The sequence below is a fragment of the Kutzneria viridogrisea DSM 43870 genome, from assembly GCF_000525635.1.
GTDB lineage: Bacteria > Actinomycetota > Actinomycetes > Mycobacteriales > Pseudonocardiaceae > Kutzneria > Kutzneria viridogrisea.
The window spans coordinates 853584-910212 of record NZ_CP007155.1 but is presented as its reverse complement, the minus strand read 5'-3'; the positions used below and the strand labels follow the sequence as shown (position 1 = coordinate 910212).

Sequence of the window (56629 nt, the reverse complement as noted above, 5' to 3'; positions counted from 1 at the left end):
ATTGGACACGACCCGACACTTCGCAAGTTACCCGCGCAACCGCCCGCGATGCAGGCTGCCACACAGGTGATTCACATAGTCGTCACCGAGTGGCCACGGACCGTCAAGACCGGCGGCGGTTCGACCACGGACCGCTACACCCTCACTGATCAGGGCAAATGCTGATCATCTCCAGGACGGGGCGGCCACAACACACCCAGGATTTGACTACACAAAGTAGTCGGCTATGTAACACGAATCGAGGCGGGCACGAGCGAGTCGCGGAGCAGCCGGGCGAAGCGGACCGCCACCGGCTCCCCCGCGGGCCGCGCGTCCAGCCAGGAGCGCAGCAGCCGCCGCCCCTCGACGTAAGTGGTGATGTGCGCACGCCACAGCGGGTCGGCGACGAATCGGAGCACCTGGTTGGCCCGGTAGTCGGACAGCAGCAGCCATCGCTTGAGGTGGTCCAGCACGTCCTCCGGGTCGGCACCTCGATCGTGCAGCAACAGTGCGGCGTCCTGTCGCACCACGTCCAGTGGCGCGCTGGCCCGCTCGACCGCCTCCGCCAACGGCCCGTCCAAGGTCAGGCCGACCTCGGCGAGCACCTCGGCGACCCACCCACCCCAGCTCGGCCCGACCGCCCCGTAGAGCCCCAGCTCGGCCAGGCCCTCCGAGACGAGGCAGCGCGGGGTGTTCAGCAGGGAGATCGTGTGTTCCAGCCGACCGCCGGCGCGGACCAGCCCGGCCTCCTGCACGCAGTGCTCGGTGTGGTGTCCCGGGTACGCCTCGTGCGCCACCAGCTGCGGCAGGCTGGACAGCCGGTGCCCGAGGTCGGCGTTCACCGCGATCTGCGAGCGGAACTCCCCCAGGTAGGAGTTGAACCCGCTCCACGGACGGTTCGAGACGACCTCGTACTCGACCGACTCCCCGGCGGGCAGCCCGTACTGCTCGTGCACGCGCGCGCGAAGGGCCGCCGACAACGCGTGCACGGCGGGCTCCAGGCTCCTGAGCGGCACCTGCTCGTGCGTGCGGTGCGCGTTCACCCTGCGGCGCAGTGTCCCCCAGCCCGGCAGCAGCGCGCGCAGTTCGTCGTGGGCCTGCCGGTACGCCTCGTGCTCGCCCAACCCGATCGTGGTCTGCGAGTAGCTCTCCACCTGGGCGACGAACCCGATCGGCTCGCCGGACAGCACCCGGCAGTTGCAGGCGAGGGCCACCAGCTGGGCGTCCAGGAAGGTCCTGCGCTCGGCGGGCAGCTCGGTGTCGGCCAGCGCCTTGCGTAGGTCCTCAGCGGCACGGGCGAGGTCCGCCGGATCGGGCACCGGCTCAGCCTCGACCTGACGCTGGTGCCGGGCGGGGCCGGTGTAGGCATCGACCAGGCCGGAGCGCAGCCTGCCCAGCCGCAACCCCAGGAGCAGGTACTCCAGCACCAGCCGATCCGCGTCCACGAGATGGGCAGCCTAGGCGCCCCGCAAGCGCTTTACCACCACCAACCCGACCTCGCCCGGGGGAATTAACGCGTCTCGGCAAGTACACCAGAACGTGCGACAGTCCACAGTGAACTGTTCACACAATGGTGTTAGCACCGTGGGCGATCGAAGGCGTATACGAGTAGGTTTCCCGGTCGTAGGGCCCCGAGCTTCGGAGTTCCACAGATATCCCCCGGTATGAAGGAGAGTGTTGGAAGTGCTGAAGAAGGCTGGCGTTGTCGCCGCCACTGCGGCGGCAGGTCTCATGGTCCTCAGCGCACCCGCGTTCGCCGGCACGCCGGCTGGCGATGACTGGATGGGTCACCACCACCACGGCGCCCCGCACCAGGTGGGCCTGGTCAACGTGGACGACGTGCACGCTCTCAACGACGTCCACGTCCTGGAGAACGTGAACGTGCCGATCTGCGCCACCAACAACACGATCGCCGGCGGTCTGGTAGCGGTCGCGGTGAACGCCCTCAACCCGACCTTCGTGAAGGACTGCGTCGACGGTGCTGCGATCTCGCACAGCGGTGACCACCACGGCGGCTGAGCCTCCGGCTTGACCAGAAAGCACCGGGACGCCTTTGCGCGACCCGGTGCTTTCTGGCGTTTTCGGCGGGATTCAGGAATCACCCGCACGATGATCACACAATGGTGTTGCGCGAGTGCGGCCCTCAGCCAATAACGAGTAGGTTGCGGTCGCAGGAAATCCCCGAGAAGGAGTGATCGGACGTGCTGAAGAAGGCTGCTGTCGTCGCCGCCACCGTCGCTGGCATCGCACTGGTGGGCGCCCCCGCGTTCGCCTCGCACCACCCGGACCAGACCGGCCTGGGCAACCTGCACGACCTGCACCTGGTCAACGACGACCACGTGGCCGAGAACGTGGACATCCCGGTGTGCCTGACCAACAACACCATCGCCGGTGGGCCGGTGGCCGTCGCCGTGAACGCGCTGAACCCGACCTTCGTGAAGGACTGCGTGGACGGCGTCGCCGCCTCCACCAGCGGTGACCACCACGGCGGCTGAGCCCAGCCACAGCCGACTCGAAGGCGCCGGGGCCACAGGCCGCGGCGCCTTCGGCGTGTTCAGCCCCCGAAGCGGCGGTGCCGCCAGGCGTAGTCGCGTAGCGCGCGCAGGAAGTCCACCCTGCGGAACGCGGGCCAGTACGCCTCGCAGAACCAGAACTCCGAGTGCGCCGACTGCCAGAGCAGGAACCCGGACAGCCGCTGCTCACCGGAGGTCCTGATCAGCAGGTCCGGGTCGGGCTGCCCGGAGGTGTAGAGGTGCTCGGCGATGTGGTCCACGTCCAGCACCTCGGCCAGTTCCTCGATCGAGGTACCCGCCTCGGCGTGCTGCAACAGCAACTTGCGCACGGCGTCGGCGATCTCCTGGCGGCCGCCGTAGCCCACCGCCACGTTGACCTCCATGCCCGTGCGGTTGGCCGTGCGCTGGCCCGCGGCGGTCAGCCTCGTGGCCATCTCGCGGGGCAGCAGGTCCAGGGCGCCCACGATGCGCAGCCGCCAGGGGTTCTGCGGCTCGGCCAACTCGTCGACCACATCGGAAATGATCTCCAGCAGGGACTCCAGCTCCTCGCTGGAGCGCTGCTTGAGGTTGTCGGTGGCCAGCAGCCACAGGGTGACGACCTCGACCTCCGCCTCCTGGCACCAGGCCAGCAGGTCGGCGATGCGCTGGGCACCGGCCCGGTGCCCGTGGCTGACGTCGTCGAACCCCGCTTCCTTGGCCCAGCGGCGGTTTCCGTCCAGCACGACGCCCACGTGCCGGGGCCGTCGGGTCTCCCGTGCGATCTGCTGGTTGAGTCGCATCTCGTAGAGGCCGTAGACAATCTTGCTCACGCGCTTGCGAAGACCCACGGAACTGCAGGGTACGCCGAGTGGCGCAACGCACCGAATGAGCCCGTCACTGTGGCGTGACCGCACAACCTACGGTCGCGTAACCTCGGGGACGTGAGTGTCGCGACCGCCAACGAGCCGCAGACCCCGCCGATCAAGCCCAGGATGCGTGGCTGGCTGCACTTCTGGTCGTTCCTCGTGTCCCTGGTCAGCGGGACGGTGCTGGTCTCGGTCGCCGGCGCGACGGTGTCGGCCAAGGCCGCCCTGGCCACCTCCGTGTACGGGGCCACCGTGCTCGGGCTGTTCGGGGTGAGCGCCCTGTACCACCGGCGCACCTGGCTGAGCACCCGGGCCAGGACGCTGATGAAGCGGCTCGACCACTCGATGATCTTCCTGTTCATCGCGGGCACCTACACCCCGTTCGCGCTGCTGGCCATGGAGCCGGGCACCGGCACCGTGGTGCTCGCCGTGGTGTGGGGCGGCGCGCTGGCCGGGGTCGCGCTCAAGATGGCCTGGCCGCACGCCCCGCGCTGGCTCGGCGTGCCGATCTACATCGCGCTCGGCTGGGTCGCCGTGTTCGTGCTGCCCGAACTGCTGGACCACGCCGGGGTGGCCGCGCTCGTGCTGCTGCTCGTCGGCGGCGCCTTCTACACCGCGGGCGCCGTGTTCTACGGCACCAAGTGGCCCAACCCCTGGCCGAAGGTGTTCGGCTACCACGAGTTCTTCCACGCGGCCACCGTGCTCGCCGCGATCTGCCACTACATCGCCATCTGGTTCACGGTACTGGCTTGACCTGCGGTTTCAGGGTCGGATGATCTTGCCAGGCCGTCTCCAGGCCGTGGGTCGTCGTCCGGCCGCTGCTTCGGCTTGAACACCGCGTCCGCCGCCCTCCGGCTCCTCTCGTGGCTGGAGGGCATCAGGTGGGTGTAGACCCGGAGCGTGAAGCCGGGGTCATGGTGTCCCAGGTTCAGCGACAGCGCCTTGATCGAGACGCCGTTCTCCAGCTGCGTCGAGGCGTACAGGTGCCGCAGCGCGTGCATCCCGTCCTCCTGGTTGCGGTACTCCAGGCCTGCCCGCGCGAAGGCCGGTCGCCAAGTGCCCATATTGAACTTCTGACGACGGCACGCCCCGCCCTCCGGGGTTGTCAGGATCAGCCGCGCCGTGACCGGCTTGCCGCCCGGCTTCTCCCACGGCAACGTCACCTCAACAGGTGAAAACTGCTCAATGTAGTCGTCCAGCTGATCGAGCACGCCAGCGCCGAGCGGGACGGTTCGGGACTTCTTGCTCTTCGGAGGCGCGAACACGAGCGTGTTCGCCACGATGCGCACCTGACGGGCCACAACCAGCTCCTGAGCATCTCGGTCCAGGTCCGTATCGGCCAGGCCGAAAATCTCCCCCTGTCTCAGCCCAACGCCCGCAGAGAGCGGGATCACAACCCCGCAGCGGGCCGGAAGCGCCAGGTGCACCGACCGCATCCGCTTCAGAGGCCAAGGCGTCACCCGACGTTCTGGCGGTGAAGGGCTCTGGACGCTCCGAGCCCGGCACGGGTTGCTGTGGATGATCTTCTCTTCGACCGCCGCGTTGAGGATCGAGGACAACCGGTCGAACAGCAGCTTCTGGTAGCGCAGCGACAGCCCGCGCTCGTTCATCCAGAGCAGCCACTCGCGGACCTTCGGGATGTCGATTCGCTTCATCGCCAGGTTGCCGAAGAACGGGACCATCTGGCTGGTGACCTGGCTCCGCAGGTTCTCCTGCGTGGATGCGTCGGGCGATTGACCGCCGTACCAGGTCTCCACGTAGGCCGAGAACTTCTTCTCACCAGCCTTGGGGTCGACATAGCGGCCCTCCCGTTTGTCCGACTCCACGGAGATGAGGAAGTCCTCTGCTGCCTTCTTGGCCTTGTCCGGAAAGGTCTTGCTCTTCTCCCTGCCCTCCGGATCGAGGTAGCGGACCTTGTACCGGTCACCCGAGCCGTACAGGTCTGTCTTCTCCTTGGCCGCCCTCCCCCGTGCATCGAGCACCGGCTTGCCGGTCTCGTCCTTCTTCGGCCGCCACCAGCGGTCTTGGATGTGCCCCATGGGCAGACTTCTCCTGTCCGTCGAATTGCCGAAACAGCTAGGCCGCTTCCGTCGCCCACCGACGAACAGCAGCCGGGTCGTAGCGGAGGTACTTGCCGACCTTGCGGACCGGCGGACCTTCACCACGCCATTTCCACTGGTAGAGCGTCTTCACCGGCACACCGAGGTAGGCGGACACGTCGTCCACGGTCCACAGTCGGTCGATTGAGCCAAGCTCTGACATGTCGCCCCCTCAGGCCGCTTGTCCGGCGAGTAGTGCCATGTCGTACTCGGCTCTCCACTGCGTGCGCTCCGCTATCGCGTGCAGCAGCAGGTGAGCCCGTGGGGGCACGTTCGGATCACCAGGCCGCACCTTGTGCCAGACCAGCCGACTCGTGTCCTTGACCGGCTTCTCGATCCCCACGGCCTTGAGCGCGTTGGTGACGAACTGCTTCCGGTCCGCCTTGTGGTCGGCCAGGGTCTTGCCCGACCACTTCCGTGACACCAGCACCCGCCGCCCAGGCAGCCCTAGGGTGGCCCTGCGGTGTGCGCGGCCCTTGCAGTGCCCTGGCACCGTGTTCGACCGAGCACCGTGGGGCTGGACGCCGTAGAGCAGCCAGACCGGGCAGCGCGGCGAGCACGGCGTGATCAGTAGCTCCTCATGGAGCCGTTCCGCGTGCCGTCGCTGCCGGTCGGTGGACTGCTCCACGACCTCCCCGACCGACTTGGTCAGGTACTTGGTGAGGTAACCGATATGCCGCCCGGCCTCCTCCGTGCCGCCGAGGATGCCCTTGGAGTGCACCTGCCGCCCGAAGGTCACCACGTGCGCGGGCTCCTCCGCCTGCTCTACCGCCTCCGCCCAGGGGGTAAGCGGTTGCCGGGTGTCGGGGTCCACGAACGCCTCAGCCCTGCTGTCCCACACCGGCAACCGGTCGATGTAGACGCGTTCGTCGTGCTGGGGCCACCAGACCTGGTGGTAGGTGGCCTCCGTGACCTGGCGGATGACCTCGTGCGGGATGGAACCGCGGAGCGCGGTGTGCAGGTGCGGTGCCGCCCGCCGCTGTGGTTCCACGCTGGCGAAGTACTGCACGTCGTAGCCCACGACGCGGCGTAGGTTCTGCCACCACCGGTCCACCAGGCTGGCGAAGTGCACCGCATCCCGTGCCGCCCGCCGGTAGTCGTAGGTGTCCGGGTTCACCGGGATGCCGTCGTCGCGAACCTTGCCGTAGGTGTCCAGGGTCAGCGTGACGAACATGCTCGGTCGGAACCGGCCCGCGAACTCACGTCCGAGCGTCCGCTTCTCCACCCGTCGCCGAGGCAGGTTCGGCGCGTCCTGGCGGCGCTTGGTCGACCGCTTCGGAGTCCTCCTGCTCGGAGCGTCCGGCGAGGGCAGACGGCCCCGGACCCCGAGTTGCCGAAGTTCTGCGTCGACGCTGTGGATCTCCTCCCGGACGTCGTCGCCCTCCGGTGTCTCCCGCACCTCCTTGTAGGCCGCCATCAAGTCCGCGCGGTAGGTCAGCAGCTCGGTCTGGTCCTTCGTCGGTGGGTCCGGGGTGAAGTCCGGCTCCTCGGTCAGGTGCCAGCCCTCCCGGCACTGCGCCTGCCGCAACGCCTTTGCCTTGCGCGCACAGGGCAGGCAGACCGACTCCACCGTCGACCCGCACGGCACCGGCACGTACCGGACCTCGTAGGCGTCCGGGTCTTCCACTTCCATCGTGAACGGCCGGACGCACACCCCGTGCTGCTCAGCGGCGGCCTTCGCCACGTCCAGGGCCATCGGTTGGCGCATCCGCTCTGCGCGAGTACCGGTGCTTGTGCCCCTAATCCCCTCACTGATCGCCACACCACTTGCCACACGCATCGGTGCACGCATCGGTGCATTCATCGGCAGATATTTAGCATTGCTAATCAGATTGCTGTGCTGTGTCACGCCGCCTCACCACCCCCAACAGCGCCGGGGAACGGGTAGACCCGTGCCCGCCGCCCCGTCACGTGTGCCTCCAGCACCGGCAGGTTGTGATCGGTCACGTGGAAGGCCCGAGCCCGCACCGGTTCCCGCTTGCCGTCCTCCTTGCCCCAGGCCACGCCGGGGGTGTGCTCGCTGATCTCGTGCGCGTTCGCCCCGCGCTGCCGAACACCGTCACCGAGGACCATGTCGACCTGCGCGTCTCGTCCAGGCGCATCGCGATCTTGGTCGGGAACAGGTGCCGGAAGCCCACGACCTCCTTGCGCGGGTCCTGGAGCAGCCCGAGCACGCACACACCCGGAGCACGCCCCTGGGAGGTGATCGTCTGCACCGCCCGTGCCGCGCGCTCCCGAAGCTGCCGATCCTGTTGGTAGGCAATGACATCCGCCAACTCGTCCACCACCAGCAGCGTGAACGGGTCACCCGTTTCCGGGGTCCAGTTCCGCAGCCAGCCCCGGTAACGGCCCGCCCGTGCCTTCACGTCCTTGGCCAGTTCCTCCAGCAGCGCCACGGCGTCCGGGCCGTTGTCGAAGACCACGCGGTGGAACAGGTCCGGTGCCTGCCCCAGCTCCATGCCGCCCTTGGGGTCGATCCCGACTAGCCGGACCTTGCCCGCTCGGATGGCCGGGGCGAGCTGCCAGACGATCGACCACAGCAGCGATGCCTTGCCCGCACCCGACACCTCCACCGCGAGCACGTGGTTCCCGAGCAGCCGCAGCCGCCACGGCTTGCCCGTCTCCGTACACTACAATTCTCAACTAAACTCAAGCATACGAATGGCGATCCGGTGGCTAACCTAACGAAAGTCGAAATCGAAAATCTTGCGGGGCGAAAAACCCTCTTGAAGCTGCAGCTAAATGCCGACGTGAACGTCTTCTGGGGACCAAATGGCTGCGGCAAGACATCCCTTTTGAAAATAATTCATTCTGCATTGTGGAATCAGGCGGTCGAGCTTGCGCGAGTCCCATTCAAGAAGGCAACACTAGAATTTTTCGACAACAGGGACGGCCAGAGCTTTACGCGAAAACTTCATAAGTACAACAGCCTCGGAGCCGGAGCCAATGTGGCAGGAATCTCCGATGACGAACTAGCTACAGATGTAGCAGAAAGGCTCAACTCAGACCTCCTCGGAGAAGAGGTAGAGAAGCTCAAGTGGACGACAACCCCTCATCTTCGTAGGGGCATTCCCGAGTTTCCACATACCTATCTCCCGACATCCCGGATCGCAAGCTCGCGACTTCCACAAGATCGCTTCAGAGCAGGCCCCGGATCGCGACCTGAGCGCATCGACATGCAAGACGAGGCAGCGTTCGACCGGATGTTCGCAGAAGCAATTCGACGGATTTGGTCAATGTACTCGCATCGCGAATTGGTCAAAATCAGCGAAATTCAAGAGCGAGGAATTATTGACATTCTTCGCGCCGTCATCGAACGCGAAGACTTCCAAAATCTGGGTGGTCAGGTACTTGACTCAACGAGGGTAGCTAAGGCGGTGACTGGATTTTTCCAGTCAGGTCGATTTAAAATTTCTCCGGACACTCTCGAAAAGCTGCTAGACAACTACAGTCACGACCCCGTACTTCAACGTGTGGTGGCTCAAATTACTGAGATTCATCGCGAGTCTGAAACTGCTCAAGAACCTACCAGGAAGATCCAAGAGCTTCTCCAGGACTTGTTCACCGGAAATAAAACGGTCGAGTTCAACCAACGACGACTTTCGGTGCGATCGGGCACAACTCCGATTGCACTTGAGTACCTATCAAGCGGCGAAAAACAAATAATGCGACTTTTGCTTGAGTGTCTGGCGGCAGGAAACAACCCGGTTATCGTTGACGAGCCAGAAATATCTTTGCATCCAGATTGGCAGCTACGCCTAATCGAGTCAATGCGGCTAGTAAATCCCCAGGCCCAACTAATTGTTGCCACACACTCCCCGGAGGTAATGGCGCGACTGGACGACTCCAAGGTATTCGAACTCTAACCATGGCCAAACTCAACCGCGATCCGGCAAGCTTTCGTCGACGCCTACAGATGGCATCCTCAGATGTGGTATTCGTCTTCATAGAGGGGAAAGAAACAGACCCATGGTTTTACGATGAAATACTTAGCAACCATCCTAAACTTCAAGGAGTACAGATTGCCGTCCTGGAAGTCGAACATGCGACCAAAAACCAAGGAACACCTAAAGCTGGAGGCAAGGGACGCGCCCTGACACTCTACGAAGAATTAAGACGCTCAAACGGTCTCTTATTTGACGACAATGGCCGAACTCGTGCAGTAATGTTCTGCCTGGATGCTGATCACGACAGGATCCTAAACAAGGTCCGCAGATCTCGTCATATAACATACACACTGCTTCCAGACTCCGAAGCTCACGTCTACGACAGCTGTTCCATTGGCGAAATAGCACGCTCTGTCATGAGCCTTACGGCACCGCAAGCTAAAGCAGTAGAAAGCTCACTCGGCGACTACAGATACGAGCTGTTCAAGCTTTGGGAAAACTGGCTAGCCCTATGCTGGCTTAGCTCTTACCTTGATTTCACATGGGGAATAGGGCCAGGAGCGATCTCGCAAATAAATGGGAAAAATAGCTTCGATGCGTGCGACGAAGCGAAGCTATCATCTATGCGCAGCGCACTGCTCAAGCGATGCTCCCCACAAGCATCTTCTATCAAGGAATACGAATCGCACGTCGCTGCCATCCTTAAAAGGCTTCACATCCCCGAGAATAGCAAAAAATGCCTCAAGGGAAAGTGGCTAACCAAGTACCTGTTCCACCGCCTGAACGCCTACGCTGATACCCACCGGCACAAAAAGGTCGCAAGCCAGGAGTCGATAATCGTGGCCGCCAGAAGTTGCGCAAAGCTTAACGGGAAATGGAATACGTATCTAGTCAATCGAGTAGCCGCACTAGTCAACTAAGCACATTTGCAATGGAGTGCAGCCAGGCCGCCAGGCCGCGACCAAGTACACCTACTAAGCTGCCGAACTTGGCTCTATGGGATCAAGGCGCGCCGCCTCGGCGGCGCGCGAAGGAGCAGGCCAGTGCGGGCGGCACGGCGGATCGGCTCCGGCACGGCGGGCTGCCGCTTCGCTACGCCCGCCGACCGGGCCGCCCGCCACCACCACGCGGCAGACTCCACGCAGCGACCGCAGGCAGAACACCCGCCCACGAGCCAACGCCAGACCGTGACGATCGCCGGGGGCGTCAGCAGGTTCCTGGGGCACGGCGATCGGCGCCCGTCAACGCTCCGCGTCACCGGGCATCGAACCCCGAACACGGCAATGGCCGGTGGCACCGTGAAGCACCACCGGCCGCGCAAGATCAGGCCGTCTCCAGGCCGTCAGATGTCAGGTAGGGACGGAAACAGGCGAGAACTACCGAGAAGCATCGCCGCAGGTCAGAGGCACAATTAGGCGCCAATGGCGAGGTAGCGCCAATCCTGGCGTCAGTTCATCGCCATCTGGTTCACGCTGTACCCGTGACGGCGTGCGGCACGCCGTCACGGGCGGCGTGCCTCAGCCCAGGTCTGGCCCCTGGTTGCGGACGTCGTTGACCTTGGCCATGGCCTCACGGAGCTCGGTGAGCCAGGACTCGGCGTGCTCGCCGACCAGTCGCACCGCCCAGGCGAGCGCCTCGGAGCGGGAACGGGCCACCCCGGCGTCGACGAGCGTGTCGAGCACGAGGCGTTCGGACTGGCGCAGCCGGGTCATGACCGGCACGGACAGGGTGGTGAACAGCTCGGTGGTACTGCCGAGGCTGGCGCCCCAGGCGACCTTGCGGCCGTAGCGGTGCTCGGCCTGGCGGGCGATCTCGATGCGCTCCTCGCGGGTCTGCTCCCGGAACCGGCTGATCCGTCCGGCCTCGGCACCCGCGCGGGCGGCCTCGTCGGCGAACTCGCCCTCCAGGGCGGGCAGCTCGCCGACCACGGTGATCTCGTCACGGTCCACGGTGACCTCAGGCGCCGCGGTGAACCAGCCGTCGGGCAGCCGCCCGGTGAACCAGGCCGCGGCGTCCCCGGCGGGCGGCACCTCGGACTGCTGCCAGCCACCGCGACCACGACCACTCCACCCGCGGGCGTCGCGGGCGACTCGTGCGAAGCGTCTGTGCATGACGCCCTCCCCTGCTTGCAACGGTGATTACACAATTACACCGCTACCAAGTACGCACGGCAAGGACCGTTCGCCCCCAGCGGAGTCGAACGGTGTTAAGGAAATCGCTTAACGGCGTTCGAGAGCCACGGCCAACTCGTCGGTGGAACTGACGGGCCGCTCGCACACGTAGCCCCGGCACACGTAGGCGGCGGGTGCGCCCCCGACCAACGGCCGGTCGGCGAGCAGCGGCGCGGCGTCGGGTGCACCGGCGAGCACCACGGCACCGCCGGGCGCCTTGGCCAGCGCGAGTGCCAGCAGCGACTCACCTCGCGGGTCCGCTGGCGGCGTGACCACGGCCACCTGCACGGGCCCCTGGGCGAGCGCCTCACCCACGGTGAGCCAGTGGCCGGCGAACCGCGGCGCCCGCGAGGCCAGCACACCGGCGCGGTGCACGGTCCGCTCGGCGGCCTCGCGGAAGGCACCGGCTCGCTCGGCGCCAGCCAGGGCGGACGCGGTGAGCAGGGCACCGGCCAGCGAGGAGGCCCCCGAGGGGCTGGCGTTGTCGCTGGGTTCGGACGGTCGGCGGACGAGCCGCTCGGCGTCGTCGGCGGTGTCGTGCCAGACCCCCGGCTCGACGGGGTCGGCGAACCGGGCCAGCGCCGTGTCCAGCAGGGAGCAGGCCAGGTCGAGCCAGCGCTGCTCGGCCGTGGCCTGGTGCAGTGCGAGCAGCCCCTCGGCCAGGCAGCCGTAGTCCTCCAGCACCCCCACTGCGGTGCCGACGGTTCCGGCGCGCGAGGTGCGGCGCAGGCGGCCGTCGACCAGGTGCAGGTCGGTGATCAACTCGGCGGCGGCCCGGGCGCCCGCGACCCACTCGGGGCGGCCCAGCGCGGCACCGGCCTCGGCGAGCGCGCCGATGGCCAACCCGTTCCAGGCGGTGACGACCTTGTCGTCCAGCGGGGGCTGCGGCCGCTCGCGGCGGACCGCCAGCAGGCGCTGGCGGACCTCGGCCAGGCGCTGACCGTCCTCGGGATCGGCTCGCAGTTGCAGGGTGGACGCGCCCTCCTCGAAGGTCCCCTGCTCGGTGACGCCGAAGACCTCGGCGGCCCAGGGACCGTCCACGGGGCCGAGCGCCTCGGTGAGCTGGGCGGGGGTCCACACGTAGGTGAGCCCCTCGACGCCCTCGGTGTCGGCGTCCAGCGCGGCGGCGAACCCGCCCTGCGGGGTGCGCAGCTCGCCGAGCAGGAAGCCAGCGGTCTCCACGGCGACGCGGCGGGCCAGCGCGGATCCGGTACGGCGGGCCAGGTGTGCGTAGGCCCGCAGCAGCAAGGCGTTGTCGTACAGCATCTTCTCGAAGTGCGGCACCACCCAGCCCGCGTCCACGCTGTACCGGGCGAAGCCGCCGCCGAGCTGGTCGTACATGCCACCGCGGGCCATGGCCGCCGCGGTGCCCTCCACCAGTGACAGCGACTGCACCGAACCGGTCCGCTCGTGGTGGCGCAGCAGGAACTCCAGCACCATCGAGGGCGGGAACTTGGGCTGCCCGCCGAAGCCGCCGTTGGTCCGGTCGTACCCGCCGAGCAGCGACACCACGGCGCCGTCGAGCACGTCAGCGTCCACAGTGGACTCGGGCAGCGGCTTGGCGTTCTCGGTCAGCTGGGCGACGATCTGCCCGGCCGCGGTCCGCACCTCCGCACGCCGGGTGGTCCACGCGTCGACCACGGCGGTGAGCAGCTGCCGGAACGAGGGCACGCCGGGGCGCGGGGTCGGCGGGAAGTAGGTGCCGCAGTGGAACGGCTCACCCTCGGGCGTGAGGAAGCAGGTCATCGGCCAGCCGCCCTGGCCGGTCATCGCCTGCGTGGCCTCCATGTACACCGCGTCCACGTCGGGCCGTTCCTCGCGGTCGACCTTGATGGCGACGAAGTCGCGGTTCACCAGCTCGGCGGTGGCCTCGTCCTCGAAGGACTCATGCGCCATCACGTGGCACCAGTGGCAGGCCGCGTAGCCCACCGAGAGCAGCACCGGCACGTCCCGGCGGCGGGCCTCCTCGAACGCCTCCGCGCACCAGGGCCACCAGTCCACCGGGTTGTCGGCGTGCTGGAGGAGATAGGGACTGCTCGACTGGGCAAGCCGGTTCGCCATGCGTCCAGCCTGCCACCCGGGGAACTGGGCTGCGCGGGCGCGGGCCGATCGGGAACACTGACCGCCGTGCTGATGACCTTGACCACCACCGCCAGGCCCGCGACGGACCTGGGCTTCCTGCTGCACAAGCACCCGCAGCGGGCGCAGGCGTTCGAGGTCTCGGCGGGCACCGCGCACGTGTTCTACCCGCGCGCCGACGAGCAGGAGTGCACGGTCGCGCTGCTGCTCGAGGTGGATCCGATCGCGCTCGGCGAGCGGGTCAGCGACCGCCCGTACGCGGCGAGCTCGCTGCTCGCGGTCGCGCTGGGATCGGTGTTCCGGACCGCCATGAACGGGCGATGTGAGCAGCGGCCGGAGTTGGCGGAGACGGCGATCCCGCTGCGCGTGCACATCCCTGCGGTGGGCGGTGCGCAGCTGGTGCACCGCCTGTTCGAGCCGCTGGGCTGGCAGGTGGCGGCGACCCCGCTGCCGCTGGACACCGAGTTCGAGCAGTGGGGCGACTCCCCGTACGTGGACCTGTGCTTGACCGGTGAGTTGCGGGTCGCCGACGCGCTCAGCCACCTGTACGTGCTGCTGCCGGTGCTGGACGGGTCCAAGCACTACTGGGTGGATCACACCGAGGTCGACAAGTTGCTCCGGGCCGGCGCGGGGTGGCTTGCGGCGCACCCGGAGCGCGAACTGATCAGTCGGCGCTATCTGGCTCACCAGAGCGGGTTCGTGCGCACGGCGCTGGCCCGGCTGGCCGAGTCCGACGAGGTGGCGGCCCAGGAGTGGGACACCCCGGAGGAGGACCCGGCCAAGCCCGTGCCGCTGGCGCGGTCGCGCAGGCAGGCGGCGCTGGAGGTGCTGCGCGGGACGGGCGCGAAACGGGTGGTCGACCTGGGCTGCGGATCAGGCGCGCTGCTGCGCGATCTGGTGCGGGACAAGCAGTTCACCGAGCTGCTGGGCGTGGACGTGTCAGTGCGGGCGTTGCAACTGGCGCGTGAGCGCCTGCCGGAGCAGGTCGAGCTGAGGCAGTCGGCACTGACATATCGAGACTCGAGTCTCACCGGATACGACGCGGCTGTGCTGATGGAGGTGATCGAGCACGTCGACGAGGAGCGGTTGCCCGCGTTGGAGCGGTCGGTGTTCGGTTCGGCCCGTCCCGCGACGGTGGTGGTGACCACGCCGAACCAGGAGTACAACGCGCGCTACGAAACCCTTGTCACGGGCCGATTCCGGCACGCCGACCACCGGTTCGAGTGGACCCGCGCCCAGTTCGCGCACTGGGCGGATTCCGTTGCGGCACAGTACGGGTACGCCGTCAGTTACCTGCCGGTTGGCGAGCCGGACCCGGTGCTCGGACCGCCGACACAGCTGGCGGTCTTCACCAGGCAGGAGGGGCGATGAGTCGGCTCGGCATCCCGCAACTGGCGCTGGTCGCGCTCGTCGGCGTCTCCGGATCGGGCAAGTCCACCTTCGCGGCCAGGCACTTCCGCGCCACCGAGGTGATCTCCAGCGACCACTGCCGCGGCCTGGTCAGCGATGACCCCAACGACCAGTCGGCCACCAAGGACGCCTTCGACGTGCTGCACTACATCGCGGGCAAGCGGCTGGCCGCCGGACGGCTGACCGTGGTCGACGCGACGAACGTGCAGCGCGAGGGCCGCGCGCAACTTGTCGCCCTCGCGCGCGAGCACGACGTGCTGCCGGTGGCGATCGTGCTGGACATGCCCGAGGGCCTGTGCCTGCGGCGCAACGCGGAGCGGCCGGACCGCGACTTCGGCGCGCACGTGCTGCGCAGGCAACGCGCCGATCTGCACAAGTCCTTGCGCCACTTGGAGAAGGAGGGGTTCCGCCGGGTGCACGTGCTGCGCTCGCCGGAGGAGGTGGCCGAGACGGTGCTCGTGCGGGAGCCGCTGCTCAACGACAGGCGTGCGGACACCGGCCCGTTCGACGTCATCGGTGACGTGCACGGCTGCCGGGCCGAGTTGGAGCAGTTGCTGGCAGAGCTGGGCTACCTGGTCGAGCGGGACGCCGAGGGCAGGCCGGTGGGCGCGGCGCACCCGCGGGGACGCCGCGCGCTGTTCGTCGGTGACCTGGTCGACCGCGGCCCGGACACGCCTGGTGTGCTGCGGCTGGTGATGGGCATGGTCGCGGCGGGCACGGCGATGTGCGTGTGCGGCAACCACGAGCAGAAACTGGTGCGGGCACTGCGTGGCAAGAAGGTCACCGTGGCGCACGGCCTGGCCGAGTCGCTGGCGCAGTTGTCCGCGGAGTCGGCGGAGTTCCGCAAGCTGGCCGAGCAGTTCTGCTACGACCTGGTGTCGCACTACGTGCTGGACGGCGGCAAGCTGGTGGTGGCGCACGCCGGGCTGCCCGAGCGGTTCCAGGGCCGGGCGTCCGGCCGTGTGCGCAGCTTCGCGCTGTACGGGGAGTCCACCGGCGAGACCGACGAGTACGGGCTGCCGGTGCGCTACCCATGGGCCAATGACTACCGCGGCGCGGCTGCCGTCGTGTACGGGCACACGCCGGTGCTGGACGCCGAGTGGGTCAACAACACGATCTGCCTGGACACCGGCTGCGTGTTCGGTGGGCGGCTGACCGCACTGCGTTACCCGGAACGCGAACTGGTCTCCGTTGCGGCACAACAGGTCTGGTACGAGCCGGTGCGACCGCTCCAGCCGGTGAACCCGGTGCGGCCCGATGACGAGCTGAACCTGACCGACGTGCTCGGCAAACGGGTCGTGGAGACGGCCGAGCACGGGCGGATCACCGTGCGCGCGGAGAACGCGGCGGCGGCGCTGGAGGTGATGAGCCGGTTCGCGATCGAGCCCGGTTCGCTGCTGTACCTGCCGCCGACCATGGCGCCGACCGCCACCTCGCAGCGTGCCGATGTGCTGGAGCACCCGGAGGAGGCGTTCGCGGGCTACCTGGCGGCGGGCGTGCGCGAGGTGATCTGCGAGGAGAAGCACATGGGCTCGCGGGCGGTGCTGCTCGTGCGCCGCGACGGCGGGGCCGTGCACACCCGGACCGGGCGGGCGTTCTTCGACCAGCGGTTGACCGATCAGGTGCTGGCGCGGTTGCAGGCGGCCATCTCGGCGGCCGGGCTCTGGTCGGAGCTGGCCACCGACTGGCTGCTGCTGGACGCCGAACTGCTGCCGTGGAGCGCCAAGGCGGAGCCGCTCATCCGCGAGCAGTACGCGGCGGTTGGCGCAGCCGCCAGTGCGGCGTTGCCCGCAGCTCTCGACATGTTGCGTGCAGCGGCTGATCGCGGAGTCGATGTCACGGATCTCTTGCAGCGCAACGAGTCCAGAGCCAACAACGCGGACGCGTTCCGAGCGGCGTACCGGCGCTACTGCTGGCCGACCGATGGCCTGCGCGGCATGCGCGTGGCGCCGTTCCAGGTGCTCGCCAGCGAGGGCCGCACCTACCACGACCGGCCGCACTCCTGGCACCTCGACCTGCTCAACCGACTGTCCACCGCGGACCCGGAGTTCGTTGCCACCACGGACAACCTGCTCGTCGACACCGGGAACCCGGACTCGGTGGCCGCCGGCGTGCGCTGGTGGTCGGAGCTGACCGAGGACGGCGGCGAGGGCATGGTCGTCAAGCCGATGGCCAACCTCGTGCGCGGCAAGCGCGGCGTGGTGCAGCCAGGGGTGAAGGTGCGGGGCCGCGAGTACCTGCGCATCATCTACGGCCCCGACTACACCGAACCGGCGAACCTGGACCGACTGCGCAAGCGCAATCTCGGCACGAAGCGTTCACTCGCGCTGCGCGAGTACATGCTCGGCATCGAGGGTCTGCGGCGACTCACCTCGGGTGAGCCGCTGTGGCGCGTGCACGAGTGCGTCTTCGCCGTGCTGGCACTGGAGTCCGAGCCCGTCGACCCGAGGTTGTGACAAGTGCAGGAACACGAGTTGGTGAGCGAGCACACCGTGCTCTCGGTTGTCGTCGGCTCGCGCGCGTACGGCCTGCACACCGAGGAGTCCGATGTGGACATTCGAGGCGTGTACGTGCCGCCGACCGAACTTTTCTGGGGCTTCGACAAACCACCGTCCAGTGTGGACGGCCCTGGGGTCGAACGCCTCAACTGGGAGGTCGAGCACTTTTGCGCGCTGGCGATCAAGGCGAACCCCACCGTGCTGGAGGTGCTCGCCTCGCCCCTGGTGCAGGTGAGCACCCCGCTGGGCAAGGAACTGCGCGCCCTGCTGCCCGCGCTGCTGTCCCAGCGGGCGGCCGACAGCTTCCGGCGGGCCACCGCACAGCAGTTCGCCAGGGCCTCGGCCGCGATGGCCAGTGGCGGCACACCGCGCTGGAAGCAGGTCATGCACGTGCTGCGCATGCTGACGATGTGCGAGCGACTGCTGAGCACCGGCGAACTCGTGCTCGCGGTCGGCGCGCACCGGGAGCAGTTGCTGGCGGTCAAGGAGGGTGATGTGCCGTGGAAGGACGTGCTGAGCTGGGTCGAGGACCTGCGCGACCGCACCGCCAGCGCCGTCCTGCGCTCCCCGCTGCCCGTCGTCCCTGACGCCGGGGCCGTGGAGCGCTGGCTGATCTCCGTGCGCCGCCGCTCCGCACTGGGCGAGTTGTGAGCCCACGCACCAGGTGAACACGGCGGCACTTGACGGGACCCGGCCAGGCTCACGGCGGGACTCGCCTGCACCTGGGCGGGGTTCGCCTGCACCTGGGTGGGACTCGCGCTCGCTAGGACGGGACTCGCTTACACCTGGGCGGGACTCGCCTGCACGGAGCGGGACTCGCCTGCGGCAGAACGGAACTGGCCAGTACCTGGGCGGGACTCACCTGCGCCCCGGCGGGACTCGCGCACGACACGACGGGACCCGCGCTCGCCAGGACGGGGTTCGCCCGCACCTGGGCGGAACTCGCGCACGCTAGGACGGGACTCGCCTGCACCGGAGCGGGACTCACGCACACCAGGACGAGACTCGCCTGCATCTGGGCGGAACTCGCCTGCGGCAGAACGGGACTCACCTGCACCTGGCCGAGGTTCGCGCTCGCCAGGACGGGACTCGCGCACCTGGGCGGGCCCCGCCTACGCCAGGGCGGAACTCGCACGCGACACGGCGGAACTCGCACGCCTCTGAGCGGGACTCGCACGCGACAGAACGGAACTCGCGCGCCAGAACGGGCCCCACCTATGCCACAGCGGGACTCACACGCGGCAGAACGGGACTCGCGCTCGCCAGGACGGGACTCACCTGCACCGGAGCGGGACTCGCACGCGACAGGACGGGGTTCGCCCGCACCGGAGCGGGACTCGCGTGCCTCTGGGCGGGACTCGGGGTCAGCTGAGCATGTCGAGCCAGGGGTGACCGGGGTGCACACGGCCGATCAGGTCCACGCAGCGGTGCCGCCCCGCGGCGTCCAGCCAGGGCATGGTGGCGGACAGGTCGGCCTCGTCATGGGGCTGCGCGCGCTTGGCCTTGAACAGCAGCACGAACTCGGGCCGCAGGTAGCGGATCCCGCGGGAGACCCAGGTCGCCTCGTCCAGCGGCAGCACCACCGTGGGGTCGCGGCGGCACACCCAGTCCCCCTCGCGGTCCTCGGTCAGCAGCAGATCCAGCAGCCAGGGGCCGCCCGCGTGCTCGCGGATCCACAGCTGGGTGGCCCAGCTGGGCAGCTCCTCCGGCTTGGTGATCGGCTGGAGCGCACCCGACCCGGCCGCCCACACGTGGTGCGTGCGGGTGAAGTGCTCCAGCACCGTGGGCAGGTCGCGGCGGAACACGCCCAGGTCGATGTCGCCGTGCTCACGTTGCACGGCTGCGTACGCCTCGATGGCCCAGCCCCCGGCAACCCACCAGGGCGCGTCCATGCCCTCGCACAGTGCCGCGGCAGCGACGGGGTCGACCACCTCCCAGGGCCCGTAGAGCCTGGTGAACTCCTCGTCGGCCACTAGCCCTCGGCAGTGGGTTTCGGTGCGGCGTCCTGCTCGGGCTGGTCGAAGCTCGCGGGTACCCGCTTGAGGTGCTTGGTCATCGAGCGGACCAGGAAGGCCACCGCCACGAAGAACAGCAGCAGGATCACGAACCCGACCGGGGTGGACTTGCCGAAATCCTCCCCCTGTCCCCCGGAGTCACTGCCCTGACCTGCGGCGATGACCACGGGAACACCCACCACCGGGCCAGGTAGCCCTGGCAGTCCGGTCACACGCGCACCTTCTCTCGTACTCCGGCGAACAGATCGTCTTCAGGCAGCGTGGTGTCCACCAGGGAGCGCACCAGCTCGTACTCCTCGGTCGGCCACACCTCGCGCTGCAGCTCCAAGGGTACGGCGAACCAGCGGCTCTCGGGATCGATCTGCGTGGCGTGCGCCCGCAGGGCCTCCTTGGCCACGTCGAAGTAGTCCGCGCACTCGACCTGGGTGGTGACCCGCTCCATCACGTCGGGGCGGTCGTCCTTCCAGTTCTTCAGCCACTCCTCGTAGGGCGACTCCAGGCCCCTGGCCAGCATCGCCTCGTGGAAGGCGATCAGCTTGGCCCGGGAGAAGCCGTGCGAGTAGTACAGCTTCAGCGGCTGCCAGGGCTCGCCCTGCCCGGGGAAGCGGTCCGGGTCACCGGCCGCGTCGAAGGCGGCCACGGACACCTCGTGGCAGCGGATGTGGTCCGGGTGCGGGTAACCGCCGTTCTCGTCGTAGGTGGTGATGACGTGCGGGCGGAACTCGCGGATCACCCGCACCAGCGCCTCGGCGGACTCCTCCAGCGGCACCAGCGCGAAGCAGCCCTCGGGCAGCGGGGGCAGCGGGTCGCCCTCGGGCAGGCCCGAGTCCACGAAGCCCAGCCAGCGGTGGCTCACGCCCAGGATGGCCGCGGCGTTGGCCATCTCCTGCTTGCGCAGCTCACTGAGGTTCGCCAGCACCTCCGGCCTGTCCAGCGCGGGGTTGAGCACGTCCCCGCGCTCGCCCCCGGTGCAGCTGACCACCATCACCTCGTGGCCCTCGGCCACGTAGCGGGCCATCGTCGCGGCACCCTTGCTCGACTCGTCGTCGGGGTGCGCGTGCACTGCCATCAGGCGCAGCTTCTCGGCCATGGTCGCGAAAGTCCCCTCGTCCCGTGCTCTTCCTACCCCCGGACCGGCACACCCACCGGGCCCGGAGATAATCAACCTGTCGTCGCACCCCATTGTTCCCGAGGGGTCCGACAAGTCCGGGAGGAGGCGGTGGTGGTCACTCAGCGCCAACTGCCCGCCGACCGCTACGGCTCGCGGGCCAAGCCACCCGCACCCCGTTGGCTGCGCTGGGCGGGCCTCGCACTGTTCGTCGTGCTCGGCCTCGTGGTGGCCGTGATCGGCTACCAGAACCTGGGCACCCAGCCGATCGAGACCGAGGGCGTCGACCGCCAGGTCATCGACGACGGGTCGGTGCGGATCAGCTTCTCGGTGCGCCGCGACGACCCGGCCAAGCCCGCCGACTGCATCGTGCGCGCCCGCTCCGCGGACGGGGACGAGAGCGGTCGCCGCGAGGTCTACATCGCGCCCGGCGGCACCTCGGTGACGGTCACGACGGTGCTGCACACCTCGAAACGCGCAGTCAGCGGTGAGGTGTTCGGGTGCAGTTATCAGGTGCCCGCGTATCTGGTGGCCCCCTAGCGGCCAAGCGGGTGAACCAGCCCGCTACGAGCTGTCGACCAGCCAAAAGGCCCGCACTCAGCGTTGCCGTCGTGTTATCATCGTCCGACAGCACGGCCCCTTTCGTCGGGCCGTGTTTTTCCGTTCCGGGCCTCACGGCTCGGAATCCGCCGGGGCGCGCTTGCGTTCCGGAGTCGGCGTGCGAGCACGTCGACTTGGAGAGTACGACGAGGAGTTGGTGACCGTGACGGAGACCCAGGTGACCTGGCTGACCCAGGAATCCTACGACCGGCTCAAGCAGGAGCTTGACGAGCTGATCGCCAACCGCCCGGTCATGGCAGCGGAGATCAACGCCCGGCGCGAGGAGGGCGACCTCAAGGAGAACGGCGGCTACCACGCCGCCCGCGAGGAGCAGGGCAAGCAGGAGGCCCGCATCCGCCAGCTCCAGGAGCTGCTGCGCGCGGCCAAGGTGGGCGAGGCCCCCGCCAACGACGGCACCGCCGCGGCGGGCAAGGTGCTCACGGTGCGTTACGAGGGTGACACCGACACCGAGCAGTTCCTGCTGGCCACCCGCGAAGAGGGCGCCGAGGGCCCGCTGGACGTGTTCTCCCCCGCCTCGCCGATCGGCAAGGCCCTGCTGGGCGCGCGTGAGGGCGAGACCCGCGAGTACGAGCTGCCCAACGGCAAGGTCATGAAGGTGACCCTGATCAAGGCCGTGCCCTACAACGGCTGAGCGACAGACCCGCGAGGGCCCCGGTCGCCGCCGCGACCGGGGCCCTCAGTCGTTGGCGATGCGTTCCAGCAGCGGGCGCACCCTGGGCTCGATCGGGGTGGACAGCGCGATGGCGGTGGACGTGCGCCGGACCCCGGCCACGTCCACCACCTCGTCCACCACGCGCTGCAGGTCGGCGTTGGACTTGGCGACCATGCGCACGTGCAGGTCGCCCTGGCCGGTGGTGGCGTGCACCTCGCAGACCTCGTCGATGGCCGCCAGCCGCTGCGCCACCTCGGCCCGCCTGCCCTGTGCGATCTCCAGGATGGCGAAGGCCGTCAGCCCGTAGCCCATCGCGGCCAGGTCCACCGCGGGCGGGAAACCCCGCAGCACCCCGCTGGCGTCCAGCCGGTCCAGCCTGGCCTGCACCGTGCCGCGCGCCACGCCCAGGCGGCGCGAGCACTCCAGCACGCCCAGCCTCGGCTCGTCGGTGAGCAGCAGCAGGAGCTTCGCGTCCAGCGCGTCCAGTGGTTCCCGGTTCACCTGGTCAGTCTGCCCAATCCGCGGCGCGAGAACCAGATCACACTGAGCACCTTGTCCAGTGAAAATGACATCGGTTGCTCAGCCTGCGGGCAGGGCACATCCTTCGGCTACCGAATTGACCACCGCACGGGGCGCCAGGAGGACACTGTGACCGAGATGATGGACGACGTCAGCTTCGAGTCGCTCAAACAACTCGTCGGTCTGGTCGACTACGACGGCTCCAAGGACCCGTTCCCGGTCAAGGCCATGGACGCCGTCGTGTTCGTCGCGGGCAACGCCACCCAGACCGCGTGGTTCTACCAGGTCGCCTTCGGCATGCAGCTGGTCGCCTACTCCGGGCCGGAGACCGGCAACCGGGACCACAAGTCCTACGTGCTCAAGTCGGGGTCGGCGCGCTTCGTGATCAACGGGGGCGTCGCCCCGACCAGCCCGCTGCTGGACCACCACCGCTCGCACGGTGACGGCGTGGTCGACCTCGCGCTCGAGGTCGGCGACGTGGACCAGTGCATCCGGCACGCCAGGGCCAACGGGGCCACCGTGCTGGAGGAGCCCAACGACGTCAGCGACGAGCACGGCACCGTGCGCAGGGCCGCCATCGCGGCCTACGGCGAGACCCGCCACACGCTGATCGACCGCTCCCGCTACACCGGCCCGTACCTGCCCGGCTACGTGGCCAAGCAGAGCTCCGTGAAGCGGCCCGAGGGCGCCCCCAAGCGGCTGTTCCAGGCCGTGGACCACTGCGTGGGCAACGTCGAGCTCGGCAAGATGGACTACTGGGTCGAGTTCTACAACAAGGTCATGGGCTTCGTGAACATGGCGGAGTTCGTCGGCGACGACATCGCCACCGACTACTCGGCGCTGATGAGCAAGGTGGTGTCCAACGGCAACCACCGCGTGAAGTTCCCGCTCAACGAGCCCGCCGTGGCCAAGCGCAAGTCGCAGATCGACGAGTACCTGGAGTTCTACGGCGGCCCCGGCTGCCAGCACATCGCCCTGGCCACCAACGACATCATCACCACGGTGACCGCCATGCGCGAGGCGGGCGTGGAGTTCCTGGACACGCCGGACTCCTACTACGACGACCCCGAGCTGCGGGCCCGCATCGGCAACGTGCGGCTGCCCATCGAGGAGCTCAAGAAGCACCGGATCCTGGTCGACCGGGACGAGGACGGCTACCTGCTGCAGATCTTCAGCGCGCCGATCGGCGACCGGCCGACCGTGTTCTACGAGCTGATCGAGCGGCACGGCTCGCTGGGCTTCGGCAAGGGCAACTTCAAGGCCCTGTTCGAGGCCATCGAGCGCGAGCAGGAGCGCCGAGGCAACCTCTGAGGCAGCGGGTGCGGCGCCGACACGTCTGGTCGGCCCGCACCCGTCAGGAGGTCAGGCAGAACACCACCCCGGTGTAGTTCGTGTCCTCGGGCGGCAGCTCGGCCCTGACGATGTGCCAGGAGTCGAACTGGCCCGGCGGGATGAACTTGCACAGGTTCGTGCCGTTCGAGGTGCGCACGTTGACGTAGACGTTGCCCTTGCCGTTGGACCAGACCGGGGCCACCGGGCGCCCGCCGTCACCCCAGCAGTTGCGCCAGTACAGCCACCAGCCGCCCGCCCCGTCCACGTCGGCGGAGGTCCCGCAGGGCACCTCGGCGGGCCCTTGTGTGCGGGCCTGGACCACGCCCGGCACCAGCGCCGTCGCGGTGACGAGCCCGGCCACCGCGAGGATCCTCAGTCTCATCTCGGTCAACCCCTCTGCTGCGCGGAGTCGGTGACCGCTGCGCGCACCGAGCCGGTGCCCGAGGTACGCCGGTACCGCACGGCGACCACGAGCCGGGTACCGGTCAGCGCGTACGGCCCGCGGGAGGTGCGCACCAGGCCCGGCGCGCAGGTCCAGGACGCCACCACGGCGCCCTGCCCGGTGCTCTCGTCGGTGATCAGGATCTGGCCCTCACCCGAGGTGCCCGCCTCGCAGCCGTCGAGGGTGTCCAGGGTGAGCAGCGGGCACAGCACGGTCAGCCGGGCGGCCCAGACCGTCTCGAACTCGGCGGCGGTGACCACCGGCAGATCCTGGGCGCGCACCGGGCTGAACCGCACCGGCGGCGGCACGGCGGCCGGTCGCTTGCGCAGCTCGGCGAGTTCGGCGCGCAGCTGGGTGATCTGGTCGAGCAGGTTGCTCGGCAGGTTGGTCAGTCCCATCAGACGGCGTCCTCGATCAGCGGGTTCACGGTGAGCGTGACGGTGTCGTCCCCGTGGTCGCCCACGGCCACGTCCAGGCCGACCACCCGCATCCGGGTGTCCAGCCCGCCGGTGTGGAACAGGTCCTCGACGATCACCCGCGCGTCGTCGCCCATGCCGATCTCGGCGACGCCCGGCGGCAGCCCGCCGTGCACCAGCAGGGTGGGCAGGGCCACCGGCAGCCGCGCGGCCCGCTGGTCGGCGGCGGCGTGCGCCTGGAGTTCGGCGGGATCTCTCACCCCGGTGTAACCGCGTTCACCCTCCAGCAAGGCCCAGCCGTCCCGGTACCGGTCCCGGTCCTCGGCCACCGCGATCAGCGTTGCCCGCTCGGTACCGTCCCCGTCGGCGAAGATCCGGGTGGCCATGCGTGTGCCGTCGGAGGGCCAGGTGTAGCTGATCAGGTTGCCGCCGAACTCCCACACGTGCGCGGTGCCCTGCTGGCCCAGCCGCGGCGTGCCCAGCCGCAGCACCCGGCTCGGCCTGCCGCCCGCGTCCAGCGGCCCGACGTCGAACATCATGTCCGGTCCGTCCTGGATCTGCGAGAGCTTGCGCAGCGCGTCCCCGACGCTGACGTTCTGGTAGGCGAAGTAGGCGCGGCTGCGCCGGATCCCGGACAGGCTGTCCGGGTCCGCGCGCACCCCGATGTCCCCGCCCTGGTGCCGGGCGGCCACCGCGAGCAGGCCGCGCGCGATGTCGTTCTGGTCCATCTCCTCGAAGCGCACCGGGTCCAGCCTGGCCACGCGGGTCGGGTCGTGATACGCCTGCTCGGGCAGCACCGGCAACACCTTGCGGTGGTCGTAGTAGGACCAGAAGTCCCCGCAGCCCAAGGAGATCCGGCCGGTGGCGGAGTCGTACCTGCGGGTCCAGACCAGCCCGCCCCACACCGGCTCGTCCTCGCGCAGCACGTAGACCACCCGCCGCGCGGGCGTGCTCAGGTCGTACGGGTCGGCGGCCTGCACCCTCGGGTCGCCCAGCGAGAGCGTGGCCGAAAGCTGCCCTGTGCCACAGAGTTTCTTGCCGAACCGCACCGAGGTGAGCGGGAGCTCGGCCAGGGTCTGGTTGGTGACCAGGTCGGAGAACAGGTACGTGTAGGCCACCTCAGGACCTCAACCAGGTCAGGGTGATGTTGTTGAGGCTGGTCCACGCCTGGGTGTTGCGGTTCTGCGCCGCCGAGGTCCACAGGATGACGCTGACCGTGTCACCGGCGGTGAAGCGGTACTCGGTGGCGCAACTGATCGAGCCGGGCACGACCGCCCTGCGGTCATCGTGCTGGTTGGCGTAGCGCATCCCGAGGTTGGCACCGTCGGTGATGGCCACGTAGACCTCGTAGAAGCCGTCCCCGCCGGGGGCGTTGATGCGCAGGCTCACCGAGATGCTCCACAGCCCGGCCCGGTTCAGGGTGAACACGCTGTTGTCGCTGGACGGGCTCACGTCCGGGCTGGTGTAGGTCGCGGTGGGGAACTTGATCCTGGTGTCCAGGTTCTGCGGGAAGTTCTGCTCCTGGCCCGCGCGGACCTCGTAGCGGGCCTCGTGCCGCATGCCGCCCACGCCCCCGGCGACACCCACCCACTTCGCGCCGTCCCATTGGTAGAGCAGGCCGTCCTGGATGCTGGCCACCAGTTGGCCCTGGTACGGACTGCTGATCGTGGACAGCTCGTTCGGGGAGGCGCAGACCGGCACACCGGGCACCCGCCACGCCGTGCCGTCGCTGACCTCCAGCCAGCCGCGGTCGGCCCGGTACGTGGTCAGTCCGGGGTAGGCGGTCAGCTGGGCGCGCTCGGCGACCCCGCGCAGCGGCACCACCCCGCCCAGTCCCACCACCGAGCCCTGCCTGCGGTCCTCGATCATGTCCGCGGTGATCTCCTTGGCACTGGCCGGGATCCGCACGCGGGCCAGTTCCAGGTAGTCGCCGGGACCGGGCACCGTCGGCGGGTTCGGGGTACCCGAGGCGGTGCCGACCACCTGGGTCACCAGGAAGCCGTTGACGGTGTCCCCGTAGAACTTGTCGGTCTGCTGGGCGATGATCAGGTCGATGCGCGGGTTCTTCGAGTCCGCCGGGTGGTCGGTGATCAGGTCCAGGGTCTTGGCCCGGTCCAGGGTCTGCACGTAGTTGCCGAGCCCCCGCTTGGACTGCATGAACATCTGGAAGGGCTGCACGGTCACCGTGGCGTCCGGCTTGGCGGCGGCCGAGACCCGGCCGGGGTCGCCCGGCGCCGCGCGCAGGCCCTGCCGCGCGCTCACCGGGTCCGCGCCAGGCTGCGCCAGCGCGGACAGCGCCAGCCGCGCGTCCTCGGTGGTGATCACCCCGTTCGGTGCGTCCGACACAGCCCACGAGTTGCGCTCAGCCATGATCTCTCCCCCTGTGCTTCTCAGATGGTGGCGTGCCGCCAGCGGGCGGTGAGCCGGGCCGCCGGGTCGAAGCCGCCCGCCTCGAACCCGATGTGCACCGAGCCGTGCGCCGGGATCGGGAACCACTGGCGGGTCAGCAGCCTGTCGTTGCGGTTGGCCCCGTTGAGCAGCACGGTCCTGGTGTCGGTGTCGAGCACCAGCCGCTGCCCGGCCGCCACGGGGAAGGCGGGGTCGAACACCAGCCGCTGCCCGGTGTCCCGGTTGGTGATCACCGGGCCGAGCACCGGGCCGGTGACCACCAGCACCGGCCAGGTCGCCACGTCCCCGGCGTTGCGCGCGAGCAGCACCCCGCCCTGCCGTCCGGTGCCCATCACCAGCGGGAACACCAGCGGGAAGGGCAGGCCGTCGGTCTGCGGGGCCGCCAGGCCGGTCGCCGAGGTGGACTCCACAGTGGAGTACAGCCGGGGATCGGTTGCCTGCCACTGGATCGAGCCGGTGGTGTAGCCCAGCGAGTAGTACTTCGCCACGTTGATCGAGCGCCGCACGCAGCGCGCGTTCACCTGCCAGGACTGGCCGTCCAGCCGAATCACCAGCGGCTCCTCCAGCGGGCGCTCGGCCGGTGCGGTGATCGCCCGCAGGGTGGCCACGGCGGCACCGAAGGACTCCACCGGCACGCCTTTGATCAGGTAGGTCAGCGTGACGACCCGTTTGCCCATCAGCTGGGAGCCCTGCAACAGCCCGTGCGTGGGTCTTGGCGTGTCCTGGCCCCGCACCTCGGCCAGGTCCAGCCAGCCCTCCAGCTTGGTCATCCGGTACGGGCTGGCCGTGCCGAGCAGCACCCCGCGCCACTCCAGCTGCCCGTCGGTGGTGATCAGCTCGCCGGGGGTCATCAGCCGCCTCCTTTCGCCATCCAGTCCAGTTCCGCGGCGATCTCCACCGGGCTCTGGCTCGGGGTGGCGTAGAAGTTCTCGATGTACATGCCGCCCGCCCCCGCGGCGGTGAGCAGGCCGCCGTAGGCAGGCGCCGGAGTGCCGAAGTCGAGCGGGCGCGGCGAGGACAGCGCACCGAGGTTGTCCACTCCGGACACCCCGAGGCTGAAGCTCCTGGCGCCGAACAGGCCGCCGACCCACTTGAAGAAGTCACCGATCAGGTTGCCCGCCGCGCGTACCGCGTCCACCAGGGACCTGATCGAGTCGGCCAGGTGCTGGATAGCGGCGGCCATCCGGTCGAGCACGAACGAGCCGGTGAGGATGGCCTCGGAGCACAGCGTGAGGATGAAGCCGGTCAGTCCGGCCGCGGCGCCGATCAGCAGCATCTTCCACCACGCACCCGCGGCCTCGTCGCCGATGGACCGCAAGGCGCCGGCGATCTCGTTGAGCGCGCCCGCGATCTGCGCGGACCGGCCTCGCACCATGGATTCCAGGCCGTTGAGCACAGCGTTCACCGAGTCGGCCATGGACTGGAAGATCCCGGTGACGATGCCGGGCAGTGGCCGCAGGCCCTCGAACGCGCCCAGCATGGCGGAGGTCCAGTTGATCACGAAGTTCAGCAGCGCGTTGAGGTTCGCGGTGAGGTTGCCGTAGAGCTGGTTGAAGGCCGCGCTGGTCCAGTCCAGAACCGCCTGCCACGCCTGCACGACGGTGCTCACCACGAGCGAACTGACCTGCTGCACGGCCTGCAGGACGAGCGTCCACGCGGCCAGGGTGACCAGTGCCAGCGCACCGAACGCGAGGGTCGTCGCGTCCAGCACCAGCTGCCAGGCGGCCAGCACGTCCTGCAAGATCGCCGAGGTGGCCAGCTGCACGGTCAGCAGGATGGTGGCCCAGATCGTCTGCACGTAGGTCCACAGCGCGGTGAAGAACACGGTCGTGCCGTCGAGCACCTGCTGCCAGGCCAGCGCCACGCCGAGCACCACGGCGGCCAGCGAGGTCTGGATGGCGAGCCCGATGGCCGTCCACATGACCACGGTGTTGTCCAGCACCAGCTGCCAGGCCAGCGCGGCGGCCTGCATCACCAGGTCCAGCCCGGCCTGCACGGCCTGGGTGATCAGCAGCCAGGTGCCGGTGACGAAGGTCCAGATCGCGGTGAAGTCGGTGGCCGTCTCCAGCACCAGTGCCTGCCAGGCAGCGGTGATCGCCGCCGCCAGTCCCAGCACGGCGGCCTGCACCAGCGGTACCGGGGAGATCGCCAGGGCCCAAGCGGTGATCATCGTCGTGGCGGTGCCCAGCGCACGACCCGCCAGCCAGTCCAGGCCGAAGACCACGGTGGTGATCGCGGTCGAGGCCGTGCCCGCCGCGGCGACCGAGGCCGAGGCCAGCCGGGCGAAGGACCTGGCCCCGTCGTGCGAGAGCGCCAGCAGCGCGGGCAACAGCACCGCCCGCAGCAGCTTGGCCAGGAACTGCAGCGGGGCGCTGGCCTGCTTGACCGACTGCCGGAGCCCGATCATCGCCCTGCCCAGCCGCGTGGAGATCGCCCGCGCCACGGTGAGCACCGCCCCGCGCACCGCCGACATCAGCAGCTTGCGCAGCTGGGCCAGGGCGGGCGCGGCGCGGGTGGCCACCGTCTTGACGAAGGTCGCCTCCAGTTCACGCCGCAGCACGGCCAGGCTCTGCCCGAAGGCACCGCTGTCCAGCCGAAGGCCGACCGTCAGCTCACCGACGGTGAGTGCCACGCCTGTCCCCCTCCTCCTACAGGTTGGCGATGACCGAGCGGGCCGTCTCGCTGCTCAGCTCCACCGGCTCGTTCGCGGTGACCTGCCGCCACACGCTGTCCGCCGAGAGCCCGGTCAGCAGTGCGGCGAACTCCCACCAGGACAGGCCCGCGTCCAGGTCGGCCATCAGGTCTCTGCCGTACTCGCGCCGCCAGTCCGCGTAGACCAGGCGCCAGTGCCGCAGGATCATGCGGACGGCGTGCTCCCGTTCGCCCCCGTCGTCGCGGGGGCCGACCCGTTTCCCGACTGGCGCTCCTGGTAGACCCGCTGGCAGGTGCCCAGCAGGTCGGGCAGGTCGTCGATCTCCAGGCCCCGGTCCAGCAGGTCGCGCAGGTTCGACTCACCCAGCAGGGCGGCCAGCATGTCGAACGCCTCCTCGGCGTTGACCTCCTCGCTGGCCGCGCGGCCCGCGCGCCGCGCCGAGACCGCGAACAGGATCAGCTTGGCGGGCAACGAGTTCGGCAGGGTGTAGACCTTGCCCAGCAACCGGATCCTCGGCGCCACCCGCGCGGCCTTGCGCTCGCGCCACGCCTCGTCGAAGTCGTAGTCGACGACCTCGTCCTGCTCGGCGGCGGTCACTGGGTGGCCGCCACGGGCTCGGTGGTGGGCTGGCCCGAGCGAGCGATGGTGGCCTTCCACGCCGCCTTGTCGTTGTTGCCGCCGCCCTGCTCGCCCATGCTGAAGGTGGCCGTCCAGACCCGCCACGCCTTGTCCAGGGTGTGCCGGAAGCGCACCTTGCCCAGGCTGGCCGGGCCCACCTGGGTGGCCAGGAACTCCACCCTGGCCTGGCCGGGGTCCTGCGCTGTGGTGCTCGGGTCCTGCAACAGGTAGCCCTCCAGGCCCAGGGTGGCCCCGCGCTGCACGACCTCCTGCTCGTAGTAACCCCCGGAATCGAATGTCGTGGTGTCCACGACCTCCTCGTTGTCCCCGGCGTTGGGCACCGCGGAATTGAGGCCGCCAATCTGGCTCCACGTCTTTCCGTCGGCCTCGGCGACCTGGATCACGAGATCACGAGCATTGATCTTGACGGTTGGCATGATTGATTGTTCCCCCACTCCAGAAGCACACCCAAGTGGACAGACATCGTCACCGCCGATTACCGACCGGGCGGTGCAACTCCATACGGAAGGACACATCCCACTGATCGCGATCGGCTGAATCACGTCCGGCGTAAACCGGTCCGCCGCCGGTGGCCAGGCCCAGTACCAGCCAGGTGCCGCCGGGCAGCGCGCGGCTGCCCAGCCCGTGCAACGCGTCGTACACCGCCTGCGCCGTGCCCTCGGCCCCCACCGCGTCCTTGACCGCGCCACGCACCCTGACCTGCACAGTTGGCGTGTCGTATGGCAGGGTCGAGTCGGCGTCGAGCCCGGCGGCCCTGGTCAGCACGAGCACCGCGTCGGGCGTGGCGGGCGGCACCGCCAGGACGATCGTGCCGCCTCCTGCGGGCTGGTAGGAACCCAGCCCGAACTCCTGCAACAGTCTCGCGAATTCCTCGAGCAGCGTCATCGCAGCCTCCAGCGCGAACGGCAGAAATGCCGCCCGCTCCCCCGAGCCGTTACCGCAGAAATCAGACGTTCTTCCCCAATAATAGGACGAACCGAGTCGCGGGTGTCAACCTCGTTCTACGGATTACACCTTCCGGCCGTACGTCAGGAGGCCAGCACCGTGTATCCGGCGTTGCGCAGTACGGATACCAGTTCCGCACAGTGCCCGATCCCCCGCGTCTCCAGGTTCAGCCCCACCTCGGCCTCGCCCAACTCGAGCGCGCCGGAGATACGCGTGTGCTCCACGTCCAGCACGTTGACCCCGCGCTCGCCCAGCAGCGAGAGCAGCCCGGCCAGGCTGCCGGGCCGGTCGGGGATGCGCAGCCGCAGCGCCAGGTAGCGGCCAGCGGCGGTCATGCCGTGACGGATGATCTTCAGCAGCAGGATCGGGTCCACGTTGCCCCCGGACAGCACCGCCACCACCGGCGAGGGGAACCGGCCCGGGTGCTGGAGCAGCGCGGCCACCGCGGCGGCACCGGCCGGTTCCACGACCTGCTTGGCCCGCTCCATGCACAGCAGCACCGCCCGCGACAGCGAGCCCTCGGTGACCGTGACCACCTCGTCCACCAACTCGGCCACGTGCCGGAACGTGCCCGCACCGGGCTGGCCCACCGCGATGCCGTCGGCCATGGTGTGCACCTGCGGCAGCCGCACGGGCTCGCCCGCGGCCAGCGAGGGCGGCAGCGCGGCGGCCTGCTCGGCCTGCACCCCGACCACCCGCACCTCGGGTCGCAGCCCGCGCACGGCGGCGGCGACCCCGCCGACCAGCCCGCCGCCGCCAGCGGCGACCAGCACGGTGCCCGCGGTCGGCACCTGGTCGAGCACCTCCAGGCCCAGGGTGCCCTGACCGGCGATCACGTCAGGGTGGTCGAACGGGTGGATGAAGACCGCACCGGTGCGCTCGGCGAACTCCACGGCCGCGGCCAGGGTGTCGTCGAACACCTCACCGGTCAGGTGCACGTCCGCCCCGTAACCGCGGGTGGCGTCCAGCTTGGGCAGCGGCACCCGCTCCGGCATGAACACGGTGGCCTCGGTGTCCAGCAGCGAGGCGGCCAGCGCCACACCCTGGGCATGGTTGCCCGCGCTGGCGGCGACCACCCCGCGTGCGCGCTCCTGCGCAGTGAGCCCGTGGATCCGCGTGTAGGCGCCCCTGAGCTTGAACGAACCGGTGCGCTGGAGGTTCTCGCACTTGAGGTAGACCTCGCCGCCGTGCCAGTCGGCGAGCACCCGCGAGGACTCCACCGGCGTCTGCCGCACCACGCCCCGCAGCACCTTCTGAGCGGCCAGGACGTGATCCACCGTGACCAGCTCCATGGGGTAGATACTGCCAGTGACGGACCGGTCGCCCGCACGCACCGCCCGGTGCGAGTAGGCTTGGGCACGTCTTCGCGGCAGACCGGGCAGTGAACCGCTCACGGTGCTCGGCACGTAGTAGACCGCGACACACATCTTGGAGGTGGCATGGCACGCTTGGCACGTCTTGCCGGGGTGCTGCCGCTGGTGGGAGCGGTGGCCACCGCCGCGGCGCTGACCGGCGCCGCCGTGTTCACCGTCTCCGAGACCGGCTGCGCCGACGCCGGCCGCTACGTCCAGCACGCCAACGGCGTGGTGGAACTGGTCGGCAGCTGCGTGGGCAAACAGGACTTCCCCGGCGCCCCCGCGCACGAGGCCGCGGGCTCCGGCGACCAGGGCAACTCCGCCCGCGCCCTGCGCCCCTAACCCTTCCCGCAGGCCCCCACCTCACGCCGGGCCCTGTCCCACACCCCGCGCCCCGCGTCTTCGCGCCGGTCCCGCGTCTTCGCGCCGGTCTCTGGACCGCAGGCCCAAGATGATCACATCTTTCCAGTGATCATCTTGGGACAAGGGAAGAGACCGGACCCAAGCGAAGACGCCGCGATCCGGAGGATCGCAGAGAGCGAAGCGGGCACAGCCGTCCCCAGCGAACGCCCAAGCCCGCTCGGGGAGAGCCCGCGTCTTTCCAGCGGGCGAACCCGAGCAACCCCGCAAACGCCGACACCAAGCGCCGACACACCACCCCGCAACGCCAAACACGCACACCGCGAAGCGCCGACACGCACGTCCGCAACGTCTGACACGCAGGCCAAGAAGCGCCGACCCGCGCCCCCCAGCGCGGGACTCACGCCCCCCAGACCGGGACTCACGTGCGCCAGACCGGGACTCACGCGCAAGAGAGTGGGACTCACACACAGGAGCCCGGGACTCACACCCCCTGAGCGGGACTCGCCGGGGCGGCCCGCTCAGGGGGTTGGATCAGAACGCGCCGAGCAGGTCCTCGATCAGGTCCTCCACGTCCTCGATGCCCACCGACAGGCGCACCAGGTCGTCGGGCACCTGGAGTGCGGAGCCCGCGGTGCTGGCGTGGGTCATCTTGCCGGGGTGCTCGATCAGCGACTCGATGCCGCCCAGCGACTCGGCGAGGGTGAACAGCTTCGTGCGCGAGCACAGGTCCAGCGCGGCCTGCTCGCCACCGGCCACGGTGAACGAGACCATGCCGCCGAAGCGGCGCATCTGCTTGGCGGCGACCTCGTGGCCGGGGTGCTCGGGCAGACCCGGGTAGTACACCTTGGTGACCTTCGGGTGCTTGACCAGCGCCTGGACCACGCGCTCGGCGTTGTCGCTGTGCCGGTCCATGCGCACGCCGAGGGTCTTCAGCCCGCGCAGGGTCAGCCAGGAGTCGAACGGGCCGGGCACCGAGCCCGCGGCGTTGCGCAGGAAGGCGAACTTCTCGGCGAGTTCGTCGTCGGAGGTGATCGCCGCGCCGCCGACCACGTCGGAGTGGCCGCCCAGGTACTTGGTGGTGGAGTGCAGCACCACGTCGGCGCCCAGGCCCAGCGGGGACTGCAGGTACGGGGTGGCGAAGGTGTTGTCCACGACCAGCCGGGCCTGTGCCTGGCGGGCCACGTCGGCCAGCGCGGAGATGTCGGCGATGCCCAGCAGCGGGTTGGTGGGCGTCTCCACCCAGATCGCCTTGGTGTTGGGCCGGATCGCGGCGCGCACGGCGTCCACGTCGGACAGGTGCACCGGGGTGTGCTCCACGCCCCACTGGCTGAAGACCTTGTCCACCAGGCGGAAGGTGCCGCCGTAGGCGTCGTCCGGGATCACCAGGTGGTCCCCGGGCCGCACCAGCGCGCGCAGGGTGATGTCCGAGGCGGCCATGCCCGAGGAGAAGGCCAGCGCGTGGCGGCCGCCCTCCAGCGAGGCCAGGCACTCCTCCAGCGCGGTCCGCGTGGGGTTGGCGGTGCGCGAGTACTCGTAGCCACCTGCCCGCAGTCCGCCGACGCCGTCCTGGGCGAAGGTGGAGGTCTGGTAGATGGGCACGATGACCGAGCCGGTGCGCGGGTCCGGCTCCTGGCCGGCGTGGATCGCCCGGGTCTCGAAGCCGAATCGGTCGGTGTGGTCCGTCATGGCAAGAGCTTACGGCGCGAACGGCGCTGGGCCGAAAGGTCGGTGACGGCTACCACTGGCTGGACAACTCGCCCTGCTCAGCCCGGTCGTGGCGCAGGTAGTCGCTGGTGGCGGGTACCACGCCGAGGATCGCGGCGGCAGAGGCCACCAGCATGGCCGCCCAGCCCACCAGCGCGGGATAGGCGCCGTAGTAGTCGATCTGCTGCCAGATGAACGGGCCGCCGTCGAAGAAGCCCGCGAGCAACCTGGTCACCACGAGCAGGACCCCGCCGGACACGAGCAGGGCGCGGCCCGCGCGCCGGCGCATCAGCAGCAGTGCGGGCCCGGCCACCAGGGCGACGCCCGCCACCAGCAGGGCGACCTGCATGGTGAACGCCCTGGGCCGGTCCAGCTGGTAGTCCAGGTAACCGGGGTACTCCAGGTACGGCCAGAACAGGTACAGCTGGTAGAGGCCCGCCGCCAGGGCGAGCAGCCCGGTGATGACGGTGGTGACGGCAGAGGGCCGACGCGGGCTCATGATCCCAAGATACGAGCGAGGTCCGGGGGTGCGGGGACCACCAGCGTGTTGACCAGGCGATCCGCCCAGGTGCGACCGCGCGGGTCCCAGGCGGCGGCGAGGAAGCCCGCGCCCAGCGGCAGCAGGTCCACCAGGTGCAGTGCCTGCCGCACGGCGCAGGCGAACGGCCCGATCGGGGCGCCCGTGCCCTGGCCGACCAGTTGCACGCCGACCACCGACTTGCCCACGGTCTGCCCGGTGACGCCCTGCCGGTGCACGAAGTTCCACACCGCGAAGGCCACGAGCCAGCCCAGGGTCACCAGGGCGCAGACCGCGCCGACCCCGCTGGGCAGGGCAACGGCGAACAGCCAGGCCAGCCCGCCGATGATGGCGCAGCACAGGGCGTCGACCAGGGTGCCGCCCAGGCGTCGGCCCCAGCTGGCGACCGGGCGTGGGGTGGGCGGCCCGTACCAGAGCTGGGTGCCCCAGGAGGGCTGCGCGAAGCTCACCGGACAACGATAAGGCCGCCGCCCCCACGGAGGAGGGCGGCGGCCTCAACGCTGCGGATCAGTAGCCGTACGGGCCCTGCTGGCCGCCCTGCGGGGGCTGGCCGTAGGGGTTGGCGGGCGGCGGCTGCTGCTGCGGGAAGCCACCGGTGCTCGGCTGCTGGCCATACGGGTTGGCCTGCGGCTGACCGTACGGGTTGGCCTGCGGCTGGCCGTAGGTCTGCGGCTGGGCGCCGAAGGGCTGCTGCTGGCCGTACGGGTTGGCGGGCTGGCCGTAGCTGGGCTGGCCGAAACCGCCACCGGCGGGGGCGCCACCCTCCTTGGCGAGCATCGCCTGCGTGGTGGACGGGATCCACCACAGGGCGATGATGCCGCCGGAGATCAGGATACCCAGTACGCTGAACCCGGAGCCGTTGACCAGGGAGTACAGCGAGCTCAGGATGCCGAGGCCGAGCAGCGCCGTGACGGCGATGCGGCCCCAGCTCTTGCCCTGGCCGCCGAACCACGCGCACACACCGGCACCGATCGAGACGATCAGGCTCACCGCCACGATCACGACGGCCACCACGCCCAGGCCGCCGACCCCGTAGCGGGAGGCGGCGCCCAGCAGCGAGAGCGTGCCGATCAGACCGAAGATGCCGAGGATCGCGCTCAGGGCGCAGTACCCGATCGTGACCCACATCGCCACGGCCAGCGTGTTGCTGCCGCCCCCGCCCACCGAGTACGGGGCCTGGCCGATGGCGCCGGGCTGCTGGGTGGCCCAGGAGGGCTGCTGCGGCTGGCCGTACGGGCTGCCGGGCTGCTGGCCGCCGAACGGGCTGGCCCCGGGCTGCTGGCCGAACGCCTGGGGCTGCTGCGGGGCACCCCACGGCTGGGCCCCCGGCACGGCCCCGGGCTGACCGGGGAAGCCACCCGAGGGGGGCTGCTGGCCGAACGCCTGGGGCTGCTGTGCCGAGGGGTCCGCGGGCGGCTGCCCGAAGGCGGGCTGCACCGGCTGTGGGCTGCTGGCCGGGGTCGAGTAGCCGGGCGGGCTGTAGGTGGGCCCGGGCGGCGGCATGGTGCCGGGCGGCACCATCTGGGTGGAGTCGGCCGGGGGCGGGGTCGTCGCGGGCATCGGCGGCGGGGTGATCGCACCCGGCTGCACCACCTGCGTCTTGTTCGCGTCCGGGGACTCGGCGGCCGGGGGCTGGGCCCCGGAGTTCACCACCTGCGTGGCGTCCGGGTTCACCCCTGCGGACTCACCGTTCTGAGGCGGCTGTGAGTCGCTCATCGCCGCACCTCGCTGGCGCTCGGCGCAGCGCTTCGCGCCGGCCCTGTGCCCATTGGTTCGCTCGCAAGCTCGCTCACTGGGTTTCCAACCCCCTTGGGCCCTTGACGTCAAGTCGGGCGTAACGCTAGCGGATACGCCCGACCGCCGCCCCCGCCCCCCGCGATCACCTGCCCGCGAGGAAGCCCAGGATGTCGTGCCTGGTCACCACGCCCGCGGGCTTGCCGTCCACCAGCACCATCGCGCCGTCGGCGTTGGACAGCGCTTGCATGGCCGAACCCACCGGCTCACCAGCGCCGATGGTCGGCAGCGGCGGGGACATGTGGTTCTCCACCCGGTCGGCCAGCTGGGCCTTGCCGGTGAACAGGGCGTCCAGCAGGTCACGCTCGTTGACCGCACCGGCCACCTCGGCCGCCATGACCGGGGGCTCGGCGTTGACCACCGGCATCTGCGAGACCTCGAACTCGCGCAGGATGGCCACGGCCTCGGCCACCGTCTCGTTCGGGTGCACGTGCACCAGTTCGGGCATGGTGCCGTCCTTGCGGCGCAGCACGTCGCCCACGCTGGCCCCGGAGTGGTCGGGCGAGAGGAAGCCGTAGGAGGACATCCAGCTGTCGTTGAAGACCTTGGACAGGTAGCCGCGGCCGCCGTCGGGCAGCAGCACCACGATCACGTCCTCGGGGCCGCAGCGCTCGGCCAGCTTGAGGGCCGCCGCGGCGGCCATGCCGCAGGAGCCGCCGACCAGCAGGCCCTCCTCGCGGGCCAGTTTGCGGGTGACCTCGAAGGAGTCGGCGTCGGAGATCGGGATGATCTCGTCGCAGACGCCGCGGTCGTAGGTGGTCGGCCAGAAGTCCTCGCCAACGCCCTCCACCAGGTACGGGCGCCCGGTGCCGCCGGAGTAGACCGAGCCCTCCGGGTCGGCGCCGATGACCTTGACCCGGCCCTCGGAGATCTCCTTGAGGTACCGGCCGGTGCCGGAGATGGTGCCGCCGGTGCCGACGCCGGCCACGAAGTGGGTGATCCGCCCCTCGGTCTGCCGCCACAGCTCGGGGCCGGTGGAGTGGTAGTGGCTGGCCGGGTTCTCCGGGTTGGCGTACTGGTTGGGCTTCCAGGCGCCGGGAATCTCGCTGACCAGCCGGTCGGAGACGTTGTAGTAGGAGTCGGGGTGTTCAGGGGCCACCGCGGTCGGGCAGACCACCACCTCGGCGCCGTAGGCCTTGAGCACGTTGCGCTTGTCCTCGCTGACCTTGTCCGGGCAGACGAACACGCACTTGTAGCCCTTGCGCTGGGCGACCAACGCGAGGCCGACCCCGGTGTTGCCCGAGGTGGGCTCGACGATGGTGCCGCCCGGCTTGAGCTCGCCGGAGCGCTCGGCCGCCTCCACCATGCGCAGCGCGATGCGGTCCTTCACGCTGCCGCCGGGGTTGAGGTACTCCACCTTCGCCAGCACGAGCGGCTTGAGGTCCCGGGTCAACGAGTTCAGCCGCACCAGCGGGGTGTTGCCGACCAGGTCGACGACGTGTTCGACGTACTCCACCGGATTCCCCTTATGTCATTCGTCTGTTGGACGACCGCAGCCTAACCCGATCCGGGAACAGCCAGCCGGTTCGCCGTGTTAACCCCAACGGCCTAGCCGACGATGGAACTGGTGCGGCACCGGGGGAGGGTGACTATGGCTGTGCACGGGTTTCGCAGGGCGGCGGTGGCGCTGGGCGCCCTCGGCGGGCTGTCCGGTGCGCTGTACCAGTTGATGCTGGTCCAGGCGAAGAAGGCCGAACAGGTCATCGGCATACCGGTGGACCCGCCGTTCCTTGGCGACGGCATGTACCTGCCGGACGGGCGCGGCCCGCTGCCGGTGCTGGAGGTGGACCGGGCCCCGCTGCGCTTCGCGGTGTTCGGCGACTCGATGGCCGCGGGCCTTGGCGTGGACGGGCCGGAGCAGCTGCCCGGTGTGCTGCTCGCCAGGGAGCTGGCCGAGGAGTCCGGGCGCCCGGTGTGGCTGGACACCCACGCCGTGGTCGGCGCGACCACCCGGGACCTGGCCGCGCAGGTGGACCGGGCGCTGGCGGGCCGGCCCCCGGACGTGGCGCTGATCATCATCGGCGCCAACGACGTGACCGTGCAGCTACCCATCCCGCAGTCGGTGGCCAAACTGGTCCGCGAGCTGGGCCGCCTGCGCCAGGCCGGTACCGGCGTGGTCGTGGGCACCTGCCCCGACCTGGGCACGGTCCGCCCGCTGGCGCAGCCGCTGCGCTCCTACGCGCGGACCTGGAGCCTGCTGCTGTCCCGCGCCCAGTGCCGGGCCGTGGCCAAGGCGGGCGCCCTGGCCGTGCCGCTGGCCGACCTGCTCGCCCCGGACTTCCTCACCCGGCCCGCCGACCTGTTCAGCTCCGACCAGTTCCACCCCAGCGCCGCCGGGTACGAGCAGGCCGCCTCGGTGCTGCTGCCCGCGCTGTGCTCGGTGGCCGGGGTGTGGACCGGCGGCCCGCTGCCCAGCCTGCCCACCCGCTCCCAGCTGGCCGAGTCGCGGCGGCCGACCGCCCGGCTGATCGCACGGGTGAACCGCGGGCTCGGGAGAGCTTGACCACACCCTGACGGGACTGCTGAGGTTCTACGCTGCTGGGAGTTACCAGCCAGTAGGCGAACCGAAGGAGTTTCGCGATGCCCGAAGCCGTCATCGTCTCCGCAGCCCGATCCCCGATCGGCCGGGCGGGCAAGGGATCGCTGGTGTCCATCCGGCCCGACGACCTGGCAGTGCAGATCGTGCGCGCGGCCCTGGACAAGGTGCCCTCGCTGGACCCGACCCTCATCGACGACCTGATCATGGGCTGCGGCCTGCCCGGCGGGGAGCAGGGCTACAACATCGGCCGGGTCGTCTCGGTGCTGTCCGGCATGGACCACCTGCCCGGCTGCACCGTCACCCGGTACTGCGCGTCCAGCCTGCAGTCCACCCGGATGGCCTTCCACGCCATCAAGGCCGGTGAGGGTGAGGTGTTCATCTCCGCCGGTGTGGAGACCGTGTCCCGGTTCGCCAAGGGCAGCTCCGACGGCCTGCCCGACACGCAGAACCCGCTGTTCGCCGACGCCGCCGCCCGCACCGCGGCGGTCGCCGAGCACGGGGCCGACGAGTGGCACGACCCCCGCGAGGACAACCAGGTCCCCGACGTCTACATCGCCATGGGCCAGACCGCGGAGAACCTGGCCCTGCTCAAGGACGTCAGCCGCGCGGAGATGGACGAGTTCGGCGTCCGCTCGCAGAACCTGGCCGAGAAGGCCATCGCCGACGGGTTCTGGGCCCGCGAGATCACCCCGGTGACCCTGCCCGACGGCACCGTGGTCGCCACCGACGACGGCCCGCGCGCCGGGGTCACCCTGGAGAAGACCGCCACCCTCAAGCCGGTGTTCCGCCCCGACGGCCGGGTCACCGCGGGCAACTGCTGCCCGCTCAACGACGGCGCCGCGGCCCTGGTCGTGATGAGCGACACCAAGGCCAAGGAGCTGGGCCTGACCCCGCTGGCCCGCATCGTGTCCACCGGCGTGTCCGGCCTGTCCCCGGAGATCATGGGGCTGGGCCCGGTCGAGGCCTCCAAGCGGGCGCTGGCCAAGGCCGGTCTGTCCATCGGCGACATCGACCTGGTCGAGATCAACGAGGCCTTCGCCGCGCAGGTCATCCCCTCCTACAAGGACCTGGGCATCCCGCTGGAGAAGCTGAACGTCAACGGCGGCGCCATCGCCGTGGGCCACCCGTTCGGCATGACCGGCGCGCGCATCGCCACCACGCTGATCAACTCGTTGCAGTTCCACGACAAGCAGTTCGGCCTGGAGACGATGTGCGTGGGCGGCGGCCAGGGCATGGCGATGGTGCTGGAGCGGCTGAGCTAGCGCGGGACTCGCCCGCCAGTGGGCGGGACTCGCCGCATTCCCCGCGAGTCCCGCCCTGGGGAGCGCGAGTCCCGGTCTGGGGGGCGTGAGTCCCGGGCTGGGTGCGCGTGTCGGCGGTTCATGCCCCGCGTGTCGGACGTTGCGGACGCGCGTGTCGGCGCTTCGCGGCGCGTGTGTTCGGCGTTCCGGGACGGTGTGTCGGCGCTTGCGGGACGGTGTGTCGGCGCTTGCGGGGTTACTCGGGTCGCCCGCTGGACTGATGCGGGCTCTCCCGAGCGGGCGTGGGTGTCGGTTGGGGGTGGCTGTGCCCGCTTCGCTCTTGGCGATCCTCCGGATCGCGGCGTCTTCGCTTAGGTCCGGTCTCTTCCCTTGGCTCAGTTCGCCCGCTGAAAAGACGCGGCCGAACTGAGCCGGCGGTCCAGAGACCGGCGCGAAGACGCGCGAAGGGGCCGTCCCGGGTGGGGCGGCCCCTTTGGCGTGGTGGGGACTAGTTGCGCTGGAGGGAGGCGAGCAGGCGCAGCATCTCCAGGTACAGCCAGACCAGGGTGGTCATCAGGCCGAAGGCGATGTACCAGGCGAAGCGGGCCGGGGCGCCCGAGCGCAGCGCCCGGTCGGCCTGGTCGAAGTCGAGCAGGAAGTTGAAGGCCGCGATGCCGATGAACACCAGGCTGATGACGATGCCCAGGGCGCCGGTGCGCAGCGGACCGGCACCACCGGTGAACATCGAGACGATCAGGTTGAGCAGCATCAGACCGGCGGCACCGGCGGTCGCGCCGATGATCCACTTGGTCAGGCGGGGCGTCACCTTCACCGCGCCGACCCGGTAGACCACCAGCATGGTGGCGAACACGATCGCCGTGCCGATGATCGCCTGGAGTGCCACCCCGGGCACCCACCGGTTGAACAGCTGGGTGATCGCGCCCAGGAACACACCCTCGGCGGCGGAGTAGGCCAGCACCAGCGCGGGGTTGACCACCTGCTTGAAGATGATCACCAGCGAGAGCACGAAGCCGACGAGCATCGCCGCGAAGGCGGTCCACATCGGGAAGTTCAGCACCACCGCGAGCCCACCGGTCACCACGGCGGTGATCAGCGTCACGGCGGTCTTGGTGACCACGTCGTCGATGGTCATCGGTCGGTCGGCGGCGGTCGGCGGGGCCGGGTACCCGGGCGCGGTCTGCTGCTGGCCGAAGCCCGCGTAGCCGCCCTGACCGCCTCCGGGCAGGTTGCGGAACGCGGGGTTGCTGGTTGTGCGCACCTGGTCCTCCTGGAACGTGTGGCGCCTACATCTGGGTCAACGGCCGCGAGGGCCGAAGGGTTCCCCGACGGGCAAAGCTCACTTTACTCGGCCCGCACCACCCCTCCCGAGCGCCCCGCAGACCCGTTTGGAGTCGATCTTGTGCACCGAATGGCCCAACGGCGTTCGGATGATCGCCAACTTCACACATCCTTGACACACAGAGTGTGCTCGGACATCCTCCCGCTGGCGGCTTGTCCGACCACCCGCGCGCCAGCCAGGCTCGCAGGCGTGGTGGTGCGTACTCCTCGTCGTCGGGGGACGGGGTCGGTCGCCATCTGGGAGAGTTCCGACCACACGTGGGGCGGCGTGCCGCGGGGAAGCAGCACGGCGCCCATTCCATAAGGAGCACAGGACCGACATGGGACTGAGCAAACTGGTCGCTGGGGTGACCGGAGCGGCGCTGCTGACCGGGGTGACCCTGGTGGCGGCACCGGGTGTCGCGCTTGCCAAACCGGTCAACGGGCACGGCTACGACGTGCCCGCGCAGCCGTACAAGGGCAACCCGGACAAGACCGACTGGATGGGGTCCTACCTCGTCGACGGCAAACAGGTCTGGTGCGTGGAGTTCGCCTACAAGGCGCCCAACAGCGACGAGAAGTACCAGCCGGGCGACGTGCTGAAGGACAAGTGGGGCAACGCACTGCCCGATGACGTCGCCGCGAACATCTCCTACCTGCTGCTGCGCTACGGCGGCACGCAGGCCAACGGGGACTCCGCGGCGCTGGCGCACCTGCTGCACACCTGGACCTCCGGGGTGCCCAAGGGCGACCCGCGCCTGGACCCGAACAAGACCTTCAAGGAGATCGGGTACGACATCACCGGTCACCTGAACTCGCTACCCGCCGACGCCAAGGCGGCGGTGGACAAGCTCCGGTCCGACGCCGAGGCCAACCGGGGCCCGTGGACGGCCAAGATCACCCCGCCCACCGGCCCGCAGGTCATCGGCACGCCGGGCAAGTGGACCGTGCAGGTCACCAACGCCAAGGGCAAGGGCATGGGCAACGTGCCCGTCGCGCTGACCCTGGCCGACGCCAAGGTGGGCGCCACCCAGGTCAGCACCCCGGCCGACGGCGGGCCGCTGGTGCTGGACGTGACCCCGACCGGGGCGAACCCCTCGGTGTCGTTCAGCGTGGACAGCCCGGCCGACCGGCCCGTGGTGCAGAAGCCGGTGGACGTCAACACCCAGCACGTGGTCTCCACGGGCGGGGAGAAGAAGCTGACCGGCTCGGCCAAGGTGCCCGCGACCACCGCCCCCGGCCAGGTGAAGGTCACCAAGACCGACGCCACGACCAACAAGGGCATCGCCGGGGTCTCGCTGCGGGTCACCGCGGCGGACAAGACCGCGCCCGCGGTCAAGCAGGACGGGTCGAACCTGACCGGCCAGGACGGCAAGCCGCTGGTGCTGACCACCGGTGCCGACGGCACGGCCACCGTGCCCGACCTGCGCACCCCGCAGGACATCTGCATCATCGAGGTGTCCGCTCCCGCCGGGTACGAGCAGGGCTTCGACCCCAAGTCGCCGCCCTCGGTGTGCGGCAGCGTCAAGCCCGGTGAGGTGCTCGCGCTGAGCCTGACCAACAAGCCGAACACGCCGACCGTTCCGGTGCACATCCCGGCCGGTGACGGTCCCGTGGTCGCCAACGCGGCCGTGGTCACCCAGATCCAGCCCGGTGCGCTGGTCGGCTTCGGCGTGCTGGTGCTGGCCGGGCTGAGCGCGATCGGCCTGCTCTGGCGCCGTCACGTGGCCAGCGGCCGCTGACCCGGTGGGACGCCACAGCGCACGGAGGACCCGCTGGCCGGAATCGGCCGGCGGGTTCCCGCTCGCACCACGCTCCCGGTACCGGACCCCGGCCGCGGCGGCCGGTACCGCGATCAGCGGCGCGCTCGGGCTGACCATGATCGTGGCAGCGGCGGGCGCCACGCTGATCGCCCAGGGCCAGCAGGTGCGCGGCACGGCGATGGCGGCGAGCGCGGCCTCGACCGCCACCCCGCAGCCGCAGAACGCGCCCGCACAGGCCCCGCCCGGCTCGGCGACACCACCGCCGATCACCGGCCCGCCGCAGCAACCCCAGCAGCCCGCCCAGCCGGTGCAGCCGCGCGCCAACTCCGTGCTGCTGCCCAAGGGCGGGCTCGCCGAGCTGGTCCGCAGCTCGGTGGGCGGTGACGGCACGCTCCAGGTCCCCAACGGGGTGAGCAAGGCGGCGCTGTGGGGCGCGGACCTGGCCGCCAAGTCCGGGGCCACGCTGATCGCCGGGCACATCAACTGGGAGGGCACGGTCGGCCCGTTCGCCGAGCTGTGGGGCGCCAACCAGGGCCAGACCGTCACCGTGCTGGACGCATCGGGCAAGCCGCTGCGGTTCACCGTCAGCGAGGTGCTGACGGTGAACAAGGACAACCTGCCGCAGCACGCCCAGCAACTGTTCGGGCAGGACGGCCCGCACCGGCTGGTGCTGGTCACCTGCGGCGGCCAGTGGGTCGGCGGCGCGCTGGGCTACGACCAGAACCGCGTTGTGATCGCCACACCGGCGAGCTGAACCGAGCAACCCGTCCCCGTGCCCGGTCGTCAGACCAGGTATGGGGACGGGGAAGCGGCTGGGCTGGCTGACGACCGCGACGGCACTGGTGCTCGCGGTGGTCATGGTGATCGTGATGGGCAAGGACGACGGGACGGCGCAGAACGCCGCCGCGCAGACCAGCGCCACACCGACGACGACCACCACCCCGGGGCCGATCACCCCGCTGGGACAGCCCGCACCGGCCGGTCCCACGCCGACCCTGCCCGCGCCCACCGGTCAACAGCCCGCCTGGATGCGCAAGCTCAAGCCCGGGGAGAAGCCCCCGCAGTTCGTGCTGTTCTCCTTCGACGGCGGGGTGTCGGCCAAGCACTGGGAGGCCATCACCCCGATCGCCAAGCGCACCGGGGCGCGGGTCACCGCGATGCTGTCCGGGGTGTACCTGCTCTCCGAGGACCAGGCGAACCAGTACACCGGGCCGGGGCACAAGCCCGGGGAGAGCGCCATCGGCTTCGGCGGCTCGCCCGCCGACATCACCGCCCGGATCAAGTACCTCAACGACGCGCTGGACGCGGGCCACGAGTTCGGCACGCACTACAACGGCCACTTCTGCGAGGGCGAGGGCGCCCCGGTCGGCTCCTGGTCCACGGCGGGCTGGAACTCCGAGATCGACCAGTTCGACCGGTACCTGCGCGCACTGGACGCCCGCGGGCTGCGGATCACCCCCGAGATGATCAAGGGTGGGCGCACGCCCTGCCTGGAGGGCAACTGGGACCAGCTGTTCCCGGCCGCCCACGCGCACAACTACGTCTACGACACCAGTCACGTGTCCTTCGGCGTCACCTGGCCCACGGTGGACCGGGGCATGTGGGAGTTCCCGCTGCCCGAGGTGCGCATCCCCGCACTGGACCGCAAGGTCGTCATGATGGACTTCAACTTCTGGTACGTGCTGGACGGGGCCAAGGAGGGCGACGACGCCCGCGGCCCGGAGTTCAGCCCGATCGTGCTGGACACCTACCGCTCGACGTACCTGGCCGCCTACAACGGGAACCGGGCCCCGCTGGTGGTGGCCAACCACTTCAACGAGTGGGCCGGCGGCGCCTTCTCCACCGCCGTGCAGGACTTCATGTCCGAGACCTGCACCAAGCCGGAGACCGTCTGCGCCACCTACAGCCAGGTGATCCAGTGGATGCAGTTGCAGGACCCCGCCGTGCTGGACGCCTTCCGCAAGCTGCCCGCCGCGCACAACTAGTGCTCGACCCGTAGCGCCCAGAAAGGGTTTTCCCCTAGTGTGAGGACTCCGCCGCGCCTCTCGATGACCGATGTGATCTGAGGAGTGAGCGATGTCCGCGAGCGAGTTGCAGGTCCGCACCGAGCAGACCGAGGACAAGTCCCTTCCCGTGTGGGTCAGGCCCGACTTCAGCGAGTACGACACGCCGATGGAAGTCACGGCGTACTCCGGCCGCGCCTGAGTCGACCAGTGAGCACTCGTGGCGGGACCGCCTGCGCGGTCCCGTCCCGGGTGCTGCCCACACCCGCAGGGAGCTCCCGTGACGACCACTCACGAACCGTTGCCCGCCGAGCAGTTCGTCGGCGAACTCCGCGCGCTCGCACCGCGCTACTGGCATGATCATCCGTTTCACCAGCGGCTGCACCAGGGCCTGCTGAGCAAACACGAACTCCAGTCCTGGGCCGCCAACCGCTGGTACTACCAACGCAGCCTGCCCCAGAAAGACGCCGCGATCCTGGCCAACTGCCCACTCCCCCACATCCGCCGACACTGGCTGGACCGCATCACCTACCACGACGGCGACCGCCCCGACACCGGCGGCACCGAGAACTGGCTCCGCATGGCCGAAGCCCTCGGCCTGGACCGCACCGAAGTCCTCGACGAACGCCACGTCCTACCCGGAGTCCGCTTCGCCGTGGACGCCTACCTCACCTTCGCCCGCACCAAACCCTGGCTGGAATCGGTCGCCTCCGGCCTCACCGAAATGTTCTCCCCCGGCCTGATGCGCCGCCGCCTGGCCGACATGCGCGAACAGTACCCCTGGATCGCCGAGGACGGCTTCGCCTACTTCACCTCCCGCCTCACCGTCATCGCCGACGAGGGCACCACCACCCTCGACCTCGTCGTCGAACACGCCACCACCCGCGCCCAACAACACGCCGCCATCGCCGCCCTGACCTTCAAATGCGACGTCCTGCGCGCGATCCTGGACACCGTGGACTACTACTCATGACCACCCCCCACGCCACCCCCCAGGCCATCCCCCGACTGCGCCGCGGCGTCCGCTGCGCCTACGACCGCACCCGCGACACCGACGTCGTCCTGTTCCCCGAGGGCGTGCTGCTGCTCAACCCCACCGCCTCCGCGGTCCTGGACGCCTGCGACGGGGCCACCAGCATCGCGGCCATCACCCACACCCTGGCCACCGAGTTCCACGGCGTCCAGGCCACCGACATCCTCGACCTGCTGACCCGGCTGGCCGCCCGCAGGGTGGTGGACCTTGACTGAACCACCCCTGGGCCTGCTGGCCGAACTGACCCACCGCTGCCCCCTGCACTGCCCCTACTGCGCCAACCCCCTGGACCTGGTCCGCCGCGAGAACGAACTGGACACCCCCACCTGGCGGCACATCCTCGACCAGGCCCGCGACCTCGGCGTCCTGCAAGTCCACCTGTCCGGCGGGGAACCCCTGGCCCGCCCCGACCTACCCGAGATCCTCGGCCACGCCCACCACCTGGGCTGCTACACCAACCTGGTCACCAGCGGCCTGGGCCTGACCCCGCACCGGCTGGCCGACCTGATCGACCGCGGCCTGGACCACGTGCAGCTGTCCATCCAGGACGCCGACCCCGCCACCGCCACCCGCATCGCCGGCACCAAAGCCGTCGAGCACAAACGCCGCGCCGCCGACCTGATCACCACCGCCGGACTCCCCTTAACCATCAACGTCGTGCTGCACCGCGCCAACCTCGACCACCTCCCCGCCATCATCGACCTGGCCGAACAACTGGGCGCCGACCGCCTGGAACTGGCCAACACCCAGTACTACGGCTGGGCCCTACGCAACCGCGCCGCCCTGCTACCCACCCCCGCGCAACTCGCCGCGGCCGCACCCGTCGTGGCCGCCGCCCAGGCCCGCAGCCGGATGGACATCGTCTACGTCCTGGCCGACTACCACCAGGCCACCCCCAAACCCTGCATGCACGGCTGGGCCGCCCGCCAACTGACCGTCACCCCCAACGGCGACGTCCTACCCTGCCCCGCCGCCACCGCACTCACCGACCTCCCGGTCGAGAACGCCACCCACACCCCACTAGCCCAGATCTGGTACCAGTCCCGGTCCTTCACCGCCTACCGCGGCACCGACTGGATGCGCGACCCCTGCCGCAGCTGCCCCCGCAACACCATCGACCACGGCGGCTGCCGCTGCCAAGCCTTCCAACTCACCGGCGACGCCACCAACACCGACCCCGTCTGCACCCTGTCCCCCCACCACCACCTGATACAAACCATCCTCACCGAGGAGATCACCCCGCAGCGCCCCGAGTTCGTCATGAGGCAGGTGACCACGTGAAGGTCCTCGTGCTGGGCACTGCCGCCGGTGGCGGCTTCCCGCAGTGGAACTGCGCCTGCGCGCAGTGCGCCAAGGTCCGTGCGGGTGCACTGCCCGCACGGACCCAGGACTGCCTGGCCGTCAGCGGGAACGGCCAGGACTGGTGGCTGCTCAACGCCTCCCCCGACATCCGCGGCCAACTCGTCTCCGCGCCCGAGTTCACGCCCGGCCCCGGCCGCCGCGACACCCCGCTGCGCGGCGTGCTGCTCACCGACGCCGAACTCGACCACACGCTGGGCCTGTTCGTACTGCGCGAGGGTGGCGGCCAGCAGGCCTTCGCCCCGCGCAACGCTCTCGACGCGCTGCGCGCCGATCTCGGACTGCGCGCCGTGCTCGACCGCTACGCGGGCTGGACCTGGACGGAGTCCTTGCCCGGCAAGGCCTTCGACCTCGCCGGCGGGCTGCGCGCCATCCCCGTGCCGGTCGGCAGCAAGCGCCCCAAGTACGCCGGTCAGTCCACTGTGGACGACACCTGGGTGCTCGCCTACCGCGTCGAGGACCCCGCCACCGGAGGCGTGCTCGTCTACGCCCCGTGCCTGGCTTCCTGGCCCGAGGGCCTGCTCACCGGCGCCAGCATCGCGTTCGTGGACGGCACCTTCGCCCGCCCCGACGAGATGGGCGCCGCTACGGGCAGTTCCAAGGGCCAGTCCGCCATGGGCCACCTACCGATGCTCGGCCCCGGCGGCAGTCTCGAGGCGCTGCGCCGCCACCCCGGGGTGCGGCGGATCTACACGCACCTCAACAACACCAACCCGGCGCTGGACCCCGACTCCGCCGAACGCGCCCAACTGACCGCCGCCGGAGTGGAGATCGTGCCCGACGGAACGGTGCTCAACTGCTGACCTACCTGTGAACGTCCCCCACCACTCCCTGGGGGGCGACCCCGGCTCCAGTCTACCGCCCCACCCCGACAGTTGATCTTGCTCAAGATCCACATGTGGACAGGACGCCGCCTGTGGACAAGCCGTAGCGGCGCTACGCCCGGCTAGCGCTCATGCGCGGGTCGCTCGTAGACGCGCACGATGCCCATCCGGTCGCCGACCCGGTTGACCAGGCGCTCCACCGCGCTCCGGTTCGGGTCGGCGTGGTGCCCGGGGCTGTGCGCGTGCCTGCCGCCGACCGCGGCGAAGATCACGCAGGTGGCCACCACCAGCGCCACGGAGACGGCGAGCACGACCCGCCGTACAGCGCGCAACGACATGTCGACCTCATCTCCGTGGTGCGGGCGCGAACGATGATCATTGTGGCGCACCGGTCACCCCCGGGACGCCGCAGGGCCGGACGTGGTTAGCTCACGCGGTGCTGCGTGTCGTCATCGCCGAGGATCTCGTACTGCTGCGCGACGGTCTGATCAGGCTGTTGTCCGCACACGACTGCGAGGTCGTCGAGGCCGTGGACAACGGCCCGTCCCTGTTACAGGCCCTGCTCACGCACCGCCCGGACGTGGCCGTCGTCGACGTGCGGCTGCCACCGACGTTCACCGACGAGGGCCTGCGCATGTCGATCAAGGCCAGGGAGCAGGTGCCCGGCCTGCCGATCCTGGTGCTGTCCCAGTACGTGGAGCAGCTCTACGCCCGCGAGCTGATGTCCGACCGCCGGGGCGCGGTGGGCTACCTGCTCAAGGACCGGGTCGCCGACGTCGCGCAGTTCATCGACTCGGTCCGCCGGGTGGCGGCGGGCGGCACCGCACTGGACCCGGAGGTGGTCGCCCAGCTGCTCACCAGCCGGGCGCGGGACGAGCCGCTGGGCAGTCTCACTCCCCGCGAGCGGGAGGTCCTCGGGCTGATGGCCGAGGGCCGGTCGAACGCGGCGATCGCCTCACGGCTGTTCGTCACCGAGAAGGCGATCGGCAAGCACACCAACAACATCTTCACCAAGCTGAACCTGACCCAGTCCGAGGACGACAACCGGCGGGTGCTCGCCGTGCTCACCTACCTCAACGGATAACCACCTGATCGGGTGGCGTGGTTGATAGGGTCCGCGCTGGTGTGCCGGGAAGTCTGGTCGGCGGGCAACTGTCGACGGCGAAGGGCTTCGGGGCATGCGCAGTGTGGAGACCGTTCTCTTCCTCGTGGTGCTGGCCACCGTGGTCGCCACCTCGGCGAGGCGGTTGCGCATCCCCGCCCCCTCGCTGCTCGTGGTCGCCGGACTCGTGGTCGGCGTGCTGCCGGGCGTACCGCCGATCACCGTGACACCCGAACTGGTCAGCCTCGTGGTGCTGCCGCCCCTGCTCTACGCCGCCGGTGAGGAGACCTCCTGGCGGGACCTGCGGGCGGTGTGGCGGCCGGTCACCGTGCTGGCGGTCGGCCTGGTGCTGGCCTCGGCGGCGGCCGTGGGACTGGTCGCCGCGCTGGTGGCCCCACTGCCCGCGAGCATGGCCTTCGTACTGGGCGCGGTACTGGCCAGCACCGACCCGGTCGCGGTGACCGCGCTGGGCAGGCGGCTGTCGCTGCCGCCCAGGGTGCAGGTGCTGGTGCAGGCGGAGAGCCTGTTCAACGACGCGACGAGCCTGGTGCTGTTCCGGCTGGCGGTGTCGGCGGCGGTGGCGGGCGGCGCGGTGTCCTTCGCGAGCACCGGAGGGCAGTTCCTGCTGCTGGCCGGGGGCGGGGTCGGCGTCGGGCTGCTGGTGGCCCTGGGCATCGTGCTGATCCGGCGGCGCACGGTGGACCCGGTGCTGGAGACGGTGATCGCGCTGGTCAGCCCGTACGCCGCGTACGTGCTCGCGGAGAGCCTGCACAGCTCCGGGGTGACCGCCGTGGTGGTGGCCAGCGTGGTGCTGGGCACGCAGGCGCACCGGATGACCACCGCGCACATCCGGCTCCAGGTGGATGCCGTGTACAGCACGGTGATCTTCATCTTGGAGAGCGTGGTGTTCAGCCTGATCGGGCTGCAACTGCCCGAGCTGATCCGGGCGCTGGCGGGCACCGACCCGGACTGGCCCTGGCAGGCGCTGCTGATCACCCTGGCGCTGATCGCCGTGCGGTTCCTGTGGGTGTTCCCGCTGGGCTGGGTCATGCAGCTGCGGCAGGGCTCACGGAAGGTCAACTGGCGCATGTCCACCGTGGTGTCCTGGGCCGGGGCACGCGGGGTGGTGCCGCTGGCCGCCGTGCTGTCCATCCCGATCGCCGCTGACGACGGAACCCCTGTGCCGCAACGCAACCTGGTGCTGGCGCTGGCGACCACCGTCATCGTGATCACCCTGGTGGTGCAGGGCTTCACCCTGGCGCCACTGGTACGCCGCGCGGGCGTGGCCAGGACACCTGCCGAGTCCCGGCGCGAGCGGACCGTGGCCGAGTTGCACCTGGCGGAAGCGAGCCTTGCTCATCTGGAGCACCTGGCCGATCTCGAGGCGGCGCCGGACGCCGTACTGGAACGGTTGCGGCAGAACCTGCGGGCGCGCATCGAGCACACCAACCACGAGCACGGCGAGGCACCGCAGAGCCCTTCGGCCGCAGCGGTCTACCGCTCACTGCGCAGGGAACTGCTGTCGGTGGAGACCGCCGAGCTGACCCGGTTGTACGAGGCGGGCACGATCGACGACGGCACGCGCCGCCGCCTGCAACGCACCATCGACCTGGAATCGGCTCGGCTGGACGACCTCTAGGACAGGTGCGTGTAGAGGAAGTCGGCCACGGCGAGCAGGGCGGCGGTGGACTCGGGCACGTCGGGCGCGAACAGGTGCCAGAACTGGATCAGGTCCGGCCACAGGTCCAGCACGGCACGACCGCCCGCCTTGGTGATCCGGTCCACCAGTTCCGCGGCGTCGTCCACGAGCACCTCGCGGTCACCGGCCTGCACGAGCACCGGGGCCAGTCCGGACAGGTCGCTGTACAGCGGGGAGGCGAGCGGGTCCCGCGGGTCGGTGCCGTTGAGGTAGTCGGCGGCCGAGGACAGCACCTGGGCACGGCCGCCGATCGGGTCGTGCTCGGCGAACCGCCGGTAGGAGTCCGCGCTGGCGGTCAGGTCCAGGATCGGGGACAGGCAGGCCGCCGCCGCCGGTTGCGGCACACCCGCGTCCCTGGCGGCGAGCAGCGTGGACAGAGCCAGCCCGCCGCCGCTGGTGTCGCCGAGGAACGCGACCCGGTGCGGCGCGTAGCCCTCGTCCAGTACCCACTCGTAGGCGAGCCGGCAGTCCTCGACGGCAGCCGGGAACGGGTGCTCGGGGGCCAGCCGGTAGTCCAGCACCAGCAGCGGCACGCCCAGGGTCACCGCGATCTGCGAGGCGAACCCGCTGAACGCCGCCGCCGACCCGGCGCGGAAACCGCCACCGTGGAAGTACAGCACCACCCGGTCCATGGCGGCCCCGGTCGGGCGCACCCACACCGAGGGCGTGCCCTGCGCGTTGGTCTCGCCGACGACCACGCCCTCGGCCAGCGGGATGGCGCCCAGCGCCAGGTCCATCGCCGCCCGTGCCGCACGCAGCCCCTCCGCACCCGCGGCCGGTTCCGGGCGCGGACTGGCCGTGATCGCGGCCAACAGGGCCTCGAACTCGGGACTGGGCATGCCTTCTCTTCTGCCGGGTCGGGCCCCGACGGTACCCCAGCACCCGGCCTGGCCCGTGACCCGAGTCACGACGCGCCGTACCTCAGGCGAGGGTCACCCCGTAGGCGCTGAGGGCGGGCCCGACCGGCTGGAAGTACGTGGTGCTGCTGTCCCCACCGGACACGGTGCCCAGCGCGGTGCCGCCGTCGAACAGGGCGCCGCCGCTGTCCCCGCCCTCGCAGTGCACCCGTGCCTCGATCAGCCCGCGCACCACCTGGCCGTTGCCGTAGTTCACGGTCCGGTTCAGGCCGGTGACCTGCCCGCAGGTCAGGCCGGTGGTCCGCCCGCTCTTGCAGGCCTGCTCACCGACCCGGGCGTTGCCCACCGTGCTGATCCGCTGCGTGCCGCCGTCGTAGCGGTCCACCTCGCCGGGCCCGTCCCCCGTGTCGTTGCGGATGAGCCCGTGGTCGCTGCCAGGGAAGACCGAGCCCGCCGTGGGGCCAAGGCCCTGCCAGTCCCCGCCGCCCTGGGTGCAGTGGCCCGCGGTGAGCACGTAGAGCTGGCCGCCCTTGGTGACGTTGAACCCCGCCGAGCAGATGCTCGTGTCGGTGCGGATCTCCTGGCCGCCGAGCAGTTGCGGGCTCAGCGGCCGCGCCGTGTGCCGCACGCGGGCGAGCGGGCCCATGCCGCGGACCAGGTCCAGCAGGCGCCCCATGCCGGGGCCCTTCGCCTGGTCGGAGATGGTGACCACGAGTTGGTGGCTGGACTCGTCCACGCCCCAGGCGGTGTTGGGCACGCCGGTGACCGCGTCCAACGTGGCCTGGGCTGTCACCAGTGCCGCCATGGGGGCGGCCTGCGCCCCGGGGGCCGCCATCGCGGTCAGGACGCCCGCGAGCAGGGTCGCGCTGCCAAGCCGCCGAAGTTCACTACCCACGGTGACCATCCGATCTCACTCAGGAATCAGGGGTCCACAGCCTCACCCGAGCGTGCGAGGTACCGCTACCCACTACCGACGAGTAGTGACCACTTAACCTCGGTTTCACGTGGAGCGATCTTGAGCGAGGACCACCCGCACGGGGTGACCCACCCACACGCAGCCTCCACGGACGTGTTGACGTAGCCCCCACCTCGGCGTTGTCCACACACCGCCAGCGACTTCCACCACCACAGCACAGTCCACAGTGGACTTTTTTCCCGACAACAGGTCCGGCCCTCGCGGGCAGTGGACCCGGCGCCGCCTTCGGAGCGAGTGAGCGGCTGCGGCAAGCCGACCAGGCCCTCGGCGGCCAACCGGGTGCCGAGCAGGACCAACCGGATCACTTGCAGGTATCGAATTCATGCCCGATAATCGGTAGTGACTGGGAGGAGGCGGCTATGTCCGTCGGCATCGAGAAGGAACAGACCCAGCGGCTGATGGAGAACGTGGACGCCATCGAGGAGGTCGCCGGTTCGCTGCCCTCCGGGGCGCCCGGTCGCTCCAAGCTCTACGGCGTCGCCGCCGACCTGCTGGCCTCCGCCAGACCGATCCGCCCCGTGGTCGCCGCCGACCTGCTGGAGCTGACCGAGAAGACCGTGCGGGCCTGGGCGAACGAGGGCGTGCTGGTGATCAGCGAGGCCGAGCCGACGATGCGGCTGGAACCCCAGCGGGTACACGAGGTGCTGCGGCTGGTCCGCGAGCTGCGCGGACTGGGCCGCACCAGGGGCCTGCTCGACGAGGTGCACCGCAGGCTGTCCGACCAGGCCCTGCTCGACCGGGCCGACCTGTCCGAGAGCCTGAACCAGATGGCCGAGGGGAACGGACGCGTGGTCCGCACCAAGTGACCATCGAGGTAGTCGAGACCAGGATCGCCGAGGCCCAGGCCGCCGGACTGCGTGGGCCTGCGCGCAAGGCCTACGAGGGCTTCCTGGACGAACTGGCGCACCGGGGCTGCGCCGCGCTGGGCTACCGGGTCACCGGCCCGGAGCCGCTGCCCAGGCTGTGCGTGCGGCACCTGCGCGGCAACGACCGCGTGGTGGTGGCCTTCGAACGGGCCGACCGCGCCTGGATCGTGCTAGTGGGCGCGCACGACACCGATCCGGGGGTTGACGTCTACCAGGCCCTGTACAAGCTCGTGGGCATCGTGCCCACCGACCGCACCCGCCGGACGAAGCCGAGCTGCTGCGAGCCGGTCACCGGCCGCGCGCCCACCGCGGAGGACGCCGTCATCGACGAGCTGGTGCGCCGGGCCCGGTCACTGGCCAGACCGGCCCGGCGCACGCGCTACCCGTGAGTTGTCCACAGCCGCCGAGTTACCCACATGTGGATCTTGAGCAAGATCAACTGTCGGGGCGGGGCGGTAGACTGGAGCCGGGGTCGCCCCCCAGGGAGTGGCGGGGGATGTTCATGGGTAGAGCGGGCGATCTTCCTATGCCGTGCGCTCGGCGGCGGCCAGCTTGACGCAGGTGGCCAGCACGCGGGTGGCGGCGGCCAGCTCGTCCAGCGGGGGGAAGCTGGGGGCGATTCGGATGTTGCTGTCCCGCTCCTCCTTGCCGTACGGGTAGGTCGCCCCGGCGGGGGTGAGCGCGACACCGGCCTGCTTGGCCAGCTCCACGACCCGGCTCGCGGTGCCCTCGGGCACGTCCAGGCTGATGAAGTAGCCGCCCGCGGGCTCGGTCCAGCTGGCGATGCCCAGGCCGCCCAGTTCCTCGGCCAGGATCTGCCGCACGAGCTCGAACTTGGGCGCCAGGATGTCGCGATGGCGGCGCATGTGCGCACGCACGGCCTCGGCATCGGGCAGGAACCGCATGTGCCGCAGCTCGTTGATCTTGTCGGGTCCGATGGTGCGCTTGCTCAGATGCCCCAGCAGCCACTTCACGTTCGCGGGCGAGGAGCCGAAGAAGCTCACGCCGCTGCCCGCGTTGGTGATCTTCGAGGTGGAGGCGAACAGGAAGGCCCGGTCCGGGTTGCCCGCCTCGGCGCACAGCCCCAGCACGTCGGGGATGGTGACCTCGTCCTCGGTGAGGTGGTGGATGGCGTACGCGTTGTCCCAGAACAGCCGGAAGTCCGGCGCGGCGGTCGGCATCGCGGCCAGCTCGCGGATGGTGCGCTCGGAGTAGGTGGCCCCGGTGGGGTTGCTGTACGTGGGCACGCACCACATGCCCTTGATCCGCGCGTCCTCGGCGACCAGGCGCTTGACCACGTCCAGGTCGGGCCCCTCCTCGGTGAGCGGCACCGGGATCAGCTCGATGCCCAGCTTCTCGCACAGCCCGAAGTGCCGGTCGTAACCGGGGACCGGGCACAGGAAGGCCACACCGGGGGTGTCCACCCAGCGGGGGCCGTCGGTGGTGCCCAGCAGCAACGCGGCGACCACGCTGTCGTGCATCAGCGCGAGGCTGGAGTTGCCACCGGAGATCAGCTGCGCGGCGGGCACGTTGAGCAGGCCGCCCCACAGCTCACGCAGTTCGGGAAGGCCCTGCAGCACGCCGTAGTTGCGGCAGTCGGTGCCGTCGGCGGCCCGGTAGTCCCCCTCGCCCGGCAGGGACAGCAGCGGGGCTGACAGGTCCAACTGCGCCGAGGACGGCTTGCCCCGGGTGAGGTCCAGCGACAGGCCCTGCGCGATCAGCTGGCGGTGCTCCTCGCGGAGACCCTCCAGCCGACCAGCCAGTTGTTCGGTCGGGAGCGTCATTGCAGAGATGGTTCCAGACGCGGGGCACGGGGTACCGCGCGGCTACCCCCGAGTACCGACTGCTTGTGGCAGCAAGAGAAAGCCCCGCCCGCCGTGCCCTGGACCACACTTTCGGCCAGCCCGGCCGTGGTGACTCATCACAAGATCATCGCCTGACCGCGTTAACCCAGGTCAGCGCAGATATTTCCAAGATCACTCTGAGTGCCCCCGATCGGACTCGAACCGACACTCTGACCCTTTTAAGGGGCCTGCCTCTGCC

59 protein-coding genes and 1 tRNA gene (1 of these 60 running past the window's edge) are annotated in these 56629 nt (G+C 70.0%); 26 read left to right on the top strand and 34 right to left on the bottom strand.

All coding sequences use genetic code 11. The annotated features are described in order from the left end of the window. Window positions 1-224: 224 nt before the first annotated feature. The gene (locus KALB_RS04370) at window positions 225-1424 is read right to left on the bottom strand and encodes a DUF885 domain-containing protein (RefSeq protein WP_025354507.1); all 1200 of its coding nucleotides are present in this window, start codon (window positions 1422-1424) and stop codon (window positions 225-227) included. Between the two features lie 238 nt (window positions 1425-1662). Here KALB_RS04370 and KALB_RS04365 point away from each other — a divergent pair, with 238 nt between their 5' ends. Then, window positions 1663-1998 carry a hypothetical protein gene (locus KALB_RS04365; protein ID WP_025354506.1) on the top strand — a complete coding sequence of 112 codons (336 nt, stop codon included), beginning with the start codon at window positions 1663-1665 and terminating at the stop codon, window positions 1996-1998. Between the two features lie 182 nt (window positions 1999-2180). Then, a complete protein-coding gene (locus KALB_RS04360; protein WP_025354505.1) occupies window positions 2181-2474 on the top strand; it encodes a hypothetical protein in 294 nt (97 codons plus the stop codon). Window positions 2475-2533: 59 nt separating this feature from the next. Here the strand turns inward: KALB_RS04360 and KALB_RS04355 are convergent, their stop codons facing one another. Then, window positions 2534-3319: an isoprenyl transferase gene (locus KALB_RS04355; protein WP_025354504.1), complete on the bottom strand. Its 786-nt coding sequence runs from the start codon at window positions 3317-3319 to the stop codon at window positions 2534-2536. A gap of 144 nt (window positions 3320-3463) precedes the next feature. Between KALB_RS04355 and trhA the strand changes: the two genes are divergently transcribed. Further along, window positions 3464-4090 (top strand): PAQR family membrane homeostasis protein TrhA, encoded by a 627-nt coding sequence (gene trhA, locus KALB_RS04350; RefSeq protein ID WP_042221650.1) that lies wholly within the window; start codon window positions 3464-3466, stop codon window positions 4088-4090. Here trhA and KALB_RS04345 read toward each other — a convergent pair. The 4 genes from KALB_RS04345 to KALB_RS04335 all read right to left on the bottom strand — a co-directional run bounded on the left by KALB_RS04345 (window position 4057) and on the right by KALB_RS04335 (window position 8018). Next, window positions 4057-5376, bottom strand: a complete 1320-nt coding sequence (locus tag KALB_RS04345; protein ID WP_025354502.1) for a tyrosine-type recombinase/integrase — start codon at window positions 5374-5376, stop codon at window positions 4057-4059. The two genes, trhA and KALB_RS04345, sit on opposite strands and share 34 nt — an antisense overlap. Window positions 5377-5413: 37 nt before the next feature. Beyond that, window positions 5414-5599, bottom strand: a complete 186-nt coding sequence (locus KALB_RS45065) for a helix-turn-helix domain-containing protein (RefSeq protein WP_081789186.1) — start codon at window positions 5597-5599, stop codon at window positions 5414-5416. 9 nt (window positions 5600-5608) lie between these two features. Continuing rightward, window positions 5609-7144 (bottom strand): replication initiator, encoded by a 1536-nt coding sequence (locus KALB_RS04340; protein ID WP_025354501.1) that lies wholly within the window; start codon window positions 7142-7144, stop codon window positions 5609-5611. 235 nt (window positions 7145-7379) lie between these two features. After that, window positions 7380-8018, bottom strand: a complete 639-nt coding sequence (locus tag KALB_RS04335) for an FtsK/SpoIIIE domain-containing protein (RefSeq protein WP_025354500.1) — start codon at window positions 8016-8018, stop codon at window positions 7380-7382. On the opposite strand from KALB_RS04335, the gene KALB_RS45060 reads away from it, so the two are divergent. Together KALB_RS45060 and KALB_RS46285 are read left to right on the top strand one after the other, a co-directional pair. Further along, window positions 8019-9302, top strand: coding sequence for an AAA family ATPase (locus tag KALB_RS45060; RefSeq protein ID WP_158510707.1), 1284 nt, complete (start codon window positions 8019-8021; stop codon window positions 9300-9302). Window positions 9303-9304: 2 nt separating this feature from the next. Beyond that, the gene (locus KALB_RS46285; protein WP_148309344.1) at window positions 9305-10243 is read left to right on the top strand and encodes a hypothetical protein; all 939 of its coding nucleotides are present in this window, start codon (window positions 9305-9307) and stop codon (window positions 10241-10243) included. 597 nt (window positions 10244-10840) lie between these two features. Here the strand turns inward: KALB_RS46285 and KALB_RS04330 are convergent. Beyond that, window positions 10841-11434, bottom strand: coding sequence for an ATP-binding transcription factor AbmR (locus KALB_RS04330; RefSeq protein ID WP_025354499.1), 594 nt, complete (start codon window positions 11432-11434; stop codon window positions 10841-10843). A 108-nt stretch (window positions 11435-11542) separates the two neighbouring features. After that, window positions 11543-13555, bottom strand: a complete 2013-nt coding sequence (locus KALB_RS04325) for a thioredoxin domain-containing protein (protein WP_025354498.1) — start codon at window positions 13553-13555, stop codon at window positions 11543-11545. Window positions 13556-13621: 66 nt separating this feature from the next. On the opposite strand from KALB_RS04325, the gene KALB_RS04320 reads away from it, so the two are divergent. Genes KALB_RS04320 through KALB_RS04310 form a run of 3 tightly spaced genes read left to right on the top strand, consistent with a single transcriptional unit; the run spans window position 13622 to window position 18132 of the window. Next, window positions 13622-14944 carry a 3' terminal RNA ribose 2'-O-methyltransferase Hen1 gene (locus KALB_RS04320; protein WP_025354497.1) on the top strand — a complete coding sequence of 441 codons (1323 nt, stop codon included), beginning with the start codon at window positions 13622-13624 and terminating at the stop codon, window positions 14942-14944. Further along, entirely contained in the window at window positions 14941-17439 is a 2499-nt protein-coding gene (locus tag KALB_RS04315) for a polynucleotide kinase-phosphatase (RefSeq protein WP_025354496.1), read from the top strand. The genes KALB_RS04320 and KALB_RS04315 overlap by 4 nt, the downstream gene beginning before the upstream one ends. A gap of 3 nt (window positions 17440-17442) precedes the next feature. Then, entirely contained in the window at window positions 17443-18132 is a 690-nt protein-coding gene (locus tag KALB_RS04310) for a nucleotidyltransferase domain-containing protein (RefSeq protein WP_025354495.1), read from the top strand. 713 nt (window positions 18133-18845) lie between these two features. Here KALB_RS04310 and KALB_RS04305 read toward each other — a convergent pair. From KALB_RS04305 to mca, 3 genes are read right to left on the bottom strand one after another with little or no spacing between them, the layout of a single operon-like run. Next, on the bottom strand, window positions 18846-19454 hold the full coding sequence (locus KALB_RS04305) for a nucleotidyltransferase domain-containing protein (RefSeq protein WP_025354494.1): 609 nt from the start codon (window positions 19452-19454) through the stop codon (window positions 18846-18848). Then, the gene (locus KALB_RS04300) at window positions 19454-19678 is read right to left on the bottom strand and encodes a hypothetical protein (RefSeq protein WP_148309900.1); all 225 of its coding nucleotides are present in this window, start codon (window positions 19676-19678) and stop codon (window positions 19454-19456) included. The genes KALB_RS04305 and KALB_RS04300 overlap by 1 nt, the downstream gene beginning before the upstream one ends. A gap of 26 nt (window positions 19679-19704) precedes the next feature. Next, complete coding sequence (mca, locus tag KALB_RS04295) at window positions 19705-20586, bottom strand: mycothiol conjugate amidase Mca (RefSeq protein ID WP_025354492.1); 882 nt, start codon at window positions 20584-20586, stop codon at window positions 19705-19707. A gap of 132 nt (window positions 20587-20718) precedes the next feature. Between mca and KALB_RS04290 the strand changes: the two genes are divergently transcribed. Both KALB_RS04290 and greA read left to right on the top strand, forming a co-directional pair. Then, window positions 20719-21144 (top strand): DUF4307 domain-containing protein, encoded by a 426-nt coding sequence (locus KALB_RS04290; RefSeq protein WP_035967022.1) that lies wholly within the window; start codon window positions 20719-20721, stop codon window positions 21142-21144. Between the two features lie 214 nt (window positions 21145-21358). After that, complete coding sequence (greA, locus tag KALB_RS04285; RefSeq protein WP_025354491.1) at window positions 21359-21856, top strand: transcription elongation factor GreA; 498 nt, start codon at window positions 21359-21361, stop codon at window positions 21854-21856. Window positions 21857-21901: 45 nt separating this feature from the next. On the opposite strand, the gene KALB_RS04280 is transcribed toward greA, so the two are convergent. Beyond that, a complete protein-coding gene (locus KALB_RS04280; protein WP_030107875.1) occupies window positions 21902-22378 on the bottom strand; it encodes an Lrp/AsnC family transcriptional regulator in 477 nt (158 codons plus the stop codon). A 156-nt stretch (window positions 22379-22534) separates the two neighbouring features. On the opposite strand from KALB_RS04280, the gene hppD reads away from it, so the two are divergent. Further along, complete coding sequence (gene hppD, locus KALB_RS04275) at window positions 22535-23707, top strand: 4-hydroxyphenylpyruvate dioxygenase (protein WP_030107874.1); 1173 nt, start codon at window positions 22535-22537, stop codon at window positions 23705-23707. Between the two features lie 43 nt (window positions 23708-23750). On the opposite strand, the gene KALB_RS04270 is transcribed toward hppD, so the two are convergent. The 11 genes from KALB_RS04270 to ilvA form a co-directional block, all read right to left on the bottom strand. Then, window positions 23751-24110 carry a hypothetical protein gene (locus KALB_RS04270; protein WP_148309343.1) on the bottom strand — a complete coding sequence of 120 codons (360 nt, stop codon included), beginning with the start codon at window positions 24108-24110 and terminating at the stop codon, window positions 23751-23753. Between the two features lie 5 nt (window positions 24111-24115). Beyond that, window positions 24116-24568, bottom strand: coding sequence for a hypothetical protein (locus KALB_RS04265; RefSeq protein ID WP_025354487.1), 453 nt, complete (start codon window positions 24566-24568; stop codon window positions 24116-24118). Continuing rightward, window positions 24568-25704 (bottom strand): hypothetical protein, encoded by a 1137-nt coding sequence (locus KALB_RS04260; protein WP_025354486.1) that lies wholly within the window; start codon window positions 25702-25704, stop codon window positions 24568-24570. Before KALB_RS04260 ends, KALB_RS04265 begins: the two co-directional genes overlap by 1 nt. A 1-nt stretch (window position 25705) precedes the next feature. After that, on the bottom strand, window positions 25706-26956 hold the full coding sequence (locus tag KALB_RS43625) for a hypothetical protein (protein WP_025354485.1): 1251 nt from the start codon (window positions 26954-26956) through the stop codon (window positions 25706-25708). A 20-nt stretch (window positions 26957-26976) separates the two neighbouring features. Then, the gene (locus tag KALB_RS04250) at window positions 26977-27846 is read right to left on the bottom strand and encodes a phage distal tail protein (RefSeq protein ID WP_025354484.1); all 870 of its coding nucleotides are present in this window, start codon (window positions 27844-27846) and stop codon (window positions 26977-26979) included. Then, window positions 27846-29627, bottom strand: a complete 1782-nt coding sequence (locus tag KALB_RS04245) for a phage tail tape measure protein (RefSeq protein WP_025354483.1) — start codon at window positions 29625-29627, stop codon at window positions 27846-27848. Before KALB_RS04245 ends, KALB_RS04250 begins: the two co-directional genes overlap by 1 nt. A gap of 16 nt (window positions 29628-29643) precedes the next feature. Then, window positions 29644-29856, bottom strand: coding sequence for a Gp15 family bacteriophage protein (locus KALB_RS04240; RefSeq protein ID WP_025354482.1), 213 nt, complete (start codon window positions 29854-29856; stop codon window positions 29644-29646). Beyond that, window positions 29853-30245 (bottom strand): hypothetical protein, encoded by a 393-nt coding sequence (locus KALB_RS04235; RefSeq protein WP_025354481.1) that lies wholly within the window; start codon window positions 30243-30245, stop codon window positions 29853-29855. The genes KALB_RS04240 and KALB_RS04235 overlap by 4 nt, the downstream gene beginning before the upstream one ends. Then, window positions 30242-30703, bottom strand: a complete 462-nt coding sequence (locus tag KALB_RS04230) for a phage tail tube protein (RefSeq protein ID WP_025354480.1) — start codon at window positions 30701-30703, stop codon at window positions 30242-30244. The genes KALB_RS04235 and KALB_RS04230 overlap by 4 nt, the downstream gene beginning before the upstream one ends. A gap of 49 nt (window positions 30704-30752) precedes the next feature. Continuing rightward, window positions 30753-31172, bottom strand: a complete 420-nt coding sequence (locus KALB_RS04225) for a minor capsid protein (protein ID WP_025354479.1) — start codon at window positions 31170-31172, stop codon at window positions 30753-30755. A gap of 143 nt (window positions 31173-31315) precedes the next feature. Beyond that, entirely contained in the window at window positions 31316-32524 is a 1209-nt protein-coding gene (gene ilvA, locus KALB_RS04220; RefSeq protein WP_025354478.1) for a threonine ammonia-lyase, read from the bottom strand. Window positions 32525-32671: 147 nt separating this feature from the next. On the opposite strand from ilvA, the gene KALB_RS04215 reads away from it, so the two are divergent. Continuing rightward, window positions 32672-32929, top strand: coding sequence for a hypothetical protein (locus KALB_RS04215; RefSeq protein WP_025354477.1), 258 nt, complete (start codon window positions 32672-32674; stop codon window positions 32927-32929). Between the two features lie 552 nt (window positions 32930-33481). Here the strand turns inward: KALB_RS04215 and KALB_RS04210 are convergent. The 5 genes from KALB_RS04210 to KALB_RS04190 all read right to left on the bottom strand — a co-directional run bounded on the left by KALB_RS04210 (window position 33482) and on the right by KALB_RS04190 (window position 38442). Continuing rightward, entirely contained in the window at window positions 33482-34636 is a 1155-nt protein-coding gene (locus tag KALB_RS04210; RefSeq protein WP_025354476.1) for a cystathionine gamma-synthase, read from the bottom strand. A gap of 49 nt (window positions 34637-34685) precedes the next feature. Then, window positions 34686-35153, bottom strand: coding sequence for a hypothetical protein (locus tag KALB_RS04205; protein ID WP_025354475.1), 468 nt, complete (start codon window positions 35151-35153; stop codon window positions 34686-34688). After that, entirely contained in the window at window positions 35150-35641 is a 492-nt protein-coding gene (locus tag KALB_RS04200; protein WP_025354474.1) for an RDD family protein, read from the bottom strand. The genes KALB_RS04205 and KALB_RS04200 overlap by 4 nt, the downstream gene beginning before the upstream one ends. A gap of 58 nt (window positions 35642-35699) precedes the next feature. After that, window positions 35700-36908 carry a hypothetical protein gene (locus KALB_RS04195; RefSeq protein ID WP_025354473.1) on the bottom strand — a complete coding sequence of 403 codons (1209 nt, stop codon included), beginning with the start codon at window positions 36906-36908 and terminating at the stop codon, window positions 35700-35702. Window positions 36909-37071: 163 nt separating this feature from the next. Next, a complete protein-coding gene (locus KALB_RS04190) occupies window positions 37072-38442 on the bottom strand; it encodes a cystathionine beta-synthase (protein ID WP_025354472.1) in 1371 nt (456 codons plus the stop codon). 135 nt (window positions 38443-38577) lie between these two features. On the opposite strand from KALB_RS04190, the gene KALB_RS04185 reads away from it, so the two are divergent. Both KALB_RS04185 and KALB_RS04180 read left to right on the top strand, forming a co-directional pair. Next, a complete protein-coding gene (locus KALB_RS04185; protein WP_025354471.1) occupies window positions 38578-39489 on the top strand; it encodes an SGNH/GDSL hydrolase family protein in 912 nt (303 codons plus the stop codon). Window positions 39490-39566: 77 nt separating this feature from the next. Next, window positions 39567-40787, top strand: coding sequence for an acetyl-CoA C-acetyltransferase (locus tag KALB_RS04180; protein WP_025354470.1), 1221 nt, complete (start codon window positions 39567-39569; stop codon window positions 40785-40787). Between the two features lie 487 nt (window positions 40788-41274). Here KALB_RS04180 and KALB_RS04175 read toward each other — a convergent pair whose 3' ends face one another. Beyond that, complete coding sequence (locus KALB_RS04175; RefSeq protein ID WP_025354469.1) at window positions 41275-42045, bottom strand: Bax inhibitor-1/YccA family protein; 771 nt, start codon at window positions 42043-42045, stop codon at window positions 41275-41277. Between the two features lie 400 nt (window positions 42046-42445). On the opposite strand from KALB_RS04175, the gene KALB_RS04170 reads away from it, so the two are divergent. From KALB_RS04170 to pqqB, 8 genes are all read left to right on the top strand, one after another. After that, complete coding sequence (locus KALB_RS04170; RefSeq protein ID WP_025354468.1) at window positions 42446-43846, top strand: MSCRAMM family protein; 1401 nt, start codon at window positions 42446-42448, stop codon at window positions 43844-43846. Window positions 43847-43850: 4 nt separating this feature from the next. Then, the gene (locus tag KALB_RS04165) at window positions 43851-44621 is read left to right on the top strand and encodes a class F sortase (RefSeq protein ID WP_025354467.1); all 771 of its coding nucleotides are present in this window, start codon (window positions 43851-43853) and stop codon (window positions 44619-44621) included. 40 nt (window positions 44622-44661) lie between these two features. Next, complete coding sequence (locus tag KALB_RS04160) at window positions 44662-45852, top strand: polysaccharide deacetylase family protein (protein ID WP_025354466.1); 1191 nt, start codon at window positions 44662-44664, stop codon at window positions 45850-45852. A gap of 91 nt (window positions 45853-45943) precedes the next feature. Continuing rightward, window positions 45944-46072, top strand: a complete 129-nt coding sequence (gene pqqA, locus KALB_RS50070) for a pyrroloquinoline quinone precursor peptide PqqA (protein WP_063750744.1) — start codon at window positions 45944-45946, stop codon at window positions 46070-46072. 99 nt (window positions 46073-46171) lie between these two features. Continuing rightward, window positions 46172-46843, top strand: a complete 672-nt coding sequence (pqqC, locus tag KALB_RS04155; protein ID WP_236650168.1) for a pyrroloquinoline-quinone synthase PqqC — start codon at window positions 46172-46174, stop codon at window positions 46841-46843. Continuing rightward, window positions 46840-47118: a pyrroloquinoline quinone biosynthesis peptide chaperone PqqD gene (gene pqqD / locus KALB_RS04150; protein ID WP_025354464.1), complete on the top strand. Its 279-nt coding sequence runs from the start codon at window positions 46840-46842 to the stop codon at window positions 47116-47118. The genes pqqC and pqqD overlap by 4 nt, the downstream gene beginning before the upstream one ends. Then, window positions 47111-48184: a pyrroloquinoline quinone biosynthesis protein PqqE gene (gene pqqE, locus KALB_RS04145; RefSeq protein ID WP_025354463.1), complete on the top strand. Its 1074-nt coding sequence runs from the start codon at window positions 47111-47113 to the stop codon at window positions 48182-48184. Before pqqD ends, pqqE begins: the two co-directional genes overlap by 8 nt. Continuing rightward, complete coding sequence (gene pqqB, locus KALB_RS04140; protein ID WP_025354462.1) at window positions 48181-49065, top strand: pyrroloquinoline quinone biosynthesis protein PqqB; 885 nt, start codon at window positions 48181-48183, stop codon at window positions 49063-49065. The genes pqqE and pqqB overlap by 4 nt, the downstream gene beginning before the upstream one ends. A gap of 143 nt (window positions 49066-49208) precedes the next feature. On the opposite strand, the gene KALB_RS04135 is transcribed toward pqqB, so the two are convergent. Next, window positions 49209-49424, bottom strand: a complete 216-nt coding sequence (locus KALB_RS04135) for a hypothetical protein (protein WP_025354461.1) — start codon at window positions 49422-49424, stop codon at window positions 49209-49211. A gap of 101 nt (window positions 49425-49525) precedes the next feature. Here KALB_RS04135 and KALB_RS04130 point away from each other — a divergent pair, with 101 nt between their 5' ends. Next, entirely contained in the window at window positions 49526-50170 is a 645-nt protein-coding gene (locus tag KALB_RS04130) for a LuxR C-terminal-related transcriptional regulator (RefSeq protein ID WP_025354460.1), read from the top strand. Window positions 50171-50264: 94 nt separating this feature from the next. Continuing rightward, window positions 50265-51827, top strand: coding sequence for a Na+/H+ antiporter (locus tag KALB_RS04125; RefSeq protein WP_025354459.1), 1563 nt, complete (start codon window positions 50265-50267; stop codon window positions 51825-51827). Here KALB_RS04125 and KALB_RS04120 read toward each other — a convergent pair. Both KALB_RS04120 and KALB_RS04115 read right to left on the bottom strand, forming a co-directional pair. Further along, window positions 51824-52726, bottom strand: coding sequence for an alpha/beta hydrolase (locus KALB_RS04120; protein WP_025354458.1), 903 nt, complete (start codon window positions 52724-52726; stop codon window positions 51824-51826). The two genes, KALB_RS04125 and KALB_RS04120, sit on opposite strands and share 4 nt — an antisense overlap. Window positions 52727-52808: 82 nt before the next feature. Further along, window positions 52809-53639 carry a S1 family peptidase gene (locus KALB_RS04115; RefSeq protein WP_158510706.1) on the bottom strand — a complete coding sequence of 277 codons (831 nt, stop codon included), beginning with the start codon at window positions 53637-53639 and terminating at the stop codon, window positions 52809-52811. A 440-nt stretch (window positions 53640-54079) separates the two neighbouring features. Between KALB_RS04115 and KALB_RS04110 the strand changes: the two genes are divergently transcribed. Both KALB_RS04110 and KALB_RS04105 read left to right on the top strand, forming a co-directional pair. Then, on the top strand, window positions 54080-54526 hold the full coding sequence (locus KALB_RS04110; protein WP_025354456.1) for a MerR family transcriptional regulator: 447 nt from the start codon (window positions 54080-54082) through the stop codon (window positions 54524-54526). Then, a complete protein-coding gene (locus KALB_RS04105; RefSeq protein ID WP_025354455.1) occupies window positions 54523-54975 on the top strand; it encodes a hypothetical protein in 453 nt (150 codons plus the stop codon). Before KALB_RS04110 ends, KALB_RS04105 begins: the two co-directional genes overlap by 4 nt. Before the next feature lie 135 nt (window positions 54976-55110). Here KALB_RS04105 and KALB_RS04100 read toward each other — a convergent pair whose 3' ends face one another. Together KALB_RS04100 and KALB_RS04095 are read right to left on the bottom strand one after the other, a co-directional pair. Next, window positions 55111-56370 carry an aspartate aminotransferase type Ic gene (locus KALB_RS04100; protein WP_025354454.1) on the bottom strand — a complete coding sequence of 420 codons (1260 nt, stop codon included), beginning with the start codon at window positions 56368-56370 and terminating at the stop codon, window positions 55111-55113. A gap of 202 nt (window positions 56371-56572) precedes the next feature. Further along, window positions 56573-56629: transfer RNA gene (locus KALB_RS04095), tRNA-Leu, on the bottom strand; it runs 18 nt beyond the window's last position.

Coding starts and splice junctions, on each gene's coding strand:
- trhA (WP_042221650.1), top strand. CDS start 3,464: ATGCGTGGCTGGCTGCACTTCTGGTCGTTCCTCGTGTCCCTGGTCAGC.
- KALB_RS04345 (WP_025354502.1), bottom strand. CDS start 5,376: ATGGGGCACATCCAAGACCGCTGGTGGCGGCCGAAGAAGGACGAGACC.
- KALB_RS45065 (WP_081789186.1), bottom strand. CDS start 5,599: ATGTCAGAGCTTGGCTCAATCGACCGACTGTGGACCGTGGACGACGTG.
- KALB_RS04340 (WP_025354501.1), bottom strand. CDS start 7,144: ATGCGCCAACCGATGGCCCTGGACGTGGCGAAGGCCGCCGCTGAGCAG.
- KALB_RS46285 (WP_148309344.1), top strand. CDS start 9,305: ATGGCCAAACTCAACCGCGATCCGGCAAGCTTTCGTCGACGCCTACAG.
- KALB_RS04330 (WP_025354499.1), bottom strand. CDS start 11,434: ATGCACAGACGCTTCGCACGAGTCGCCCGCGACGCCCGCGGGTGGAGT.
- KALB_RS04325 (WP_025354498.1), bottom strand. CDS start 13,555: ATGGCGAACCGGCTTGCCCAGTCGAGCAGTCCCTATCTCCTCCAGCAC.
- KALB_RS04315 (WP_025354496.1), top strand. CDS start 14,941: ATGAGTCGGCTCGGCATCCCGCAACTGGCGCTGGTCGCGCTCGTCGGC.
- mca (WP_025354492.1), bottom strand. CDS start 20,586: ATGGCCGAGAAGCTGCGCCTGATGGCAGTGCACGCGCACCCCGACGAC.
- hppD (WP_030107874.1), top strand. CDS start 22,535: ATGATGGACGACGTCAGCTTCGAGTCGCTCAAACAACTCGTCGGTCTG.
- KALB_RS04270 (WP_148309343.1), bottom strand. CDS start 24,110: ATGAGACTGAGGATCCTCGCGGTGGCCGGGCTCGTCACCGCGACGGCG.
- KALB_RS04265 (WP_025354487.1), bottom strand. CDS start 24,568: ATGGGACTGACCAACCTGCCGAGCAACCTGCTCGACCAGATCACCCAG.
- KALB_RS43625 (WP_025354485.1), bottom strand. CDS start 26,956: ATGGCTGAGCGCAACTCGTGGGCTGTGTCGGACGCACCGAACGGGGTG.
- KALB_RS04250 (WP_025354484.1), bottom strand. CDS start 27,846: ATGACCCCCGGCGAGCTGATCACCACCGACGGGCAGCTGGAGTGGCGC.
- KALB_RS04240 (WP_025354482.1), bottom strand. CDS start 29,856: ATGATCCTGCGGCACTGGCGCCTGGTCTACGCGGACTGGCGGCGCGAG.
- KALB_RS04230 (WP_025354480.1), bottom strand. CDS start 30,703: ATGCCAACCGTCAAGATCAATGCTCGTGATCTCGTGATCCAGGTCGCC.
- KALB_RS04225 (WP_025354479.1), bottom strand. CDS start 31,172: ATGACGCTGCTCGAGGAATTCGCGAGACTGTTGCAGGAGTTCGGGCTG.
- ilvA (WP_025354478.1), bottom strand. CDS start 32,524: ATGGAGCTGGTCACGGTGGATCACGTCCTGGCCGCTCAGAAGGTGCTG.
- KALB_RS04215 (WP_025354477.1), top strand. CDS start 32,672: ATGGCACGCTTGGCACGTCTTGCCGGGGTGCTGCCGCTGGTGGGAGCG.
- KALB_RS04210 (WP_025354476.1), bottom strand. CDS start 34,636: ATGACGGACCACACCGACCGATTCGGCTTCGAGACCCGGGCGATCCAC.
- KALB_RS04205 (WP_025354475.1), bottom strand. CDS start 35,153: ATGAGCCCGCGTCGGCCCTCTGCCGTCACCACCGTCATCACCGGGCTG.
- KALB_RS04195 (WP_025354473.1), bottom strand. CDS start 36,908: ATGAGCGACTCACAGCCGCCTCAGAACGGTGAGTCCGCAGGGGTGAAC.
- KALB_RS04185 (WP_025354471.1), top strand. CDS start 38,578: ATGGCTGTGCACGGGTTTCGCAGGGCGGCGGTGGCGCTGGGCGCCCTC.
- KALB_RS04180 (WP_025354470.1), top strand. CDS start 39,567: ATGCCCGAAGCCGTCATCGTCTCCGCAGCCCGATCCCCGATCGGCCGG.
- KALB_RS04170 (WP_025354468.1), top strand. CDS start 42,446: ATGGGACTGAGCAAACTGGTCGCTGGGGTGACCGGAGCGGCGCTGCTG.
- KALB_RS04160 (WP_025354466.1), top strand. CDS start 44,662: ATGGGGACGGGGAAGCGGCTGGGCTGGCTGACGACCGCGACGGCACTG.
- pqqA (WP_063750744.1), top strand. CDS start 45,944: ATGTCCGCGAGCGAGTTGCAGGTCCGCACCGAGCAGACCGAGGACAAG.
- pqqD (WP_025354464.1), top strand. CDS start 46,840: ATGACCACCCCCCACGCCACCCCCCAGGCCATCCCCCGACTGCGCCGC.
- KALB_RS04135 (WP_025354461.1), bottom strand. CDS start 49,424: ATGTCGTTGCGCGCTGTACGGCGGGTCGTGCTCGCCGTCTCCGTGGCG.
- KALB_RS04125 (WP_025354459.1), top strand. CDS start 50,265: ATGCGCAGTGTGGAGACCGTTCTCTTCCTCGTGGTGCTGGCCACCGTG.
- KALB_RS04120 (WP_025354458.1), bottom strand. CDS start 52,726: ATGCCCAGTCCCGAGTTCGAGGCCCTGTTGGCCGCGATCACGGCCAGT.
- KALB_RS04110 (WP_025354456.1), top strand. CDS start 54,080: ATGTCCGTCGGCATCGAGAAGGAACAGACCCAGCGGCTGATGGAGAAC.
- KALB_RS04100 (WP_025354454.1), bottom strand. CDS start 56,370: ATGACGCTCCCGACCGAACAACTGGCTGGTCGGCTGGAGGGTCTCCGC.